Raw genomic sequence first — 57115 nt, 5'->3', positions numbered from 1 at the left:
AAGCCAAGAGGCCGCGTCCAGAAGTTGGAGCGGCCTCTTGGCTTTTTCTTTGCTTTTGATTTTCGCTGCTAACTATTCACTGTTCACTATTAACTAGAAAAACAGTTTTTTCAGCGCCGCGCCGGGGTCTTCCTCGCGCACGAAGGCCTCGCCGACCAGGAAGCCGTGGATGCCGTTGTCGCGCATCAGGCGCACGTCGGCGCGGGTGTGGATACCGCTCTCGGTGACCACCAGGTGATCGGCGGGTACTTGCGGAGCCAGTTCCAGAGTGGTGTCCAGGCGGGTTTCGAAGGTGCGCAGGTCACGGTTGTTGATGCCCACCACTTCCACGTTCAGCTTCATCGCCCGCTCCAGTTCCTCACCGGAGTGCACTTCCACCAGCACGTCACAGCCGGCCTGCTGGGCAGCGTGGTAGAGCTCATCCATCTGGGCATCGGACAGCGCCGCCACGATCAGCAGAATGGCGTCCGCTCCCATGGCCCGGGTTTCGAACACTTGCCAGGGGTCAACGATGAAATCCTTGCGCAATACCGGCAACGACACCGCGTTACGGGCGGCGCGCAGATAGTCCTCATGCCCCTGGAAGAACTCCTGATCGGTGAGCACGGACAGGCAGGCGGCGCCGTTTTCCTCATAGCGCCGGGCGATATCCACCGGATCGAAGTCCTCACGAATGACCCCTTTGCTGGGGGAGGCTTTCTTGATTTCCGCGATCACCGCCGGTTTGCCCTCGGCCACGCGATCATACAGCTTTCGATGGAATCCTCTCGCCCGCCGCTGATTCTCCGCCAGCGCCCGCAGATCCCCCATGCTGTAACGGCGCTTGCCGTCGGCGATCTCCTGCTCTTTACGTTCGATGATACGATCAAGAATGGTGCCGTTGCTCATGGGCGCTCCTGGCTGTCTGGGTGGGCCATCCGCCGGCCCGTTTTCTTTATCGAGGGTACTGAATCCACTCTCATTAGAACGCTCCCGGCGGGGGGTGTTCAAAGAGCCTGTTCAATCCGCCGCTTTCAAGGCGCGGCAAAACTGGGCCAATTCCCGCATGCGCTCGGCGGCTTCACCGTTATGAATCAAATCATCCGCCATCCGCACGCCTTCCGCCAGTGTGCGGGTTACCCCGGATACATAGATCGCCGCGCCGGCGTTCAGCGCCACCATGTCAGCGGCCTTGGCCGCCACCGGCCCGGTGCGTTTGCCGAATGCATCGCGGATCAGCGCCAGTGACGCCTTGGGATCCGTCACGTCCAAACCCACCAGGGAATCGGACTCGATGCCCACGTCTTCCGGCGTGATCTGGAACTCCCGTACCTCACCGTCACGAAACTCCGCCACATGCGTGCGCCCCGCCAGGGTGATCTCGTCCAGGCCGTCATGGCCATGCACCACCATGACGTGCTCCGCGCCCAGGCGCCCCATGACTTCGGCCATGGGCCGGCAAAGCCGGTCGGAGAAGACGCCAACCACCAGCCGCTGGACGGCGGCGGGGTTGGTCATCGGGCCGAGAATATTGAACAGCGTGCGCATGCCCAGTTCCTTGCGCGGGCCGATGGCGTATTTCATGGCGCTGTGATGGCCGGGCGCGAACATGAACCCCACCCCCACCGTGTCCACACACTGGGCCACCTGCTCCGGGGTCAGGTCCAGATCCACACCGGCGGCCTCCAGCAGGTCCGCGGAGCCGCTTTTGGAACTGACCGAACGGCCGCCATGCTTGGCCACCCGGCAGCCGGCGGCGGCGGCAACGAAGGCACTGGCGGAGGAAACGTTGAACAGATTGGCGCCGTCACCGCCGGTACCGACGATATCCACCAGATGGCGGCGGTTCTCGATGGTCACCGGTTTCACCAGCTCGCGCATCACCATGGCGGCGCCGGTGATCTCGTCCAGGGATTCGCTCTTCATCCGCAGCCCCACCAGGAAGCCGCCGATCTGAGCGTCGGTGGCGCCACCGGTCATGATTTCGCGCATCACATCCCGCATTTCCTCGGTGGACAGATCGATGTGGTCCACCACCCGCGCCAGCGCGTCCTGAATATTCATGCTCATTGCCCCCCGTGCTCGAGAAAGTTCTTCAACATGGCGTGGCCATGCTCGGTCAGAATCGACTCTGGATGGAACTGCACGCCTTCCAGAGGCAGCTCCTTATGCCGCATGCCCATGATCTCTTCCTTTTCGCCCTGCTCATTCTCGGTCCAGGCGGTGATCTCAAAACACTCGGGCAGCGTCTCCCGGGCCACCACCAGGGAATGATAGCGGGTGGCGGTGAACGGACTGGGCAGGCCGGCGAACACCCCCTGGCCGGTATGGTGCACTGGCGAGGTCTTGCCATGCATCACTTGCGCGGCGCGAATCACTTCACCACCAAACGCCTGCCCCAGGGACTGGTGCCCCAGACAAACCCCGAGAATCGGCAGCTTGCCGGCGAAATGGCGAATCGCCTCCACGGAAATACCAGCCTCGTTGGGCGAGCAGGGCCCCGGCGAGATCATCAGCCGATCCGCCGCCAGCGCTTCCATGCCGGCCAGATCGATCTGGTCGTTACGGTGCACCAGCACCTCCGCCCCCAGTTCCTGCAGGTACTGGACCAGGTTATAGGTGAAGCTGTCGTAGTTATCGATCATCAAGACCCGCATCAGCGTTCCCCCTCGTCCAGATTAAGCCCGCCCAGGGCCATGTTCACCGCACGGAATACGGCACGGGCCTTGTTCATGGTCTCTTTCCATTCCAGATCGGGCTGGGAATCCGCCACCACACCGCCACCGGCCTGCACGTAAAGCCGGCCATCCTTGACCACCGCGGTGCGAATGGCGATGGCCATGTCCATGTCGCCGTCGAAGCCGATATAACCCACCGCGCCGCCGTAGACTCCGCGCTTGGTGGGTTCCAGTTCGTCGATGATTTCCATGGCGCGGATCTTCGGCGCGCCGCTCAGGGTGCCGGCGGGGAAAGTGGCCCGCAGCACGTCCAGCGGCCCCAGTTCCGGCCGCAGTTTGCCTTCCACGTTGGAGACGATATGCATCACGTGGGAATAGCGCTCCACCGCCATTTTCTCGGTCAGCTTCACTTCCCCCGGCCTGGCCACCCGGCCGACATCGTTGCGGCCCAGATCGATCAGCATCAGGTGTTCGGCCAACTCCTTCGGATCCGCCAGCAGTTCCTCTTCCAGTTCCCGGTCCCGCTCCGGCGTTTCACCACGTTTGCGGGTACCCGCTATGGGGCGCACGGTGACGGTGTCGCCCTCGACCCGGGTGAGAATTTCCGGCGAGGAGCCGGCGATGTGGAAGTCTTCCAGGTCCAGATAAAACATGTACGGGGAAGGATTGAGGTAACGCAAGGCGCGGTAGAGATCCATGGCCGGCGCCGGGAATTCACAGCTCATGCGCTGCGCCGGCACCACCTGCATCACATCCCCCGCCAGGATGTACTCACGGATCGTATCCACCGCCTGGCCATGCCGGTCGCGGGGAAACTCAGAGACGAAATTCTCTTCTCCCACCGGTTCGCCATAGCGATGGTGGCCGGGCTCGGGCAACGGTGCCCGCAGCTTCGCCTCCAGCTCGTCCAGACGGCGCAACGCCCTGCCCTCGGCATGGCTGTCCGCCGGATCCACCTGCACGATCAGGAACAGGCTGCCGCGCAGGTTATCGAACACCACCACTTCCTCGGAGCGCATCAGCAGGATATCCGGTACGCCGAGCACATCCTCCCCCGGCGCCGGCCCCAGGCGGGGCTCGAAGTAGCGCACGCTGTCGTAGCCGAAGTAGCCCACCAGACCACCGTTGAAACGGGGCAGACCGGGGATCTCCGGGGTGTTGTATTCCTGCCGGTAGGCCTCGATCCAGGCGATCGGATCCGGCACGTCCAACTGGCGCTCGCCGTCGGCATCGGTAATCAGAATGCGCCGACCGTGGATGCGGATCACCTCCGCCGCCGGCAGGCCGATCATGGAGTAGCGCCCCCAGCGCTCCCCGCCCTGTACGGATTCGAACAGGTAGCTGTAGGGCCCGGCGGCCAGTTTGCGATAGGCGGACAGCGGCGTGTCCAGATCCGCCAGCACTTCACGTACCACCGGTACGCGGGTGTAACCCTGGCGGGCATACTCATCCAGATTTCGTGGTGACATGGTGGTCCCCGATCTTGATACAGACGACAGATTGTAGACGGAAATAAAACGCGAGGGGTGCCGCTATCGGCAGTAGAAGCGGCAAGCGAAGAGCGTCACCATCGCCAGGCGGCGACGGAGCGGGGCAGGAACTTGATTTGGAGGTCGGTGCGGCTCACCGGCTTTCCTTTGGCTTTTTCGTTGAGTCTGGATTCTAGGGCGTGACGGGCCGGGGCGCAACACGCAGCCCGCTTACACGCAACACGCCGGCACGTTAACACGCTATTCGCGGCTAAAGCCGCTTCCCACGGGGGACTATGAAGCCGCTGTGGGAGCTTGCCTGCAAGCGAATTGTGGGACACCAATCGTCCACGGACCGCGATTCTTCCCGCGCCCGCCCTTCACTTCACCTGCTGTTTACCCAGCTTGCGGGCCAGGGTGCGGCGATGCATGCCGAGCCGGCGCGCGGTTTCGGAAATGTTGAACCCGGTTTCCGCCAGGGTTTCGTGGATGCGCTCCCACTCGAGGGTCTTGATCGAGGTCGGGCGCCCCACCACTTCCACCTCGGTGCTGCCATCGGCACGATGAAACGCGGCTTCGATGTCATCGGTATTGGAAGGCTTGGCGAGATAATGGCAAGCGCCGAGCTTCACCGCCTCCACCGCGGTGGCGATACTGGCGTAACCGGTCAGCACCACGATCAGCATGTCCTCATCGTGGGCGTGCAAGGCTTGGACGCAGGAGAGCCCGGTGGCCTCCCCTTTCAGTTTGAGGTCCACTACCGCGTACTGGGGTGAGTGGCTCTCCAGCAACGTCATCATCGATTCCATGCCATCGGCACTGATCACCGCGTACCCGCGGCGCTCGAAAGAGCGGGCCAGGGTGCGGGCGAACGGGGCATCGTCCTCGACAATCAACAAGGTGTCCGCACTGCCTTCATGCTGGTTATGCTCGTTCACCATGCTCTTCCTCCAGGGCAATCGCCGATAGCGGCAACGTCAGCGTCACTTCGGCACCTTTGTGCGGCCGGTTGCGGGCGCTGAGATTACCTCCCAGCGTACGCGCCACATTGACCACCAGGAACAGCCCCAGCCCGCTGCCAGGGCGCCCTTTGGTGGAGTGGTAGGGGCGGCCGATACGACCAAGCATCTCCTCGCTGAAGCCCGGCCCCCGGTCCAGAACGGTCAGTATCAGGGATTCGCCATCACGGCTCACCTGCAGGCCCACCCAGTCGCGGGAGGCTTCCAGGGCATTATCCAATACATTGCACAAACTTTGTTTGAGCGCCGAATCGGAAACGATATCCATATCCACGCCAAAGGCGTTGTGGTAATCGAATCCGGTCACCGGACGGGTGGCACGCCACTCTTCCACCAGCTCGTCCAGGAAAGCGTGCACGGTGGTTTCTTCCGAGGACTCACCCCGGGCTTCACCGGCGGAAAGCAGAATGCCGCTGACGATGGACTTGCAGCGCAGCACCTGGGTCTGCATTTCGGTGATCTCATCGAGCAGATCCGGGTCGGATTTGAACACCGGCATATGCCGCCAGTCCCCCAGAATCACCGACAGTGTCGCCAGTGGCGTACCCAGTTCGTGGGCGGCGCCGGACGCCAACAACCCCATGCGAACGATGTGTTCGCCCTCGGCGGCGCGCTGACGCAAATCGGCCAGCCGCGCGTCCCGCTCGCGCCGGTTGCGGGTGATCCGGCTGATGAAAATCACCAGCAGCACGGCGTTCAGGACAAAGCAGATCAACATCCCCTGGATATACAGGCTCAGCGGGCCCCGCTCGTAATCCGGCGGCATCACCAGGGGAAGTCCGGCGAACTCCAGCCAGACGAAACAGCCCGCGGTCACCAGCAGGATGGTCCAGGTGGACCACGCCTCCAGCAGCACCGCGGCCAGCACCACTTGCAGCAGATAAAGGAAAATAAAGGGGTTGGTGGCGCCACCACTGGCGTAAAGCTGCATCGTCAGCGTCGCCACATCCACCAGCAGCGCCAGGAACAGTTCGCCGTTGCTGACATCCCGGCGCAACCACCGCAGCCGCAACATGCTGAGCAGGTTGAAACCAATCAACCCCGCCAGTACCGCCAGCATGAACACCATCGGCAACGAAATGCCGAAACCGTAGCGCACCAGCAGTATGGTGCCAATCTGACCCAGCACGGCAATCCAGCGCAGTTGGATCAACTGCTGCATGTTCTTGCGCCCGGTGGCGTCACCGTCGTCGGTCTCGCGTTGCGCCGGAATCGGCTGGGGGCTTTGCACCGCCGCCGCGGCCCCCTTCGTGGCTGTCATCGTCACCTTCTCCTGAGAGGTTGGCCCCTGAACAGGCTCCTAGCGCCGTGACCGCAGTTCCTCACGAAGCACGAACACAGCGCCCGCGGCCACCATCAAGGCAAGGGTATACCAGGTGATCGCATAGACCAGGTGATTGTTGTGAAAAGAGACCACGGTCAGCCCGCCCACCGGTCCCTCCGCCGGCGCCGGCCCGGCGTCCGCATCGACGAAGTACGGTGCCACCCGGGTCAGGTCATGGGTCCGGGCAATGGCGGCCACATCCCGGGAGTACCAACGGCTCTCCGCGGGGACATTGTCCCGCAAAAAACCGCCGCCGGGCTCGCTCAAGCGCAGCAGGCCGCTGACCCGCACCTTGCCTTCGGGGGTCCAGGCGCCGGCGGCGGCCCGGTCGCGCTGTTGCTGGGGAACATAGCCGCGGTTGATCAGCACCACAGTGCCGTCGTCCCGTTTCAGCGGGGTCATCACCCAGTAGCCACTGCCCAGCTCGGTGCTGGCCTGAACCAGGGAGACGCGATCGGCAAGGAAGGTGCCGCTGAGTTGAACATGCCGGTATTCGTGCTGTTCACGGCTGATTCGCGGCCATTCGGCGGGGCCCGGAGCGGGCTCCGCCGGAGCGTCCACGCGGTGGGAGACGCGTTCGATCAGATCCAGTTTCCAGGCCCGGCGCTCCACCTGCCAGTTGCCCAGGGACACCAGCCCGATGAACGCGGCCACCGCCACCAGCACCCACGCCAACCGGGCCGCCCGGCGCAGGCGGCTCACGTTGGAACCTGGGCGCGGCGGTCGGTTCATGGCCCGTGAATCGCCTCCATCATGCCCGGCATCATGTTGACGTTAAGGTGATACATCACCCACAACGACCCCGCCAGCGTGATGAACACCATCACCGCGGTGAAGATCAGCGCCAACATGTTCCAACCGCCTTCGGATTGGAAGTTCATGTGCAGGAAGTAAATCATGTGCACCACGATCTGTACCGCGGCGAACCCCAGAATCACCAGGGCGGTGGTGCTGGAGGTCTCGAACACGCCCCCCATCACGATCCAGAACGGGATCGCGGTGAGGATCACCGACAGGATGAAGCCAACCATGTAGCTCTTGAAGTCGGCGTGCGGCAGCTCGTCGCCATGATGTTCGTGGGCATGGTTCTCGTGAACACTGTCGTGATGCTCGCTCATACCAGCACTCCCATCAGATAAACGAAGGTGAACACGCCGATCCAGACCACGTCCAGGAAGTGCCAGAACATGGACAGGCACGCCACGCGGCGCTTGTTCTCCGGAATCAGACCGTGCTTGCGCAATTGGAAGCACAGCGTAACCAGCCAGACGATACCGAAGAACACGTGCAGACCGTGGGTGCCCACCAGAGCAAAGAATGAGGTCAGGAAGGCGCTGGTTTGCGGGCCCGCCCCTTCATGGATCAAATGCGCGAACTCATACAGTTCCAGGCTCAGGAAGCCGATACCGAACAAGCCGGTGATCAGCAGCCAGCCGATGGTGCCGCGCACCCGGTTCTTCTGCATCTCCAGCATGGCGAAGCCATAGGTGATGGAGGACAGCAGCAGCAGCGCGGTATTCATCGCCACCAGCGGCAGATCGAACAGCTCGGCGCCGGTGGGGCCGCCGGCGTAGCTGCGGCCCAGAACCCCATAAGTGGCGAACAGAGAAGCGAAGATCAGACAGTCGCTCATCAGATACAGCCAGAAACCCAGCATCGTGCCCGTCTGCGGGTGATGCTCCTCGGTCTCGTAAAACTGCAGCGGCTGCCCTTGCGCTTGTTGAGTGTGAGTCGTATCAACCATGGTTCGCGAGTACCCGTGTCCGTTCCGCTTCCACACGCACTACCTCTTCCACCGGAATATGGTAGTCGCGGTTGTAGTTGAAGGTGTGACCGATGGCCACCACCAGCAGCCCCAGGAAGGACACGCCGGCCAGCAGCCACATATGCCAGATCAGCGCGAAGCCCAGCACCGTGCTGATGCCCGCCAGAATGATCCCGGCCCCGGTATTCTTGGGCATGTGGATCGGCAGGAAACCGCTCTCCGGACGCTTGTAGCCGTGCTGCTTCATCTGCCACCAGGCATCCAGATCGTGCACACGCGGGGTGAACGCAAAGTTGTATGCCGGCGGCGGAGAGGACGTGGACCACTCAAGGGTACGGCCATCCCAGGGATCCCCCGTCTCATCACGCAGGGATTCCCGGCGCATGAAGCTCACCACCAACTGAATCAGGAAAGCGGCGATACCGATAGCGATCAGCACGGCGCCGAACGCGGCCACCTGGAACCAGATCTGCAGGGATGGATCATCGAATTGGCTCATACGGCGGGTCACGCCCATCAGGCCCAATACATACAGCGGCATGAAGGCGAAGTAGAAGCCGGTCAGCCAGAACCAGAACGAGACCTTGCCCCAGAACGGGTCCAGCTTGAACCCGAAGGCTTTCGGGAACCAATAGGTGATCGCCGCCAGCATGCCGAACAGCACACCGCCGATGATCACATTATGGAAGTGGGCAATCAGGAACAGGCTGTTATGCAGCACGAAATCCGCCGGCGGTACCGCCAGCAGCACCCCGGTCATGCCACCGATGACGAAGGTCACCATGAAGCCCACGGTCCACAGCATCGGCACGTCGAAACGGATACGGCCGCGATACATGGTGAACAGCCAGTTGAACACCTTGGCCCCGGTGGGAATCGAGATGATCATCGTGGTGATGCCGAAGAACGAGTTCACACTGGCCCCCGACCCCATGGTGAAGAAGTGGTGCAGCCATACCAGGTAGGACAGCACGGTGATCACCACGGTGGCGTAGACCATGGAAGCGTAGCCGAACAAACGCTTGCCGGAGTAGGTGGAAACGATCTCGGAGAACACACCAAACGCCGGCAGGATCAGGATGTACACCTCGGGGTGACCCCAAATCCAGATAAGGTTGATGTACATCATGGCGTTGCCACCCAGATCTTCGGTAAAAAAGTTGGTACCGAGATAGCGGTCCAGGGTCAGCATCGCCAGCACGGCGGTCAGTACCGGGAAAGCGGCCACGATGAGCACGTTGGTGCAAAGAGCAGTCCAGGTGAACACCGGCATCTTCATCATGGTCATACCCGGCGCCCGCATCTTGACGATGGTCACCAACAGGTTCACGCCCGATAGGAGGGTACCGACACCAGCGATCTGCAAGGCCCATATATAGTAGTCCACCCCGACTCCGGGACTCTTGTCTATGCCCGCAAGGGGTGGGTAGGCCAACCAGCCGGTCTTGGCGAATTCACCAATGAACAGGGACACCATGACCAGTACGGCGCCGGAGGTGGTCATCCAGAAGGAGAAATTGTTCAGGAACGGGAAGGCCACGTCGCGGGCCCCGATCTGCAGCGGCACCACGTAGTTCATGATGCCGGTGACCAGAGGCATGGCGACGAAGAAGATCATGATCACACCGTGGGCGGTGAAGATCTGATCGTAGTGGTCCGGCGGCAGATAGCCGGCGGAGTCGCCGAAGGCCCAGGCCTGCTGGATACGCATCATGATGGCATCGGCGAAACCACGCAGCAGCATCACCAGTGCCAGAATGATGTACATGATGCCAATCTTCTTGTGATCGATGCTGGTGAACCATTCCCGCCACAGGTAACCCCACAGGCGGAAGTAGGTCAGCGCAGCCAGCATTGCGATACCGCCGAGGACCACCGCGGCGAACGTGGCGATCAGGATCGGCTCATGATAGGGAATCGCCTCCCAGGTGAGGCGACCGAAAATGAGCTTGGTCAGGTCGATTTGATCAAACATTTTGCATACCGACGCCCAAGGCGCTTCATGAAAGGTGTATCGGAACGATGGAAGACCGCGTCATTCCATCACTGATGCTGTTCGTGCCCGTGGCCGGTGGCAGGGTCACCATGATCATCATGGCCTTCTTCCTTGCCGGCCTTGTCACCGTCATGACCACCGTGGTGGCCACTGTGCCCGAACATCATCATGTCTTTCATACACATCGTGCCGGGCTCCACGCATAGATTCAGAATCGCGTCGTAGAGAGTGGGATCCACCTCGGCATAATAGTGTACGGGCTCGCGCTCGCTCGGCTGTTCCAGCTCCCGATAAACGTCGCGATCCAGGGTGTCGCCCTCGGCGGCCACTTTGGTCACCCACTGCTCGAAGTCGGCTTCGCTCATGCCGTGGAACTTGAAGCGCATATGCGAGAAGCCGGCACCGCTGTAGTTGGCGGAGAAACCGTCGTAGACGCCTTCTTCGTTGATCACCCCATGCAACTTGGTTTCCATCCCCGCCATGGCGTAGATCTGGCCAGCCAGCGCCGGAATGAAGAACGAGTTCATGGTGGACGAGGAGGTGATCTTGAAGCGGATCGGACGATCCACCGGCGCCGCCAGTTCATTAACCGTGGCGATGCCCTGTTCCGGGTAGAAGAACAGCCATTTCCAGTCCAGGGAGACCACTTCCACCACCAGCGGCTCCATGTCCGCCGGTACCGGTTGACCCGGCGCGATACGATCCAGCGGGCGATAGGGATCCAGTTTGTGGGTGCTGACGTAGGTCATCGCCCCCAGGGCGATAATAATCAACAGCGGCACGCCCCAGATCACCAGTTCCAACACCGTGGAATGGTCCCAATCCGGCTTGTAGGTGGCGTTCTTGTTGGAAGAACGATAGCGCCAGGCGAATAACAGAGTAAGGATGATGACGGGTACGATCACCAGAAGCATCAACACCGTGGCCCAGATGATCAGGTCACGTTGTTGGGCGGCCACGTCACCGGATGGCGACATCACCACTGCATCACACCCCGCCAGCAAAGCGACGGCGGCGGTCAGTGACAACCCGCGTACTAGCTTGAGAATTGGCATTGCCGAGTATTGTAAGTAGTCCAGGGTGCCGCGCACTGTACGCCTCCGGCCCGGAATGTTGAATTGGACATTTTGTCCAATGGTGTCACGATATCGAGAAAGTGATTATGATCGGTCGGACTTGATTTCGTGAGGTACAGCAATGATAACAACGAACGACCCCGCCTCCGTGCCCTCCTACTCTTCCGCTCCGGAGGCCCATCAGGCCGTGGCGCCGAACGAGATCGCCGTGGGCGTGGTGATCGGACGCACCTCAGAGTACTTCGACTTCTTCGTTTATGGAATAGCCTCGGTTCTGGTGTTTCCGTCGGTGTTTTTTCCGTTCGCCGGCCGCCTGGAGGGGTTGCTGTACGCCTTCACCATCTTTTCCTTCGCCTTTATCGCCCGCCCCTTCGGTACCGCGCTGTTCATGACCATCCAGCGCCACTGGGGCCGCAGCGTTAAACTGACCGCCGCCTTGTTCCTGCTCGGCACCGCCACCGCGGGTATCGCCTTCCTGCCCGGCCACGCGGTATTGGGCGGCTACGCCATCCTGGTGTTGTCGCTGCTGCGTATTCTGCAGGGGCTCGCCCTGGGCGGCTCCTGGGACGGCCTGCCCTCCTTGTTGGCGCTGAACACGCCGAAAAACCGCCGCTCCCGGTTCGCCATGATCGGCCAACTGGGCGCCCCTATCGGTTTCCTGGTGGCCAGCGTCCTGTTCCTGTTTCTGTATATGAGCCTGTCCACCGAGGACTTCCTCGGCTGGGGCTGGCGCTATCCGTTCTTCGTGGCGTTCGCCATCAACGTGGTGGCCCTGTTCGCCCGCCTGCGGCTGGTGTTGACCCATGAGTACACCGCGGCACTGGAAGAGAGTGACCTGGAACCGCTGAGCACACGCAAAATGTTGCAAGAGCAGGGCTACAACATCTTCATTGGCGCCTTCGCTGCCCTGGCCAGCTATGCCCTGTTCCATCTGGTGACCATCTTCCCGCTGTCCTGGATCGTACTGAACGGCTCCCAGAACGTGCCGGATGTGCTGATCGTGCAGGCCATCGGGGCGATCCTGGCGATTTTCGGCACCATTGCCTCCGGCTGGATCGCGGAACGGATCGGCAAACGCAACACCGTCGGCTCGCTGGCGGTGCTGATCGGGATCTTCAGTCTGTTCACACCGCTGCTGATGGACGGTAACGCGGTACAGCAGGATATCTTCATTCTGGTCGGCTTCGTTTTGCTGGGTCTGTCCTACGGCCAGGCTTCCGGCACCGTCACCGCCAACTTCCAGCGCCGCTTCCGCTATACCGGAGCGGCCTTGACCTCCGACTTCGCCTGGCTGTTCGGCGCCGCCTTCGCGCCGCTGGTGGCACTGGGGCTGTCAGCTAAGTTCGGCCTGGCTTACGTCAGCGTTTATCTGCTGTCCGGGGTGGTTTGCACGCTGCTGGCGCTGCGCATTAACAAGTCCCTGGAAGCAAGTTAAAGGCGAAACAGGGGGATCTCCAGCGGGGCTCGGCTCCCGGTTTGGCGCCGCTGTCAAACCGGGCTCCGGAAGGCCTCCCTACAGCCCCACTGTGGGAGCTTGCCTGCAAGCGAAGACTCTCGAGGCCCAAGAAGATTCGCTTGCAAGCAAGCTCCCACAGCGGCTTTGTAGCAACCTCCGCATTTATATCTCCAAGGCGAGAAGAACACCCGCGCTTGCCGGTTACCTCGAAGCGGAGCCGCGTTACGCCTTTGCGGGACCCGGTCGAACAGGGATGTTCGACCGGGAGCCTACAGGAATGTATTCACGACGTTCCCGTAAAGGCGTAACGCGGCTCTGCGTCCCTGATGGAAGGCTCAGCTGAGCGAACCCAGGGCTTTCTTGGTGAAGATCTCGATCTCCTCCTCACGACCTTCCCGCATCTTGATCAGCCAGTTCGGGTCCTGCAACAAAGCCCGTCCGACCGCGATCAGGTCGAATTCGTCGTTGGCCATACGCCGTTCCAGTTCGTCGATACTCACCGGATTGGCGGTGCCGCCCATACCCTGATTGTTATGGCCGATGAAATCGTCATCCAGGCCCACACTGCCCACGGAAAGGGTCGGCTTGCCGGTCAGCTTACGGGTCCAGCCGGCCAGATTGAGGTCGGAACCTTCGAATTCCGGCACCCAGAAGCGGCGGGTGGAGGCGTGGAACAGATCGACGCCGGCGTCCACCAGCGGGGTCAGGAAGCGCTCCAGTTCCTGCGGGGTGGTGGCCAGCCGGGCCTCATAATCCTGCTGTTTCCACTGGGAATACCGCAGCACGATGGCGAAGTCCTCACCCACCGCCTCACGCACCGCGCGCACGATGTCCGCCACGAAACGCCCGCGGTTATCCATGTTGCCGCCGTATTGGTCATCACGCTGGTTGGTGCCTTCCCAGAAGAACTGATCAAGCAGGTAGCCGTGAGCACCGTGGATTTCCACACCATCGAACCCCAGATCACGGGCGTTACGGGCGGATTCGGCGAAAGCCCGGATGACGTCGTCGATATCTTCCAGGGTCATGGCATGGCCGCTCTCCTTGCCCGGCTTGAACAGGCCGGAAGGAGAATAACCGGGCACATCCTTGTCCGGGCCGATACCGGGCCGGCGCACCGCCCCGACGTGCCAAAGCTGGGGAATAATGGCGCCACCGGCCTGGTGGACCTGGTCCACCACCCGCTTCCAGCCAGCCAATGCCAGCTCACCATGAAAAGCCGGCACCCGTTCGTAACCGTTGGCCGCCACATGGCCCACGGTGGTGCCCTCGGTAATGATCAGCCCCACCTCGCCTTCGGCGCGGCGACGGTAGTAAGCGGCCACATCCTCATTGGGAATGTAGTCCGGGGAAAAATTACGCGTCATCGGCGCCATGGCCACGCGGTTACGCAGTTTCAGGGACTTGTGTTCAAACGGACGCAGCAACGCATCCAGCGAGGTACTCATAGCCTGTTCTCCCGAGTCGTGGCGGCCCCGGCCGCCGTCCAATTTGGTTGCAGATCGCAACCGTAAACCAGGACGGTTTCATCATGCAACCGTTTTGGATAGACTGAAGAAGCTCTTACATATGCCGAATCCCCTGGAGGGCTCTCCCCGTGACCCGAAAACGCTTTGACGACCTGGACTGCTCCGTGGCCTGCGCCCTGGATCAAGTGGGCGACTGGTGGTCACTGCTGGTGGTCAAGGAGGCCATGCTCGGTACCCGCCGTTTCGTCGACTTTCAGCAGCGGCTGGGGATTGCCAAGAACATCCTCTGCAACCGCCTTAACCGGCTGGTGGACAGCGGCGTGATGAGCAAGGTGGATGCCGGCGAGCACGGTACTCGCTACGAATATCGGCTCACCGACAAGGGCCGCGACCTGTTCACGGTAATCACCGCGCTGCGACAATGGAGCGAACGCTGGAACGGCAACCGCGACGATCTGCGGCTGGTGGACCGGATCAGCGGACACCCGATCCGCCAGCTCCATGTGGAAGGCGATGACGGCCAGCCCCTGACCGTCCGCGATGTGCGTTTCGAAAACACCGGGGTCGAACGTCTGGCGACGGACGCCTGATCAGAAGCGCGTTTCGATACGACGGGCGGTCCAGTAATGGGAACGCCAGTAGACATTGTCCAGCGACGAGACCATCACCCCGCGGCTGGTGGAGGCGTGCATGAATCGGCCGTGGTTCATGTAAATACCCACATGACGAACTCCCCGGCCGGTGCGGAAGAACACCAGGTCGCCGGTCTGCAACTGATCCTTGGCCACTTTCTCCCCCACTCTCGCCTGCTGATCCGTGGTACGCGGCAGGCGCACCCCCAAGCGATCATGAAAGGTGAGAAACACAAAACCGGAGCAATCGATGCCCTTGCGGGTCATCCCGCCCAGCCGGTAAGGCGTGCCTTCCCATTCCTGCAGTTGCGCGCTGAGCAAAGCGTGCACCATCCCCGGATTGGCCATATCCACGGAGTAATCCTCCATCGATACGGTCTGTTCCGGGTCGGCATGGCTGCCCGCTTCCGGCTCGCTCCGATCCTCCACCACCACCGGCCGGCTGGCACAGCCCGCCAGCAACACACACAACAGTATCACTCCGCTTACCAGGCGCATTCGATAGTCCGTTTCTTCCTCGTCAAAAGGGTAGCAGTGCCACCCATAACGGCACCACCGCGCCGTAGGCAACGACGATGGCCGGGTGCAGCTTCTGCAACGCCCGCTGCATCAACCAATAGGAAAGGATGCTGGTAAATACCGCCAGGTAAACCAGCCGCCACCAATGATCCCAATGCCACTGCGCCACTTCCGGTAACCGCGTGACGCCCACCAGGCAGAGCAACACGCCGGCGAACAACAGACTCCAGAAAGTGGTGGTGGCCGCCGCGGCGGGCAGCCAGTTCCGCAAAATAGCCCCACGGGATAACACCGCGTAGCCGATCACCGCCGCACAACCGAGCAAATAGACCTGGCTTCCCGGCCGCGCCAGCAACGCCACCAGGTCGGTGGGCGCCGGCAGGATCAAATACTGGATCACCAGATACAACACCAAGGCGAACGCCGCCAGCGGCACCGGGTGCAGATACTCCCGGTTCGCGTACCAGGCCAGAATCGCGGTACCCGGCGGCGACAGCAGGTACAACAGAGACAACTCGATGCTGCCAACAGTTCGCAAAGCATGGAATTGTGCCCAGAAAAACACCGCCAGCAGCGCGCCAAGAATCGCCCAGATGATTAAACGGCGCGGATTGATCGCCACCCGGGTGGCTACCGGAACCAATAACAGCGCGGCGATCAGAAACCGTACGCCGGTCAGCGGCAACGGGTGCGCATCCCGAACCAGATATTCCGCGATGGGAAAGGAAGTCCCGATCAGCAACGACCACACCAGCATTTCACCATGCCCGGCGGCACGGGTGCTGATGCCGCTCATTCAGGCCAGGGCCAGTTCGGCACGCATCTGTTCGATCACCGCGCCATAGTCGCTCTTGCCGAAGATGGCGGACCCGGCGACAAAGGTATCGGCGCCGGCGGCGGCCACCTCCCGGATGTTTTGCTCCGACACGCCACCATCGACTTCCAGACGGATCGGCCGCTCTTGCCGATCGATCAGGGCACGCACCTGCTCGATCTTCTTCAGGGTGCCGGGAATGAACTTCTGCCCGCCGAAGCCCGGATTCACGCTCATCAGCAGAATCATATCGAGCTTGTCCATAACGTATTCCAGGCACTCCGGCGTGGTCGCCGGATTCAACACCAGCCCGGCCTGGCAGCCGGCATCCCGGATCAGTTGCAAGGAGCGGTCCACATGGCGGGAGGCTTCCGGGTGAAAGGTGATCATGGAGGCGCCGGCGTCGGCGAACATACCGATCAGGTCGTCCACCGGCGACACCATCAGGTGCACGTCGATGGGCGCTTCGATGCCATGTTTGCGCAGCGCCTGGCACACCATCGGACCGATGGTCAGGTTCGGCACATAGTGGTTGTCCATGACGTCGAAATGAATCACGTCGGCGCCGGCGGCCAGTACCGCCTCGCATTCCTCTCCCAGTCGGGCGAAATCCGCCGCCAGGATGGAAGGCGCGATCCAAGGGATTTGCTTACCCATCAAGTTCTCCAGCACCGCCCGGGCCCGCGGGCTCAGGCGCGTAAAAAGTGATCCAGTTGTTCCAGCCGTCGCGGGGTTCCGATGTCCCACCACTGCCCCCGGTGATGCTCGCCGCTGACCCGCTCCGCCGCCATGGCCGAGCGCAGCAGCGGCGCCAGCTTCTGCTCGCCGGATGCCAGACCATGAAACAACGCCGGGTGCAGACAAGCGATGCCCGCGTAGGTCAGCCGCGAGGCGCCATTATCCCGTACCCGGCCCTGCTCTGTTAAATGGAAATCCCCGTCCGCGTGGTGCGGCGGGTTATCCACCAGCACCAAATGCGCGCGGTCGACCGCCAGATCCAGGTTCAGACGGCTGAAATCGTAATCGGTCCAGATGTCACCGTTGACCAGGGCGAACGGCTCGTCACCGAGCATCGGCAAGGCGCGCAAAATACCGCCGGCGGTTTCCAGCGGCTTGCCTTCATGGGACCAGCGGATATGCACACCGAGACGTTCGCCGTCCCCCAGCCGTGCCGGCAATTGCTCGCCCAGCCAGCCGGTATTGATCACCAGTTCGCGGAACCCGGCACGGGCCAGCCCTTCGATCAGATATTCGATCAACGGCGTGCCGCCCACCTCCAACAACGGCTTGGGGGTATGGTCGGTGAGCGGCCGCATGCGATTGCCATAGCCCGCCGCCAGGATCATCGCCCGCATCAGGGACACTCCCACTCGTCCAGCAGCCGTCCCAGGTCCGCCAATTCAGGGCGGCGGCCGATCACGGTACGCAAGTAGGTGAAGAAACGAGGCACGTCCTTCACATAACCCGGCTTGCCGTCCCGGTGCCGGATCCGGGAAAAGATACCGATCACCTTCAAATGACGCTGGACCCCCATCAGGTCACACCAGCGCAGAAAGGTATCGAACTCCGGCAGAGGCAAACCCGCGTCCAGACCGCGCTGATGGTATAGCCGCAGCCAGTCCAACACCCGCGGCTCGGGCCAGCTGATGAAAGCATCCTTGAACAGACAAATCGGATCGTAGCTGATCGGGCCGAGCACCGCGTCCTGGAAGTCGATGACCCCTGGATTGGGCTCGGTCACCATCAGGTTGCGTGGCATATAGTCCCGATGCACGAACACCCGGGGCTGCTCCAGAGCCGACGCCACCAGCAGGTCAAACACCCGGTTCAGACGCTCCTGCTGTTCTCCAGTGGGCGTCAAGGACCGTTCATGCCGCAGATACCATTCCGGGAACAGCGTCAGCTCCCGGCGCAACAGCGCCTCGTCATAGACCGGCAAACCGTCGGCATCGGCATGGACCTGCATCCGCACCACGACATCGAGGGCCTGACCGAACCAGGCATCGGCGTTGCCGTCATTCAGGGTCCGCAACCAGGTATCCGTGCCGAGGTCATCCAACAACAGATAGCCACGTGACAGATCACTGGCGCGGACCCGGGGCACGTTGACGCCGGCGTCGACCAGTCGCCGGGCCACATCGACAAAGGGCCGGCAGTCTTCCCGTGGCGGCGGAGCGTCCATTGCCACCCGCGAGCCCTGCTCCAGCGAGTAACGAAAATAGCGGCGAAAACTGGCGTCCACGGACGCCGGCACACCTATCGCCGTCTCGCCGGTCTGTTCACCGACCCATTGATCCAACGCGGACTTGCGCGGATCCCGATCATCCTTCTCTGGCTGCATTGCCCATCCCATTCGTTTACACTGCGGCGATTGACGAAGACTACCGTGTCGCCCTGTTTCCTGCCCCAAGGTGCCCCGACCCGAGCGCCGGCATCGGGAAACACCGGGACAAATCCCGGCCATGGGGGCGTCCAGCGGTTTAAAACGGCCTTTTTACCTGTTCTGAGCAGCCGATGCCACTGCACTCACGACTGATGTTTTCCTGCCTGGTACTGGGTTTCGCCAGCACCGCGGCAGCCAAGGACGATCTGAACTGGGTTGACCGTGAGGCAATGAACGAGCTTCCCGAGGTGCTGCAACGCCCCATTCCGGTGTGGTGCGGCGGCATCTATTACAACCCCCGGGTTGGCCCGCGGGCGGAAACCAGCGACACCATCATTACCGCCGATCAGACCAGCGCGTCCGAGGACGGCCTGATCGAAATGAGCGGCGACGTCCTGATTGAGCAACCCGGTTCCCGGGTGGTCACCAATTCCGCCCTGTTTGACCGCAGCAGCGGCAAGTTTGAAGTGGACACCCCGCTGCGCCTGGAGTCCAATCAATTCACCTTTCTTGCCGACTCCATGAGCGGCCAGACCAGCAGCCGCCAGGTCAGCCTGGGCAATGCCCGCTATTCGCTGTTCGGCCCCGGCGCCCATGGCTCCGCCGAGTATATCGATCAGGTCAGCAATCTGACCTCGGTGTTCAATGGCACCTACACCACCTGCCCACCCGGCTCCAACGGTTGGCGCCTCTCCGGCGAGCAGATTCTGCTGGACCGCGACAAGGGCTGGGGTGAGGCGCGCAACGTGGTGTTGCGGGTCAGGGACGTGCCACTGTTCTATTTGCCCTGGATCACCTTCCCCATTGATGACCGGCGCAAATCCGGGTTGCTGTTTCCGACCATCAGCACCAGCGACAGCGGCGGCCTGGATTTCTCCCAGCCGATCTACCTGAACCTGCACCCACAGATGGACGCCACCATCGCCCCGCGCTATGTGGACGGCCGCGGCGCCGGTCTGGAAACCGAGTTCCGCTATCTGACCCCCTATGGCCAGGGCCAGGTCAGCTACGGCGTGCTGTTCCAGGATCGTGAGTTCGACGATCAGGACCGCGAGCTGGCGGCCTGGCGCCACGATGGCTCCATCGGCCGCTGGGGCCTGCACGTGGACATGAATTACGTGTCCGACGACTTTTACTTCAAGGATCTGGATACCGGTCTGCAGGTGAGCTCGCAGACCCACCTGCCACGGGTCGGGGAGTTGCGCTATTACGGCCAGACCTGGCAGGCGCTGGGCCGGCTGCAAGCCTGGCAGACCATCGATCCCACCTTGTCGGATGACCAGCATCCCTATCGCCGGCTGCCTCAGTTGCAACTGACCGGCCGTCCGCACCTGCTCGGCCCACTGCGGCTGTTATGGCTCAGCGACGTCACTGCCTTCGACCGCAGCGACAAGGACACCAGCAACAATCCCACCGGTGTGCGCATGCACGCGCAGCCGGCGCTGTCGGCGCGGCTGGAAAACAACTGGGGTTATGTGGAGCCCAGGGCACGCCTGTACCATACCCGTTATCAACTGGATGACGGCGGCCCCAGCGGCAGCGAGCCCTCCCTCAACACCTGGGGCGCCAGCCTCGACGCCGGCATGTTCTTCGAGCGTTCCACCAACCTGTTCGGCCGCGGCTACACCCAGACCCTGGAACCGCGGGTGTTCGTCAACAAGGTGGCTTACGAGTACCAGGATGACCTGCCGGATTTCGATGCCGGTGAGCTGACCTTCTCCTATAACACCCTGTTCCGGGAAAACCGCTACATCGGCTACGACCGCATCGGCGATGAAGAGAAGATCGCGGTGGGCTTGACCAGCCGTTTCCTGCGCGACGACGATGGCCGCGAACAACTGCGCCTGCGCGTTGGCCAGGGCTACTACCTGGACGACCGCAAGGTGCAACTGGACGGCACCGGGGAAGACACCGCCGACCAGACACCGGCGGTGGCCGACATGCGATGGAACTTTGGACGCGATTGGTACCTCTATTCGGAAGGCCAATGGGATACCTCCGGCGGCCAGCGCCAGCGTTCCACCCTGCGGCTCGGCTATAACGACCGCGAGCGACGGATTTTCAACCTGGGCTTCCACGACCGTCCGGAGGATAATCTGCGGCAATCGGAAGTCGCGGCGATCTGGCCGATCCATCGTAACTGGCGGCTGATCGGCCGCTGGATGTACGACGTGGAAAACCACCGCACCCAGGAAACCCTGGCGGGCGCGGAATACCGAAACTGCTGCTGGCGGGTACGACTGGTGAGCCAGCGGGAACTCTACGACGATGATGGGGACGGCACCCTTGAGCCGGACTCCACCGTGATGTTGCAGATCGAAATGACCGGACTGGGCGGCTTCGGCGGGCGAGTGGACTCACTGCTGGAGCGCAGCATTTCCGGATACAGGAGAGAATATGAATAGGGCTTTGTCGACGTTACTGACCGTCTGTCTGTGTCTGGGCCTGGCAGTCAATGCCCAGGCACAGGTGCGGATCCTTGACCGCATCGTCGCGGTGGTCAACGACGGCGCCATCATGGAAAGTGAGCTGCAGTCCCGGGTTGCCGGCATCGTTGGTCAGTTCGAGGCGGACAACCGCCCTCTGCCTCCGGCCCAGGTGCTGCGCGAGCAAGTACTCGATCGCATGATCATCGAGCGCATTCAACTGCAACTGGCGGAGCGCGGTGGCATCCGCGTGGATGACGGCAGCCTCAATCAGGCGCTGACCGGCATCGCCCAGCAGAACAACATGGATCTGGAGCAGTTCGCCAACGCGGTCCGCACCGACGGCTACTCCTGGGCCGAGTTCCGCGAGCAGGTGCGTAACGACATGGTGATTTCCCGCCTGCAGCAGCGCTCCGTTTCCTCCCGGGTACGCATCACCGACCGGGAAGTGGAGCGCTTCCTCAGCTCCGACCTGGGCCGGCGCATGTTCGCCGCCGACTTCCATCTTGGCCATATTCTGGTGCAAGTCCCCAGCGGCGCCTCTCCGGAGCAGCTTGAACAGGCCCGGAACAAAGCCAACGGCATCGTTCAGCGCCTGCGCGGCGGCGCCGACTTCGCCGAAACCGCGGTGGAACAATCCGACGGCCCGCAAGCACTGGAAGGCGGCGATCTCGGCTGGCGTCCGGCGGCCCAATGGCCAACCCTGTTCGCCGAAACCGCCATCGACATGCAGGCCGGCGAAATCTCCGAGCCGCTGCGCTCCGGCGCCGGTTATCACATTCTGAAAATGATTGACCGTCGCGGTGGTGGCGGCGAGCACGTGGTCACTCAGTATCGGGTACGGCACGTGCTGATCCAGTCGGATGCGCTGACTACCCAGGAGCAGGCCCAGACCGAAGCCCAGCGCCTGCATCAGCAAGTGGTCACCGGCAGCGTCAGCCTGGCCGATGTGGCCCGCGAGCATTCCGATGATCCCGGCAGCCGCAATCAGGGTGGCGAGTTGGGCTGGGTCACCCCCGGCCAGATGGTGCCGGAGTTCGAGCAAATGATGGAATCCACCCCGGTGGGGCAGGTGTCTCCGGTGTTCCAGACCCAGTTCGGTTACCATTTCCTGCTGGTGGAAGAACAACGTGAAGCGGACATGAGCGACGAATTCCGCCAGATGCGCGCCCGTCAGGCCCTGCAAAAGCAGCGATTCGACGAAGAACTGCAAACCTGGCTGCAGGAAAAGCGGGCGGAAGCCTACGTCGATATCCGTCTGGATCAATGACCGCGCCGATTGTCATCACCAGCGGCGACCCGGCGGGCATCGGCCCGGATCTGATGCTGGATCTGCCCGGCCGCTATCCCGACACCGCCCTTGTCGTGCTGGCGGATCGGCAAGTGTTGCATGATCGCGCCCGGCAGTTGGGCGTCCGGGCGACCTGGCCGCAATGGCAGCCTGGCGACGCTCCACCCACCGGCCCGGCCCTTTGGCACTGCCCCGCTGGCGCCCCGGTCACCGCCGGGCAGCCGGACCCGGCCACCGCCAAAGGCACCCTGACGATGCTCGGCCGGGCTGCCCGGGGTTGTCTGGACGGCCATTTCGCCGCCCTGGTTACGGCACCGGTGGCCAAGAATATCATCCGTGAAGGCGCGGATCCGGCGTTTACCGGGCACACCGAATTCTTCGCCGAGCAGGCCGGCGTGGATCAGGTGGTGATGATGCTGGCCGCCAAGACCCTGCGCGTGGCCCTCGCCACCACTCATTTGCCTCTGTCCCGGGTGGCGGCGGCGATCACCGGGCCCGGCCTGGAAACCACCTTGCAGATCCTGTGCCAGGATTTGCGCGACAAGTTCGCCATCGACTCTCCTCGTATTCTGGTGCTGGGGCTGAACCCCCACGCCGGCGAAGGCGGCCATCTGGGGCGGGAAGAGCTTGAGATCATCGAGCCGGCGCTGGAGAAGCTGCGAGGGCAAGGGTTGCGGCTCACCGGGCCGGTGCCCGCCGACACCGCCTTCCAGCCGGCGCTGCTGGCGCAACACGACGCGGTGCTGGCCATGTACCATGATCAAGGTCTGCCGGTGCTCAAGTACGCCGGCTTCGGCGAAGCCGTGAATATCACCCTGGGGCTGCCGTTCATCCGCACTTCAGTGGACCACGGCACCGCCTTCGATCTGGCCGGCAGCGGACATATCCGGGCCGGCAGCTTGCACGCCGCCATCGACCTGGCTCTGGAACTGGTGGAGAAACGTTCCTCATGACCGAACACCGCGCCCGCAAACGCTTCGGGCAGCACTTTCTGCATGACCCGGGCATCATCGATCGTCTGGTCCGCACGGTGGCCCCCATGGCCGGCCAGAAGCTGGTGGAAATCGGCCCCGGACGCGGCGCGCTCACCTATCCACTACTGGAGCAGGTGGCTCATCTGGACGTGGTGGAACTGGACCGAGACCTGATCCATTTACTGCGCGAGGCGGTACCTGAAGAACGTCTGACCGTCCATCAGGCGGACGCCCTGCGTTTCGACTTTCGCCCCCTGGCCGGCGACCTCAAGCTGCGGGTGGTGGGCAATTTGCCGTACAATATTTCAACTCCCTTGATCTTCCACCTGCTGGAGCAGGCGGAAGTGATCAGCGACATGACATTCATGTTGCAAAAGGAGGTGGTGGACCGGCTCACCGCGGCACCGGGCACGAGCGATTACGGTCGGCTGTCGGTGATGGTGCAATACCACTGTCAGGCGGATTATCTGTTCTTCGTGCCCCCGGGCGCGTTCCAGCCGCCACCCAAGGTGGACTCCGCCGTAGTCAGACTGACCCCGCACGCCACCGCGCCCTGGCCGGCCCGGGATCCGGTCTATCTTGGCAAGCTGGTCAACCAGGCCTTCACCCAACGCCGCAAGGCGGTGCGCAATGCGCTGAAGACGCTGGTGGAACCGGATATTTTCGATGCCCTGGGCATCGACCCCGGCCTGCGTCCCGATCATCTTTCGGTGGCGGATTACGTCGCGCTGGCCAACGCCACCGGCTAACGGCGGGGGACGCCGCCCACCGGGTTTCCGACCCCGCAAGAGGGAATCATGAGCAACAGTGACAACGATGCCTACCGCATCGAGGTGTTCGCGGAAAGCGAGTACCTGCCGGAGCAAAGCGACGCCGACCAGAAGCGCTGGGCGTTCGCCTACCACATCCGCATCATCAACCGCGGCAGCCAGGGCGCGCGCCTGCTGACCCGGCACTGGATCATCACCGACGGCGACCAGCGCGTACAGGAAGTCCACGGCGAAGGCGTTCTCGGCCAGCAGCCGGAGCTGGCGCCAGGCCAGGAGTTCCAGTATTCCAGTGGCGCCATCCTGGAAACCGCCGTCGGCAGCATGCGCGGCAACTATCAGATGCTGTCCGAGGACGGCACCTGCTTCAATGCTCCGATCCCGGCTTTCACCCTGGCCGCCGATCGAGCCTTGCATTGAACCCTCGCGGCGGAAGCGGCACCCTGACCGACTCCGAATAACCACCCATAGCGAGCCTGACGGAATTTTCCCATGAGCACCTACGCCATCGGCGACATCCAGGGCTGTCTGGGCCCCTTCGAGGCCCTGCTGGAGCGGATTCGCTTCAAGGCGGACCGCGATCAACTGGTCCTGGCCGGGGACCTGGTCAATCGCGGCCCGGACTCGCTCGGCACCCTGCGCCGAATCCATGACTTGCGGGACAATGTCCTCACCGTACTGGGCAATCATGATCTGCACCTGCTGGCGGTGGCCCACGGCCAGACGCACGCCAGAAGCAAGGATACCCTGGCGGCGATCCTCGAAGCGGAAGACCGGGACACCCTGCTGGGCTGGCTGCAGCGCCAACCGCTGCTGATCGACCTGCCCGAATTCAACGCGGTGATGGCCCACGCCGGCATGCCCCCGCTGTGGAGTCTGGAACAAGCCCGTGAACGGGCCGGAGAAATCACCGCCGTGCTCGCCGATGGCGACCGGGCGAGCACCTTTTTCGCGCACATGTACGGCAACGAGCCGGCGGGATGGCATGATGACCTGCAAGGTCCGGAGCGGTGGCGAGTGATCACCAACCATTTCACCCGCATGCGCTTCGTCAACGATGCCGGTGAACTGGATCTGGGCAGTAAAGGTGAGGCGGATCAGCCCCCCGAGGGCTATATGCCCTGGTTTGAACATCCTCGCCGGCGCGACCTGGGCCGTCGCATCCTGTTCGGCCACTGGGCGGCCCTGGAAGGCCGTGCCAGCGCCAGTGACGTGGAACCCCTGGACACCGGCTGCGTATGGGGTGGCCAGCTCACCGCACTGCGCCTGGACGACGGCCAGCGCATCGCCTGCCAGTGCCGTTGATCCTCCCTCCTCCCCTCTTTTCATGACGTTCCGGCGGTGACCGAATTCGGCTCCGCCGGTTCATTCCATCGCTGCAAAAAAAACAATATTTTTTTTCGGCTTGGCTTTGACTCAGACTTTGTTTTGGCGCCATGCTAAAGACAAGGCCGGTCACCGACATCCCGTGACGGGATTTCCTGATCTTTGCGCCTCATCCATTTCGTTAAGGGTTTATTTTCATGTAGAAAGTGACGGCTTGACATTCAAGCGCCGCCAGGAGGGAGTGAGGAATGAGCATTATCAGCCATTATCAGGCCCGGTTTGACGCCACTCAGCAGGAGGAGTTGTCCCTGGAGGAGTATCTGGCGCTCTGCAAGAGCGACCCCAGCGCCTACGCCAGCGCTCCCGAGCGCATGCTCATGGCGATCGGTGAGCCTGAACTGGTGGACACCTCCAAGGATCCACGGCTTTCCCGGATCTTTTCCAACAAAATCATCCGTCGCTATCCCGCCTTCGACGAATTCTACGGCCTCGAAGAGGTCATCGAGAATATCGTCAGCTACTTCCGCCACGCGGCCCAGGGGCTGGAAGAAAAGAAACAGATTCTCTACCTGCTCGGCCCGGTTGGCGGCGGTAAATCCTCTCTGGCGGAGAAACTCAAGGCCTTGATGCAAAAGGTGCCGTTCTACGCCATCAAGGGGTCGCCGGTGAATGAGTCCCCTCTGTCCGTCTTCGACGCCGACGAGGACGGCCCCATTCTGGAAGAGGAATACGGCATTCCGCGCCGTTACGTGCGCACCATCATGTCGCCCTGGGCGGTCAAGCGTTTGCACGAATACGGCGGCGATATCAGCCAGTTCCGGGTGGTGAAATGCTACCCCTCCATACTGGATCAGATCGCCATATCGAAAACCGAACCCGGCGACGAAAACAATCAGGACATCTCCGCTCTGGTGGGCAAGGTGGACATCCGCAAACTGGAGGATTTCTCCCAGGACGACCCGGACTCCTACGCCTTCTCCGGCGGCCTGTGCCGGGCCAATCAGGGCCTGATGGAATTCGTCGAGATGTTCAAGGCGCCGATCAAGGTGCTGCACCCGCTACTCACCGCCACCCAGGAAGGCAACTACAACGGCACCGAGCACATGGGCGCGATTCCCTTCGACGGCATCGTGCTGGCCCACTCCAACGAAGCCGAGTGGCACACCTTCAAGAACAACAAGAACAACGAGGCGTTCATCGACCGCGTCTACATCGTCAAGGTGCCTTACTGCCTGCGCGTCACCGAAGAACAGATGATTTACGAGAAGCTGCTGCGCAACTCCAGTCTGCGTGACGCTCAGTGCGCCCCGGACACGCTGCACATGCTGGCTCAATTCTCGGTGTTAACTCGGATCAGCGAACCGGAAAATTCCAGCATTTACTCCAAAGTGCGCGTTTACGACGGCGAGAACCTGAAGGACGTGGACCCGAGAGCCAAGTCGATTCAGGAATACCGGGATATGGCCGGCGTCGACGAAGGCATGGACGGCCTGTCCACCCGTTTCGCCTTCAAGATCCTCTCCAAGGTGTTCAACTTCGATCATTCCGAGATAGCGGCCAACCCGGTGCACCTGATCCACGTTCTCGAACAGCGCATCGAGCAGGAGCAGTTCCCTCAGGAACGCCAGGAGCAATTCCACCGCTTCATCAAGGAGTACCTGGTTCCGCGTTACGTGGAATTCATCGGCAAGGAAATCCAGACCGCGTACCTGGAATCCTACTCCGAGTACGGGCAAAACATTTTCGACCGCTATGTCACTTACGCCGACTTCTGGATTCAGGATCAGGAATTCCGTGATCCGGATACCGGCGAAATATTCGATCGCCAGTCGCTCAATGAGGAACTGGAAAAAATCGAGAAGCCGGCGGGCATTTCCAACCCGAAGGACTTCCGCAACGAAGTGGTCAACTTCGTGCTGCGGGCGCGGGCCAACAACAGCGGCCGCAATCCGAGCTGGCTCAGCTATCAGAAGCTCCGTGATGTCATCGAGAAGAAAATGTTCTCCAACACCGAGGAGCTGTTGCCGGTCATTTCCTTCAACCCGAAAGGCAGCGAAGAGGATCGCCGCAAACACAACAACTTCGTCAAGCGCATGATGGATCGCGGCTACACCGAGAAACAGGTTCGGCTGCTGTCCGAATGGTACCTGCGGGTCCGCAAGGCGCAATGAAAGGCAGTGGACAGTTGATAGTGGACAGTTGACAGCGCGCGGCACGACGCCAAGTCAGTTCAGAAGCCGTGCCCGCGCATAAACGCCATTGCAAAACCATTGCCACAGTGGCCGAGTGTGGAGAGCCTAATGAGCTATATCATCGACCGGCGTCTTAACGGCAAGCATAAGAGCGCAGTCAATCGGCAACGGTTCCTGCAGCGCTACCGGCGACATATTCGTGAAGCGGTCAATGATGCGGTAGGGAAGCGCTCGATCAAGGAGATGGAGCAAGGGGAACGCATCATCATCCCTCGCAAGGACATTTCCGAGCCCAACTTTCATCATGGCCCTGGCGGGCAGCGCAATATCGTGCACCCGGGCAACAAGGAATTCCACCAAGGGGATCGAATCAAGCGTCCCAGCGGCGGTGGCGGCCAGGGGGGCGGCTCGGGACAGGCCAGCGACAGCGGCGAGGGCGAGGATGATTTCGCCTTTGAAATCGATCCACAGGAGTTCCTGAACTTCCTGTTCGAGGACCTGGCGTTACCCAATCTGGTCAAGCGCCACCTGGAAGGAACCCGCACCTTCCAGATCCGCCACGGTGGTATCGTCAGTCACGGCATACCCGCCAAAATCAACATCGTCCGTTCCATGCGCCAGGCGTCCATGCGCCGCCGCGCACTGACCGCGGCCAGCCGACGTAAACTGCGCGAATTGGAGGAGGAACGGGACGCCTTACTGCAACAGGACCAATCCCCTCAGCGCCAGGCCCGTCTGGCGGAACTGGACGAGCACATCGAGCGCCTGCGCCGTCGTATCGACCGAATTCCTTTCATCGATACCGTGGATTTGCGCTACAACCACCATATCAAGGTCCCCGTGCCAGTGAGCCGGGCGGTGATGTTCTGCATCATGGATGTTTCCGGTTCCATGAATCAGGACATGAAGGACCTGGCAAAACGTTTCTTCCTGCTGCTGTACCTGTTTTTGCAAAGGAACTACCAGCATACGGAGGTGGTATTCATACGCCACCACACCAGCGCCAAGGAGGTGGATGAAGAGGAATTCTTCTACTCCCGGGAAACCGGCGGCACCATCGTCTCCAGCGCCTTGAAACTGACCCGGGATATCATCAAGGAACGTTACCCGGTGGAGGAATGGAACATCTACGGGGCCCAGGCCTCGGACGGCGATAACTGGAACGACGACTCCCCCGGCTGCGCCGAATTGCTGGAGAAGGAATTACTGCCACGCATGCAGCACTTTTCCTACGTGGAAGTCATGCCCCGTGCTCACCAGGCACTCTGGGACCAGTACGAGGGCATCATGGACCGACATCCGGATGTCTTCTCCATGGCGCAGATCGACGACCCGGCGGATATTTACCCGGTTTTCCGCCAGCTTTTCCATAAACGCATGGAGGCCGCCTGATGCTGTTGTCCACCGGCTCCGACTGGGATTTCAATCTGCTTGCCCGCTATGACGAGGCGATCTCCGAGCTGGCGCACGGCAAGTATGCTCTGGACACCTACCCCAACCAGATCGAGGTCATTTCCTCGGAACAAATGATGGACGCCTATTCTTCCGTGGGCATGCCGGTGGGCTACCATCACTGGTCCTTCGGCAAACAATTCGTGGAGGTGGAAAACCGCTATCGTCGCGGGCAAATGGGGCTCGCTTACGAGATCGTGATCAACTCCAACCCCTGTATCGCTTACTTGATGGAGGAGAACACCATCACCATGCAGGCACTGGTGATCGCTCATGCCTGTTATGGTCACAACTCCTTTTTCAAGGGCAACTACCTGTTCAAGTCCTGGACCGACGCTTCGGCGATCATCGACTATCTGGTGTTCGCCCGTAAATACATCGCCGAATGCGAGCAGCGCCATGGCGTCAATGCGGTGGAGGATATCCTGGATTCCTGCCATGCCTTGATGAACTACGGCGTGGATCGTTATAAACGCCCGACGCCGATTTCCGCCCAGGAGGAGCGGCGGCGACTGCGCGAACGGGAAGCCGCTTTGCAGCAGCAGGTCTCCGAGCTGTGGCGGACTTTTCCTGATCTGCAGCCCGCGGCTCAAAGGCGCGAAAGGAACGAGCGCTTCCCCCCGGAGCCCCAGGAAAACATTCTCTACTTCATTGAAAAGAACGCACCGCTGCTGGAACCCTGGCAGCGGGAGGTCATCCGCATCGTGCGCAAGATGGCCCAGTACTTTTATCCGCAGCGTCAAACCAAGGTCATGAATGAGGGTTGGGCCACTTTCTGGCACTACACCCTGCTCAATGATCTCTATGATCAGAAACAGGTCACCGACGGCTTCATGCTGGAATTTCTGCACAACCACAGCCAGGTGGTCTATCAACCGCCTTTCGACTCCCAGTACTACTCCGGCATCAATCCCTACGCGCTGGGCTTCGCCATGTTCCGAGACTTGCGGCGCATCTGTGAGAATCCGGAGGAAGAGGACCGTTACTGGTTCCCCGACATCGCCGGCAGCGACTGGCTGGCCACACTCAAGTTCGCCATGGAGAGCTTCAAGGACGAGAGCTTTATCCAGCAGTTCCTGTCCCCTCGTCTGATCCGGGAATTCAAACTGTTCAGCCTGTTGGATGATACCGAGAAGGAATACATCGAGATCAACGCGATCCACGATGAGCGCGGCTATCAAAAAGTGCGTAACAAACTGGCCGAGCAATACAACCTGAGCATCCAGGAACCGAATATCCAGGTTTACGAGGCCAATGTGCGCGGAGACCGGTCGCTGGTGTTACAGCACGTCCGCCAGCATCACCGCCCCCTGGACGAAAACAGCAGTCGCGAAGTGCTCAAGCACCTGCATCGATTGTGGGGATTCGACGTGCACCTGGACAGCGTGGACAACGGCACGGTCGTTGAGCGTCAGTCAATTCAGGGTGGGCAATAAATATCGGTTCGTCGCGGAATAACGAAAACAGTCTCTCCATCGAAGCGCGGGTCTGTACGAAGGCCTTCCGGGAACGCCGTAAATACATCCCTGTAGGCTCCCGGGTTGACGTCCCTGTCAAACAGGGTCCCGGATGACCTCCATACAGACCCGCTTCGAGTGAATCTCCGCGTTCCGGGTTCCAACAACGACGAACCTTTCCGGAGACGGGATCAATCAGCCTGCCAGCAGATTGTTCAGGCGATTGCGAATGGTCTCGGTGCATTCGCTCATGATCTCCTGCACCAGTTCATCGCAGGAGGGGATGCTGTGGATCAACCCCTGCACAATGCCGCTGGTCCAGATACCGTAATCCACGTCACCTTCGGTCAGCGACACTTTGCCGCGGGTACCGGCGACCATGTCGCGGATCAGCTCGAACTTCATGTCCTTGCCGGCTTCACGCTCGATCTCGTTGACCTTCTCCGCCACCTTGTTCTTGTAAACCCGGGCGGTGTTGCGCAGCGGACGGTACACCAGCGCGGTATCCAGCTCACTGGCTTCGACGATGGCTTTCTTGATGTTCTCGTGGATCGGCGCTTCCTTGGTGGCCATGAAGCGGGTGCCCATGTTGATGCCTTCCGCGCCCAGCGCCAGGCAAGCCGCCATCTGCGTGCCGGTACCGATACCACCGGAGGCGATCATCGGGATATCCAGCACCTTGGCGGCCGCCGGCAACAGCACCAGGTTGGGCACATCGTCCTCACCGGGGTGGCCGGCGCACTCGAAACCGTCCACGGATACCGCGGAGCAACCGAGTTTCTGCGCTTTCAGGGCATGCCGCACGGAAGTGCACTTGTGGATCACGCTGACGCCATTCTCATTGAACTGAGCCATGAAGGGCTCCGGGCTGCGGCCCGCGGTTTCCACCACTTTGATGCCGGCCTCAATGATCACCCGCACGTACTCCTCATAGGGAACCGGCTTGATGGTCGGCAGCAGGGTCAGGTTGACGCCGAACGGCTTGTCGGTCATCTCCTTGCAACGGCGGATTTCCTTGTCCAGATCTTCCGGGGTCGGCTGAGTCAGGCCAGTGATAATCCCCAGAGCACCCGCGTTGGAAACAGCGGAAGCCAGCTCCGCATAGCCAACGTTCTGCATACCCCCTTGAACGATGGGGTACTCGATGCCCAGCATCTCGGTAATACGTGTTTTCATGAAACTATCTCTCCCGTTGAGCCAGGGGCGGTCGGACAAAGCATCGGCCGGTGACGCCGCGATGACGGATGGCGCGCTGGTGTCCACATGCCCAAATCAGGCAATGATCCGAATCAAATAATGACGAAGCACTAAACCATGGCCCCAAGCCCGGTTCAATGGTGATAAACGCCATGTGGATTGTCATTTCCCGTCATCGCCTGTCAGATTCGCTGCCCAGGCAGCTTCCCACAGGGAGATCGGAGCAAGCGGACGCCCGCAGACCAGAAAATAACCGTTCGCGTCGAATTCGAGCGCATTCCTGGCCCCGGCGGTTTTCCGGCCAGACCAGACATGACATTCTAATGTTTACCTGGAAGCGATAGCGAACATGATGGATATCTATCTTGTCGGCGGTGCGGTCCGCGACGAATTGCTCGGACTGCCGGTCAAGGAGAAAGATTGGGTGGTGGTGGGTGGCACCCCCGATACTCTTTTGGCACAAGGCTACAAACCCGTGGGTAATGACTTCCCGGTGTTCCTGCATCCGCGGACCGGCGAGGAGTACGCTCTCGCCCGTACCGAACGCAAGCACGGCCACGGCCACGGTGGTTTTCTCTTCCACACCGCCGAGGACGTGACGCTGGAAGACGACCTGAAACGCCGGGATCTGACCATCAACGCCATGGCCAGAGCCGGTGATGGCCGCTTGATCGACCCCTATAACGGTCAAAACGATCTCAAGGAGCGGCTGCTGCGCCATGTGTCCCCGGCCTTCGCCGAGGATCCGCTGCGGGTTCTGCGGGTGGCCCGTTTCGCCGCCCGCTATCACTGGCTCGGCTTTCGCGTGGCCCGCGAAACCATGGACCTGATGACCGACATCGTGCTGGCGGGCGAGCTGCAACATCTCAGTCCGGAACGGGTCTGGAAGGAAACCAGCCGGGCACTGATGGAACGCTCACCGCAAACGTTCTTCCGCATCCTGCATGAATGCGGCGCACTGGCGGAGTTGTTTCCGGAACTGGCCAACCTGGACGGCATCCCTCAGTCTCCGGACCATCACCCCACCGTCGATGTGCTTACCCACCAATGGCGCTGTCTGGCCCAGGCGGCCCGGCAGAACCTGTCCCTGACCGGCCGCTACGCCCTGCTCTGCCATGACCTCGGCAAGGCCAGTACACCGCCGGACCGCTGGCCGCGTCATCAAAATTACGAAAGGCAGAGCGAAACGCTGGCACTGGAGATGTCCAAGCGGTTGCGGGTTCCCAGGGAAATGGCGGACGCCGCCGCCGTCATGGCGCGCTGGCAGAACCGCGGACGTCGCGTCCTCAAGTTGCGCCCGCCAAGAGTATGGGAAGTTCTGCACGCCCTGGATGTGATCCGCCGCCCCCGCCGATTGCGCTTCTTCGTCGACGCCTGCGAGGCGGATTACCGCACCTGCCAGGCCGACCCCAAAGCGCCCTTTCCACAAGGCGAATTCCTGCTCGGCGTCGCCGAGGTGGTACGCACCGTGGATGTGGCGGGGCTGCGTCAGGCCGGCCTGTCCGGCCCCGCGCTCGGCCGCGCTCTGGAAAGCAAACGCATTCGCGCCATCCGCCTTTACCGACAGGAGTTCGTGGAAAAATGGCCACTCCCGTAGCCCTGGTCACCGGCGCCGCGCGCCGCATTGGCGCCCGTATTGCCCGTCGCCTGCACCAATTGGGCTACGATGTGATCGTTCACTACCACCACAGCGAAGAACAAGCCCAGGCCTTGGTGGAGGACCTCAACCGGCAGCGCAACGACAGCGCAGCCTGCCTGTACGCGGACCTGGTGGTGCCCGACCAGGTACGGCAACTGGCCGCCGAGGCCCTGGCTCTGAAGCCCAACCTGCGACTGCTGGTGAACAACGCCTCCCGGTTCTATCGCACGCCTCTGCATCAGGCCAGCGATGAGGACTGGGATCAACTGATGCACAGCAACCTGCGGGCGCCGTTTCTGCTCAGCCAGGCACTGGCCGCGACCTTGAAACAGCATCACGGCGCCATCGTTAATCTGGTGGACGTTTATGCTGAAAAGCCGCTGCGTGAGCATCCGCTGTACTGCATGGCCAAGGCCGGGCTGGCGATGATGACCCGCAGCCTGGCCCGGGAACTGGGCCCTGAAGTGCGCGTCAACGGCGTGGCTCCAGGGCCAATCCTATGGCCGGAACAGGGGCAGCAATCCCAGCAGACGATTCTTGACGCCCTGCCGCTGGGCCGTGCCGGCGACCCGGACGATATCGCCAACACGGTGGCCTGGCTCGCCGATCAGGCCCCCTACATCACCGGACAGATCATCGCCGTGGATGGCGGCCGCTCCCTGTCCTTCCCCGGCACCTGAGAAGCGGCGCCACGGGGATTGGCGCGACCGTCCTTTGCCGCTATGGTTGATAACCAAGACCGCATCGACGAAGGCCGTGGGAGGCTGCTCGTCACAACATCAACAACGATGACGGTCGATCCTGTCGACTCAGGGATGGAGTCTAGCGTGAGCCAACCGGCTTAACTTTCCCGTCCCGAACGGAGCCGACTGACGCTTCTTTTTTCGGTTTAGGGATATTGTCATGTCACTTTTCAATACCGGTTTCTCCCGTGCGCGGGGACTCACTCCTGTCTTGCTCGCCACGGCTCTTGCCGCCTGTGGTGGCGGTGGTGGTTCCTCCGGCTCCGGAGGAAATCAAGAGCCCTTTGTCAGCCTGAATAACGACAACGCCGGCCCTCTTTTTTATCTTGCTTTGGAAGGCAGTCTGGGAATGGCGCCGGTGCAGATGCACGCTATTATGCTCCCCGATCTGGAAGGGGAATGTGCTCCAGGCTCTATCGACGTCGTTCACGGCGCCAACGATATTCCCACCAGCGCCACCGCCAAAAACTGCGTCCTTAATGGTGAAAGTGGCGCCCCTGTAACCTTGGCTGGCACCGTCCGCTACGACTTTGATGGTGACTCCACTCTGGAAGTCGAAACCACCGGTTTCAACCTGGTGGCGGGAAATCCCGTAGAGGCGAACATCTTGATCAGCGGAGAATTTGACTACGTTAGGGACACTGTCGACCATTTCGTCGATGTGGACGTTCAGGTCGATGCACAGGGCCCCAGCCAGAACGGCGAAGGCGAATACAAGGCCAACTGGGTGGTGGAGGATTTGGAAACCACCTGGGACTATCTGTCTGAAAGTGTTGTCTACACAGTAGAAGGAAAGCTCCTGGTAAACGGCAGAAGCGAGCAAGTCAGCATCACCACCGCGCAACCATTAACGCGGAATTTGAGCCAGGAATTCTGCCCTGAATCCGGCGAGATCCGACTGCGCGGTGCCAGCAATACGCACGCCGAGGTTCTGGTGGAACACCGGGACAGCATCATCGTGACCATCAACGGCGTCGCCACCAACTACACCTGCGAGCAGTTCGAAGCTTATATGATTGAAGCGGAGAACTCGTTCATTCAGTGATACCGCCATCCGGCCAGCGAAACGGCACTTGCCAGAGCCGCTGGCCCTTGAAGTCGGTTTCCACCAGCAACTCCCGGTAGCGGCGCCCGTTCCCCGGGTGCCGCGTCTCCGGCGCCAGATCCGCCAGCGGACGCAGCACGAAAGCGTGCTTTAGAATTTCCCCGCGCGGCAGCTCGATGCCATCCACCTTGCCAACCGCATCGTCGTAAGTGAGGATGTCGATATCCAGGGTGCGGCTGGCGAACTTCTTCTCGCCGCGAACCCGGCCGTGACCGCGTTCGATATCATGCAGCGCCCCGGCCAGTTCCCCCACCGGCAGCTCCGTATGCAGAGCCACCACCAAATTAAAGAACGGGCTGCCCTTGAAGCCCACCGCCTCGCTTTCATACACCGGGCTCAGCCTCAGCTCACCGAACCGCTCCGCCAGCGCATCGAGACCGGAATGGATATTGTGTTGCCGGTCGATGTTGGAGCCGAGACTGAGAAACACCTCCGCCATCAGGAACGCTCCCCGCGCTCGATGATCACGCCAACGTCGCGGGCACCGCGCAGGGCACCGGGTTTGCTCAGCCGCAATCGCAGCCAGGGCACATTGAATTCCTCCAGCACCAGCGCCGCCACCCGTTCCGCCAGGGTTTCCACCAGTTGGAATTCACTCTCCTCGATAAAGGCGATCAGGCGCTTGCTGATGCTTTTGTAGTCCAGAGCGTCATCAATATGATCGGTGGCGGCGCCCTTGCTGATATCCGCGGCCATCTCCAGATCCAGGCTGACGGTCTGACGGATACGCCGCTCCCAGTCGAAAATGCCGATCACCGTATCGACTTTCAAATCATTGATATAAACGATGTCCATGCTGTTCCTCGGTCCGGCCGCGCGCGGGCCTGATACGCGGTTAGGTTTGGCGGCGCCGCTCCCGGGAGCCTGAAGCCGGGGTGACGCGCGACAAGCGGCTTGTGTGTACAATGTCCAGCCTGTTGATTCGGGGATTATAGCCGGTGGTTGCCATGGCATTACAGGAAAGCTGGGGTTGGTTGCTGTCTTTATGCGCGATGGCGTATCTGCTGGGTTCGATTTCCAGCGCCATCCTGGTCTGTCGTTTGTTCGGCCATCCGGACCCGCGTACCCAGGGTTCCAGCAACCCCGGCGCCACCAACGTGCTGCGCATCGCCGGCAAACCAGCGGCGGCACTGACCCTGCTCGGCGATGTACTGAAAGGGGTGATCCCGGTGCTGGTGGCGCGGGCCCTGGACCTGTCGGCGTTCGCCGTGGCGCTGGTCGGCTTCTGCGCCTTCCTCGGCCATCTGTTCCCGCTGTTTTTCCAGTTCCGCGGCGGCAAGGGCGTGGCCACCGCCTTTGGCGTGCTGTTCCCGCTGCACTGGCCCAGTGGCCTGGTGGCCGGTGCGGTATGGCTGGCGGTGTTCGGGGGGGTGCGAATTTCCTCGGTGGCGTCGCTGAGCGCCTTCATCGCGGCGCCCATCTGCTTGTGGTTCTGGCTAACCGGCGCCGCGCTGCCGATGGCCGCCCTGACCGTGATCATGATCGTGCGTCACCGCGCCAACCTGGCCAAACTGCTGCGCGGTGAGGAACTGGGGTTCAGGAAGAAAGGTTAGGGGCGCCGGTTACAGGCCAATCTGCCGATCTTGGAAGCATGCGCTCCCAAACAGCCACGAAGCCGCTGTAGGAGCTTGCCTGCAAGCGATTTTTTGGGTAGCGGGCTCAATTCGCTTGCAGGGCAAGCTCCTACAGCGGCTCCGTAGTCCGGGACCGGGATGTAGCTATCGGGCTCAGCGGACAGGCACCCGCGCCAGTTCCGCCAGCGGCCAACGCGCCCGCACGCTCACGCCCAGCCCCTCCTGACGCTCGCCGGCGGCCAGCCTGAGTGCTCCGGCATAGGCGATCATGGCGCCATTGTCGGTGCAATACGCCAGCCCGGGGTAATACACCTTCACCCCCAGCTTGCCCATGGCCTGAGCCAGTCGCTCGCGCAACATGCCATTGGCACTGACGCCACCGGCCACCACCAGGCGCTTGGCGCCCGTGGCCTGCATGGCCCGGCGGCACTTGATCACCAGGGTGTCCACCACCGCTTCCTGGAACGCCAGGGCCACATCGGCGCGATCCTGGTCATCCAGCGCGGCGGCGCCGCCCAGATCGTGAATGGTGTTGAGTGTGAAGGTCTTGAGGCCCGAAAAGCTCATATCCAGGCCGGGCCGGTCGGTCATCGGCCGGGGAAAACGAAAGCGCCCGGCCCTCCCCTGCTCCGCCAGACGGCTGATCGCCGGGCCGCCGGGGTAGCCCAGCCCCATCATCTTCGCCGCCTTGTCGAAGGCTTCACCGGCGGCGTCGTCCACCGACTCGCCCAGAGGGACGTATTCGCCCAGGGCGCGGGCTTCCAGCAGCAGTGAGTGCCCACCACTGACCAGCAGCGCGACAAAAGGAAAGTCCGGGGCGTCGTCTTCCAGCAGCGGCGCCAGCAGGTGCCCTTCCATATGGTGTACCGGTAACGCCGGCACGCCCCAGCCGTAGGCCAGAGCGCGAGCCACGCCGGCGCCCACCAGCAGGGCCCCGGCCAGCCCCGGCCCGGCGGTGTAGGCGACACCGTCCAGCTCCCGGGCGCCAATGCCGGCGTCGGACAGGACCTGGCGCAGCAGCGGCAACAAGCGCCGTACATGGTCGCGGCTGGCCAACTCCGGCACCACACCGCCATAGACCGCGTGCATGTCGATCTGACTGAACAGGGCCTGGCTCAACAGGCCCCGTTCGGTGTCGTACACGGCCACGCCGGTCTCGTCGCAACTGGTTTCGATGCCCAAAACGCGCATTTAGCCACCTCAAAAAGCGGAATCCGGCCAGCGGCGCACCCGCTGGCGAGGGCCGGCATAATAGCCCGGCGCGCCGCCATTTGCATTTACCTGCCGGTCGCGGGTAGAATTCGCGCCCTGCCGCCTGGGTGGCCGTCCCCATGACGTTTGCCCCCGAGGGACCACCTGAGCCCGTGGCGGAACCCACACAACTCAACACTTTTTAGGTAGGTGATACTTCATGCCTCAGGTGAAAGTAAAAGAAGGCGAACCCTTCGACGTGGCCCTGCGCCGCTTTAAGCGCTCCTGTGAAAAAGCCGGTGTTCTGTCCGAAGTCCGCCGTCGCGAGAACTACGAGAAGCCGACTCAGGAACGCAAGCGTAAGCGCGCTGCCGCGGTCAAGCGTCACCTGAAGAAGCTGCAACGCGAACAGCTCGCCCGTAAGCGTCTGTACTAAGACCGTTTCCGGTCTTTGACCATGAGCGCGATCAAAGCACAGCTCGCCGACGCTACCAAAGACGCCATGCGCGCCAAAGACAAGGTGCGCCTGGGTGTCCTGCGTATGACGATGGCGGCGCTGAAGCAAATCGAGGTGGACGAGCGCATCGAAGTGGATGACGCCCGCGCCCTCGCCGTGCTCGATAAACTGGTCAAGCAGCGCAAGGATTCCGCCGGTCAGTACCGTGACGCCAACCGTCCGGAACTGGCCGAGGTGGAAGAAGCGGAAATTCTGATCCTCCAGGAATTCCTGCCCCAGCCCCTGAGCGATGCCGAAATCGAGGCATTGATCGACGAGGCCATCACCAGTACCGGCGCCGCCGGCATGGGTGACATGGGCAAAGTCATGGGCTTGCTCAAGCCCAAACTGCAGGGCCGGGCCGACATAGGCGCGGTTAGCGGCAAGGTCAAAGCCAGGCTCACTGGCTGATTCCGGACCCGGCACGCGGTTCCCGTCCATCCCCGACGGCGCCCTCATCAGCTGCTGTGTGCCGGCCTCCACCACCACTCTCTCATTAGCCGGACTTGCCATCAGCCCGGGTGAGTCGGAATATTCTTCCCATGGCCGGTCTGATTCCCGAACATTTTATTCAGGATCTTCTCGCGCGAATCGACATCGTGCCGCTGATCGACGCCCGCGTGCCGCTGAAGAAGACCGGACGCAACTATTCCGCGTGCTGCCCATTCCACCAGGAGAAGACGCCGTCGTTCACGGTGTCCCCGGACAAGCAATTCTACTACTGCTTCGGCTGTGGCGCCTCCGGCGATGCCCTGCGCTTCGTCATGGAGTACGACCACCTCTCCTTCCCCGAGGCGGTGGAACAGTTGGCCGGCCGCGCCGGTGTGGACATCCCGCGAGAAGAGCATCACGACAGCCGTGAGGAAAAAGCGCGCCGAAGCCGGCTGCAAACCCTGTACGATTTGCTCGGACGGGCGGAGCGATACTATCGCCAGCAATTAAAAAGCGCCCCGGACCGGCAAAAAGCGGTGGCCTACCTGAAAGGCCGGGGACTGAGCGGCGAAATTGCCGCCCAATACGGTCTCGGCTTCGCCCCGCCCGGCTTTGACAATCTGATGACCGGGCTGTCACTGGACCAGGCCGGGCTGGAGCAAGCCCTCGCCGCCGGCCTGCTGGTGCGGCGCGAGGACACCGGCCGGGTTTACGACAAGTTCCGCGACCGGATCCAGTTCCCGATCCGGGATGCCCGCGGCCGTACCATCGGCTTCGGTGGCCGGGTGCTCGGCGACGGCAAACCCAAATACCTGAATAGCCCGGAAACCCCGGTGTTCCACAAAGGCCGGGAACTGTACGGGCTGTGGGAATGGCGTCGCAGCCGCGACCGCAGTGATCGTCTTTACGTGGTGGAGGGTTACATGGATGTGATCGCCCTGGCTCAGCATGGTGTGCCCAACGTGGTGGCGACCCTCGGCACCGCCACCAGCCCGGAGCACTGCCAGACCCTGTTCCGGCAAGTGAACGAAGTGGTGTTCTGTTTCGACGGCGACAATGCCGGAAGACGCGCCGCCTGGCGGGCCCTGGAATCCACCCTGCCGGCCCTGGACGATGGCAAGCAGGCGCGTTTCCTGTTCCTGCCCGACGGCGAGGACCCGGACACCCTGGTACGTGCTCAGGGCCCGGAGACCCTGCTGGCACTCACCGAGAAAGCGGACACGCTGTCCAGCTATCTGTTCCGGCACCTGTCCGAGGGGCTGGACCTGGACACCGTGGACGGCCGGGCACGCCTGGCGCGGCTGGCGCTCCCCTACCTGAGCAAGCCCTCGGGGCCGTTCTACCGGGTGCTGCTGGAGGAGGAACTGGCGCGGCTGACACGGCTGGAGCGCTCCTCTCTGGAGCGACTGCGCCAGGAATCACCAGCGGAACCCGCACCCCGGCCGGCCCCGGCACCCAGGCCGGCGGCACAGCCCCCGCCATACAGACCATGCGGACCAGCCGGATTGGGACGACGCACCGCCGCCGGACTTCGCGCCGGCCATGGCGGACGAACCGGTCCCTGCCCCGGACCGTCCGCATCTGGGATCGCGCGCCCGCCGGCCCGGCCTGGGCCTGGTGGAACGGCTGGTCCTGCTGCTGCTCTCCCACCCCCAGGTGGTGCGCGACCGCCCTCTTCCCGAAGGGGTCGAGGAATTGGATCTGGCGCGGGTCGATCTGCTGCTGCAGGTGGCCGGCGCGGTGCGCGAGCATGCCACCCCGGCGGCGGCGCTGGGCGCCATCATGGCACTGGAACAAGGCGAGTCCCTGTCCCGCCTGCTGCGTGAGGCGCTGAAGCCAACCATGGACGACGATACCGCGCGGCGGTACTGGGACGACGCCCTGCATCGCCTGCATACTCTTGCATTGGAACAGACTTTGAAAACCGAGGAAGCCCGCCCCAATCCGGACCTGGCGCGGCTTTCAGAGCTTCACCGGGCACTCGCCAGAGCGCGAGCCGGACACCAGGCGGAACCATAGCGGGGGTCTTGTGATCACTGGCTCAACCCCCCATATCAGCGTATAATACGCCGTTTTCCCAGGACCACGGCTCTTCCAACTACGGGCATTTCGCATGACGACTCAAAAGCAGCAACAGCAGTCACAGCTGAAGCAGTTGATCGCGCTGGGCAAGGAACAGGGCTACCTGACCTACGCCGAAGTGAACGACCACCTGCCCGAGTCCATCACCGACACGGACCAGGTGGAAGACATCATCCAGATGATCAACGACATGGGCATCACCGTGGTGGAAAAAGCCACTGATGCCGATGAGATCATGATGGGTGAAGGCGCCGACAGCACCGACGAGGTTGCTGCCGAAGAAGCCGCCGCCGTACTCGCCTCCGTCGAGAGCGAGCCGGGCCGCACCACTGATCCCGTGCGGATGTACATGCGCGAAATGGGCACCGTGGAGCTGCTCACCCGGGAAGGCGAGATCGAGATCGCCAAGCGCATCGAGGAAGGCACCCGTGAAGTCATGCACGCCCTGGCTTTCTGGCCCGGCGCGGTGGAGATGGTGCTGGATGAATATGACCGTATCCTGTCCGAGGAACGCAAGCTGACCGACGTGATCGCCGGTTACCTGGATCCGGACGACGACGGCGCCGCCGCCACCAACGCCAACAAAGAGCCACGCTTCAATCAGAAGAAGCAGGCCGAGGCCGCGGAAAAGGATAAGGATAAGGACGACGACGAAGACGATGACAAAAGCGATAGCGACGACGACAGTGAAGAAGATGAGGGTGGTCTGGACCCGGTACTGGCCGCGGAACGCTTCGGTGAGCTGAAGAAGCTCCACGAAAAAGCCGAACGGGCGCTCAAGCGCAACGGCCGTGACCATGCCAGCAGCGCCAAGGCGCTGGAAGCGCTGGCCGGGCACTTCACCCTGTTCAAGCTGGTGCCCCGCATCTATGACCAGCTGCTGCAAGGTGCCCGTACTCACCTGGATATCGTGCGCAAGTTCGAGCGCCAGATCATGGCGCTGGCGATCCGCCGTGCCGGCGTACCGCGCAAGGACTTCGTACAGCAGTTCCCGGGTAACGAGACCAACCTGGAGTGGGTCGCCGCCCACGCCAAGACCAAAAAGGCCAAGGACTACTCCGAGCGCCTGATGACGGTGGCGGAAGACATTCAGCGCAACCAGCGCAAGATCATCACCGTGGAAGAAGTCATCGGCCTGCCGGTGGCGGACATCAAGGAAATCAACCGTCGCATTTCCATCGGCGAAGCCAAAGCCCGCCGCGCCAAGAAGGAAATGGTCGAAGCCAACCTGCGGCTGGTGATCTCCATCGCCAAGAAGTACACCAACCGCGGCCTGCAGTTCCTGGATCTGATCCAGGAAGGCAACATCGGCCTGATGAAGGCCGTGGACAAGTTCGAATACCGCCGCGGTTACAAGTTCTCCACCTACGCCACCTGGTGGATCCGGCAGGCCATCACCCGCTCCATCGCGGACCAGGCGCGCACCATCCGTATCCCGGTGCACATGATAGAGACGATCAACAAGATCAACCGGGTACAGCGCCAGATGCTGCAGGAAATGGGCCGCGAGCCGACTCCGGAAGAACTGGGCCAGCGCCTGGAAATGCCGGAAGACAAAGTCCGCAAGGTGCTGAAAATCGCCAAGGAACCGATCTCCATGGAAACTCCGATCGGCGACGACGAGGATTCCAGCCTGGGCGATTTCATCGAGGACGGCAACGTGGACTCCCCGGTGGATTCCGCCACCTCCCTGGGTCTGGAGGAAGCCACCCGGGAAGTGCTGGCCAACCTCACCGCCCGGGAAGCGAAAGTGCTGCGCATGCGCTTCGGCATCGACATGAACACCGACCACACCCTGGAAGAAGTCGGCAAGCAGTTCGACGTCACTCGGGAGCGGATCCGGCAGATCGAAGCCAAGGCTCTGCGCAAGCTGCGCCACCCCTCTCGCAGCGAGCACCTGCGCAGTTTCCTGGACGCGGATATGTAAGTCGTTATATAACTACCGGCCCGGACGGCAACCGCCATCCGGGCCTTGTTTTTTCGGGGATAAACCAAGACACAAAGGACACCGGCACCTCGCTACAGAGACCGCCGGCCGGGGCAGGACACCACCTCCCGCTGTTGCACATCCTCCGAGTTCCAAGGGCCTATAGCTCAATTGGTTAGAGCAGCGGACTCATAATCCGTTGGTTCCAGGTTCAAGTCCTGGTGGGCCCACCATTTCCCTTTTAAAATCATATAGTTACAGATTAAACCCTCTTTAGTTTGGGGTTCAAAAGTACGAAACCCCAAACAACCCCCATCAATCAACCCCCTTCAACCTGCAAATACCTATTTTTATGGGGTTACACTGAGTTACATTGAACGCGGCGTGACAATAAATAGCGTAAAGAAAACCTCCGTTTTTCTTACTTGCTGAATAAACGTGGTAGCTTGCTGAATTGAAAGTTAGAATGTAGAGATTGATAGAGTTTGAAAGCTGGGTGGCTGAGCAATCTCCCTGCCTCCCAAATATTGGAGTTAGGCCCGTGGCCACAGCAGATCAATTAAAAGCACTCTTGAAAAGTCATGCTGATCGTGACGATGAGCGCTTTTATTCTATCGCTCTGCAAGTTGCAGCCAAAGAAGCGCGACAGGGTCACAACAAGCTTGCAAGTGACATAAAGACCCTTGTTGAAAAGTCTCAAAAGAATTCAAAGTTAGGCGTCGCATCTTCGAAACCTCTCCCATTCGCTCACCAACCGAAAAGTGAGCTAAAAGGGCTTCTAGAGCTTACCCCGGCAAACGTCAGAATTAGCGAGCTCGTCTACTCAGTAGACATTAAGGAGCGCCTAGAACAAGTCTTAGTTGAACAGCGACAAAAAGATAAACTCAACCGCTTTGGGCTACACCCTAGGAGAAAACTGCTTTTTACTGGATCTCCAGGGACAGGGAAAACCATGTCAGCCGCGATGTTGGCTACAGAGCTAAAATTGCCACTATACACCATCGTATTAGACAACCTCATTACCAGGTACATGGGAGAAACTGCAGCCAAGCTTCGACTGATTTTTGATCACATCAAACAGACTCGTGCGGTTTATCTCTTTGACGAGTTTGATGCGATTGGGACCCAGCGAGGCGCACCTAATGACGTAGGAGAAATCAGGCGCGTTCTGAACTCCTTCCTATTGTTTGTCGAGCAGGATTACTCAGAAAGTATTATTGTTGCAGCAACAAACCATCCTGAACTTCTAGACCAAGCTCTTTACAGACGCTTTGACGATATTATCCCATTCGAAAAACCTCAGCTGGAACAAATTTCCCTTCTCATCAAGAACCGATTATCAATTTTTGATGCCTCCAGGCTTGACTGGGAGGAAATTTCAAAATCTGCCTTGGGGCTGAGTTCGGCAGAAATCACTAGATCATGTGAAGATGCGGCCAAAGAAGCTGTTCTAAACTTCAAGGAAAAAATATCCACTAAGATTTTATTAAAGGCCCTTAATAGACGCCGTTCAGGAAGCTCCTCTTCAAGTAAAGAAAAATAAGGACAAATATGGCTAGCAACAGGAAGCATGTAAATGTTGGCCGGTTTTTTCAGGAAGAACCATTTAAATCCAAACGAACAGGCCGCGGCTCTAGTGTTCCAGTACACAATAGAAACTCTCACGGGACAGGCCTTCAAGGGCAGTATCAAGCTGTTTTAAATCAATATAAACATATTGAAACAAACAGGCCCGCTCCTATCACAGAAGACATTGGTATTTACGTCGAGATTCTGAGCGAAGCGGGGTGTAAGCTCCCGCTCGATAGTTTAGACAATAGAGACTTCAAGTTACGAGCTCATAAATTGCAAGGAGACAGAGAGGTTGCGACTGTCTTTATTCCTGAATCACGAAGGGCAGCTTTCCTTAAAAAAACTCGCCAGTACTTAGACCCAAGCAAAGATGGCAAGCCAACCAAAGATGGTGAGGTTTTTCCTAAAAACCATACCCTACTTGACAGTATTTCAGAGATAAAGCTCGCCAATTTAAAGTCGTTTTGGACAGATCCTGATGAATTCTATCCTGAAGATCTCGACACGAATTTTTGGTGGGAGATCTGGTTGAAAGAAACCAGTAACCGAAATGCTAATGAAATCGCAGTTCAGCTTTCAGAACGCTTAAACGCCACTCTAAGCAATTCCTCACTTACTTTCTTTAATACTGTAGTTTTTCTAATCCACTGCTCTGCTAATGACTTAAAGAAAGCCCCTGAGTTGATTGGTAACTTAGAAGAACTACGCAAGGCTAAAGAAACCCCAAACCCAATTGTGGAATCATCCCCAGTTGAACAAGCCCAATGGGTAGAAAACATCGCTCAGAGAATTCAAATTTCTGAAGAGGCGACAAGTGCTGTATCTATTTTAGATACAGGTGTGAATTACAACCATGCACTTTTACAACACGTATGTAGCGAGGAATACTCGGTTTCCTGGCAGCCTGACTGGCCAAATTACGATAATTACAGCCACTTTGCTCCCTACAATGATCACGGTTCCTTACAGGCGGGCTTGGCTGCATTTGGTAATTTGATGGACATAGCGTTACATGAAGAACCAATTCATATTTCCCACATTCTAGAATCTGCGAGAATTTTGCCCCCTGTAGGAGAAAACGAGCCTCGACTCTATGGGGCTATCACCGTGGGCGCAGCATATAAGCTTGAAACTGACAGACCAAATCTCAATCGAGTTTATAGTTTGGCTGTGACATCAGATCATGAAAGGGAAAGCGGCCAACCATCATCTTGGTCTGCCGAAATCGATAAATTTTGCTCAGGCATGGAGGATGGACACCGCCGCTTATTTGTAGTTTCGTCAGGTAATAACCGAAACGTCCAACCATCACCAGATTATTGGGATCAAGTTTGTCTCGCCGAGATCGAAGACCCAGCTCAAGCCTGGAATGCACTAACAGTTGGTGCTTACACAGAAATGACGACCAATGACGACCCTCGTCTTGTTGGCTGGTCCCCTTTCGCAAGCCCAGGGGATGTTGCTCCATCCAGCCGCTCTTCCGTTAATTGGCGCTGGAAAAAGCATGCCCCACTTAAACCAGAGGTGGTTGCCGAAGGGGGAAATAAGTTACTGTCCCCGGACAAAACAGAAGTAAGTACTGAAGACGTGGTCTCATTACTTACAACATCAGGAAGAACCGAAGGACAGCTTTTTGAGCGCAATGGAGATACGAGTGCCGCATGCGCGTTGATTTCTCGGCAGGCAGCTATACTTCGGTCTGAGTATCCGAGCCTATGGCCTGAGACCATTCGAGGACTCATTGTTCACTCTTCAGAATGGACTCCGAGGATGATGGAACGATTTGGACTTCTTAGTGGGATGCATAGCCCAAAGATTGCAAAAGAAAACCTTCTACGTACTGTTGGATATGGGGTTCCCTCTCTCCAGAAGGCCCAGTATAGCACAGACAATGCTCTTACTTTGGTAGCTGAGGGAGAGCTACAGCCCTTTACCATGAAAGATGGGGCCACAGCTTCTACTGACCCTAAACTAAATCAGATGAAGCTCTACCAGTTACCCTGGCCTAAAGAATCACTTCGCCAATTGCCACTGGAAACAGAGGTAAAGCTCAAAGTCACATTATCCTACTTCATTGAACCAAACCCGGGAAGACGAGGTTATCGATCTCGATATAGCTACCAATCTCATGGTTTAAGATTTGAGACAATTCGGCCTGGACAAGAATTAGATAACTTTCGGGCATACATTAACGGATTGGTAGAACTGGAGGAATATGATGGCCCTGAGGGAGATAATGATGGCTGGTTCTTAGGAAGCCAGTTGCGTACTCGAGGTTCTATCCATTCGGATACTTGGATAGGTACGGTGAGAGACCTGCTCGATATGCATACGATAGCCATCTTCCCAGTAGGGGGATGGTGGAAATATAGAACAGCGGAAGATCGATGGAAAAATGAGGTTAAGTTCAGCCTGCTTGTGAGCATCGAAACGCCAGACCAAGAAATTGATATCTATTCAGAAGTAGAGAATTTGGTAAACATTTCCATTGAAACTTAATATTACCGAAGACATTAGATGAGCTTTCCCCTAAGGTTCTTGGTTACGCAAGTCGAATTTGATGCAACACTTGAAGAAGGGCAGACAAGAAACCTCTCAAAAAGCTGCAATCATAAGATTGAAATTGATGAAAGGCTCTGGCACTAAAGATACCGAGTCAGTAACAAGTAAAACTTCATGACGGCTCGATAAGATAAGAACGCTGAGGCCTGGCCCATCCAGCCTCATATCCACAGCTGTCAATGAAGAGTTTGCTCCCAGGCTTTTGAAAACACCGAAGGTTCTTTGGCCATCCGAATCCGGGAGCAAAGTTGCAGTATTTCTAACTTGGGTCCCGCCCTGCGTATCAGGCATTACCACCAGGAAAAACTACATTGTCGTTTTCATCCAGACCGGGGCTGGTGAGCTTTGTAGTGGTTCAATGATTCCGGACACCGATGTAGGTGGTAAGATCGCCACCATAAACGAGGTGTCAGATGACCAGAAAACGACGTTCCTTTACTGCTGAGTTCAAACAAGAAGCTGCCGGTTTGGTGCTGGATCAAGGCTACACGGTTCCCCAGGCCAGTGCCTCACTTGGCGTGGTCAAGAGCGTACTTCGGCGTTGGGTCAAACAGCTTGAAGCGGAACGCCAGGGAGTGACACCCAAAAGTGAGGCTCTGCCCCCCCCCGAGCAACGGCGCATACAAGAGCTGGAGGCGCGCTGCGAACGCCTGAAGCGAGAAAAGAACATTTTAAAAAAGGCTACCGCTCTCTTGATGTCGGACGACTGGAATGGTACGCGCTGATCGACCAGTTAAGTGAGCGAGAACCTGTCGAATTGGTCTGTTCAGCGTTTAATGTGCATCGCTCCGGTTACTACGAGCACCGTAAGCGGCGTCATCATATTGATGCGCATCGTGTGGCCCTGAAAGCCAAGGTGAGTCGCGTGTTCAATCAGAGCCGCAGCTCGGCGGGAAGCCGCATGATACAAGGGGTGTTCAATGAACAGGACGTGGAAATTGGCCGTTTCAAGGTGCGTAGTCTAATGCGGGAACTGGGGCTGATCTGGTGGTGAAGGCTCTGGATCATGCCTGGGAACAGCGTGGTGAGCCCGAAAAGGTCATGTTCCACTCGGATCAGGGGAGACAATACGCCAGCCGAACGTTCCGACAGCGGTTATGGCGCTACCGGATGCAGCAAAGCATGAGCCGATGGGGCAACTGTTGGGACAATGCGCCCATGGAAAGGTTGTTCCGGAGCCTCAAGTCAGAGTGGGTGCCCGCGATGGGCTATCACAGCTTGCCTGAGGCAAAGAAAGATATCGGTGATTACCTGATAGGGTACTACAATCATCACAGGCCCCACAGCTACAACAGCGGGGTCTCTCCGGTGGTGGCCGAGGAAAAACCTAAAGCACTGTCCGGAATTAATTGACCACTACAATCCGTAACTGAGATCGCTCAACAACTCAGTGTCAGTGAACGCACCCTGCACCGGGAGCTGAGCCATGAAGGCACCCGCTTCCGTGATGTGCTTGATGGGGTCCGCTTCGAGCGGGCTCGGACTCTGCTCCGCGAAAGCAATGCGCCCCTCGATACTCTGGCCGCCAGAATTGGCCTGCAATCACGCCAATCATTTATTCGCTGGTTCCGACAACACACCGGCACCACGCCGGACCGGTACCGTAAGGGACTCCACAATGATTGATCGCGATCTCCTTGAGCCGGAACAGGGCTGGGCCACCCCTTCACGCGTACGGCTTCCACCTCCTCCTTCCGCCGAGCAGGGCATCTTTTTTCGCTTGATGTCCTTATCGTCCCGAGCTTTCGGGCGAGCGGAATTGCCCCATGTCTTTCCGTTGATACACCGCAATCCCCGCCTGTTCTGGGGCTGGTTATGCTTCGCTTCCCGTTTCATGCCATGGGGGCGATTGCCGGCCCCGGTTCGTGAAAAAATCATCCTTCGGGTGGCTTGGAATTGCCGCAGCCGTTATGAATGGGCGCAACACCTGGAAATCGCCCTGCGTATCGGCGTACGGGACGACGAGATTGTCGCGACAACCCTTTTCGAGGACAGCATTGGGGTCGAACATGACCGGCTGCTGATGCGCGCCTGCGATCAGCTCCGCCAGTGCAAATTGATTGATGAGACCACCTGGGAGGCGCTATCGCGGTCCTATAGCGACAAGGAAATGGTCGAACTGGTCATGCTGACCGGCCATTATGAGATGATCGCCGGCGTCCTGATCAACAGTGGCATCGAGGTGGAACCCGCCATCGAAGACGTTATCCAGGCGTTCTTCAGGCGCCTGAGCTAGGGCCTGGCGCTTGGAAGCCCCGAGTGGATGCGTTGCAGCGGCGCTGGACGTTCCCAACAGGGGCCCCATAGCCATTTAACACAAGAAGCCAGTCTCAACCGCTGCCTACACTGATCGGCACCTTCCACCGATCAGGAATCCCCATGTCCCCTCCGATCCTGCTGGAGATCCGCGACGCCGTCGCCTACGTCACCTTGAACCGGCCGGAGCAGGCCAATGTGCTCAATGACGAAATGTCGGCGGCGTTCATCGAAACGGTGGAAACCCTGGCGCGGGCTTGTGGCCAGGGCCAGGTGTCCGCGGTGTTGCTGTCCGCCAAGGGGCCGCATTTTTGCGCCGGTGGCGACATCAGCGGCTTTGTCGCCAGCGACGATCTGGCCGGGCTGATGGACCGGGGTATTCCGCCACTGCACCGGGCCATTCATACCCTGAGCACCTTGCCGGTGCCGGTGGTCAGCGCGGTGAACGGCTCCCTTGGTGGTGGCGGTATCGGCGTAGCGTTATGCGCCGATCTGGTGCTGGCGTCGTCATCGATGAAACTGCGCGGCGGTTACTCCGCCATCGGCCTGAGCCCGGACGTGGGTGTGTCTTGGGCACTAACGAGGCTGGCGGGGCCGATGCGCGCCAAACACATCCTGTTCACCAATGAGCCCCTCACCGCGCGGCAGTGCCTCTCCGCCGGGCTGGTGCTGGACGTGTACGACGACGACCAGTTGATGCCGGCGGCGGCGAAGCTGGTGCGTTCTCTGGCGGCGGGCGCCACCGGTGCCCTGGGCCGGATCAAGACGCTGGTGGACCAGGCCGCCCGCCACTCACTGCGAGACCAACTGGAGCGGGAACATTACGCCATGGTGGTCAGCGGCGCGGGCCGCGAAGCCGGCGAAGGTGTCCGTGCCTTCATGGAAAAACGGCCACCCCGATTCAAACAGGCCCGCTAATATCCGGCCCCGAGGAGCCCATCATGCTGCTGCCGCACCGTTTGCATAGTCATCAGTGGTATCACCGCACCGTTTCCCAATTGTTCGCCGAAACCTGCAGCGCTCACGCGGACAAGCCCGCGATTCTGTTCGAGGGGCAGCCCCTTCGCTTTGGCGAGCTGTTCGATCAGGTTCAGGACATGGCCCAGGGTCTTCTGGAATTGGGCATCGACAAGGGCGACGTGGTCTCCACCCTGCCCAGCGCCACACCTGAATTCGCGGTGCTGTACTTCGCTACCCTGCAAGTCGGAGCGGTCGTCAATCCGCTCAATCTGCTCTGGGGCACAATGGAATTGCAGGGCGTGTTGCAGCGTAATCAGCCCAAGTTAATCGTCGCCGTGGATCGCCAGGGGCCACGGGACATCCTCGCGCTGCTGGAGGGTGCCTTGCCGGATCTGACATTCGAGCCGGAGATGAGCTACCCTTCCCTGCCTTCTCTAAAGCAGGTTGTTTGCGTGGGCCGGCACGGCCCCGTGCCACCCGGTTATCTCGACGTCAAAGATCTGCCCCGGCCGGCCAATCGCACCACGCTACAACAACGTCAGGACCAGTGCCGGGCCACCGACGTTCAGTTCATGTGCCAGACTTCCGGCACCACCTCTTTATCCAAGAGCGCGTTGTGGGATCATCGCCCGCCCCTGGCCACCGCCCACTTCGGCGCGCGCAATTTGCGCATCACCGGACAGGACCGCTTCATCTGTCTGGCGCCGTTCTATCACAACAGCGGTCTGTTCGCGCTCAACATGAACCTGGCCTATGCCGGCACCACTTTGGTCTTGATGGATGGTTTCGATCCGGCCAAAGCGCTGGACCTGATTGAGCAGCACCAATGCACCTGCACTTTTGGCTTCGACGCCCATTGGCAAGGGCTGCGCCGGCAACCGGATTTCGAAAAACGACAGTTCACTATCAGTAAGGCGATCCTGGCGGGCGAGCCACGTACTTACGATCTGGTGCGCGATATGTGCCCGGCCGGCGCCACTATCAACAATCTGTATGCACAAACGGAGAACGGCCCGCTGGTGTCTCTGGCGGACCATGAGTGCGTGGACGAAGCGGTGAACAAATACACCCACGGGCGTCCGCTGCCAGGCGTGCAGGTGGTGATCAAACACATCGACAGCGGTGCCCGCGTGGCCCAGGGCGAGGCCGGTGAGATCTGCTATAAAAGCCCCTATCTGTTCCAGGGCTACCACCGGCAACCCGAGGAAGTGGACAAAGCCTTTGACCAGGAAGGGTATTTCCACAGCGGTGACTACGGGCATCTGGACAACGGCTATCTGACCTATCTGGGCCGTCTTGGCGGCGTGGTCAAGTCCGGTGGCGAAAACGTCTCCACCACACGGGTAACCACGGATCTGCTGGAGCTTTTCGAGGATCTGTTCGACGACGTCAAAACCGTGGGTATCAACGACGCTTATTGGGGCACCCGGGTGGTCAGCTTCGTGCGCACCCGCGATGAGCAACCGCTGCCGCCCTCACCGGAACTTCGCGAGGCCTGCAAAGGGCGCATGGCCGCCTACGAAATCCCCAAGGATTTTCTGCCCTGGAGTGGAGAGTGGCCGGTGACGGCGGAAGGGAAAATCGACTTCAAACAGCTTCAGCAACGCGCCCGGGAGGCTCTCGGCGATAGCCATGGCAAACGCTAAGAGCGGCCCCCTTGGGTGCTCGGCCATTCACTAAACAGAGTCCCGGGCCGCTCGTTTTTTCGATAAGCGGCTAGTGGGCCTGTGCCTCATTTTTGCCCCGCAAGCGCCCCACCAGATTCACCACCGCCAACACGATGAGGCCGGCGATCAATCCACCAATCAGATTCACCAGCACCGGTATCGCCCAGGATACCGCCCCAGCCAGTTCGCCGAGGTGATGCACCCAGTCGTGGGAACCGGGAATACCGTGAACCAGAATGCCGCCACCGACCAGGAACATGGCGATGGTGCCCAGCACCGACAGGGTTTTCATCAGCCACGGGGCCATCGTCAGCAGCCCTCGGCCGAGGGCAATGCGGGCCGAAGCGGCGAAACGATCCGTGGGGGTTTTCATCAGCAACAGGCCGGCATCGTCCAACTTGACGATGCCTGCCACCAACGCGTACACGCCGATGGTCAGCAGCAAGGCGAGGGTACTGAGAGAGATCACCTGCACTCCGAAACTGGCGCTTTGCATGGCGCCGAGGGAGATCACGATGATTTCGGCGGAGAGGATGAAGTCGGTACGAATGGCCCCTTTGATTTTCTTTTTCTCGAAGGCCACCAGATCCACCTTGGCGTCCTGCAACGCCTGGAGCCGCTCCTCCCGACTGTGTTCGTCCTTGCTGTGCAGGAACTTATGCAGGACCTTCTCGGCACCCTCATAGCACAGATAAGCCCCGCCGATCATCAACAACACCGTGATCGCCCACGGCGCGAAGGCGCTGATCAGCAACGCCGCCGGCACCAGAATCACCTTATTCAGCAGAGAGCCTTTGGCCACCGCCCAGACCACCGGCAACTCCCGATTGGCGCGCACGCCGGATACCTGCTCGGCGTTCAAGGCCAGGTCATCCCCCAGCACGCCGGCGGTCTTCTTCGCCGCCACCTTGGTCATCAGAGATACATCGTCGAGCAACGTGGCGATGTCATCGATCAACGCCAGCAAGCTGGTTCCTGCCATACTTCTCTCCTTGGGGACGGGCCAACGCAAGAAAATACACGGGACGACCCTTATACCGCAAACCCGCGGGTCTCCAATTCGTCGTGTTTTGCACTTGGCCGGACCGACTGTCCATGCCAGATTCGCCAGGTTCCGTTTCCCTATAAGGAGAACAACCATGGCCTTTTTCCCTGTTCGCCGTCACCGGCTGGCTATGCTTGGCGCCGTCGCCATGCTGACCGGTTGCGCCCATTTATCCGACAGCGACGCGCCACCGGCATCCATGGAAATCGCCCAGGGCCCGGCCGGACTGGATTTCTACACACCGCCCTCCCCCCTGCCCGAAGGTCATCACGGCGATCTGATCCGGGCCCGGGCACTGGATAACAACGCGGCCCTGCCCAGCGCGGCGCAAAACTGGTTGACGCTATACCGCTCCACCGATCTGGACGGCAACGCCATCGCCGTAAGCGGCACTATCGCCATTCCCAAAGGCGCGCCTCCGGAGGGCGGTTGGCCAGTGATCAGTTGGACCCACGGCACCACCGGCATCGCCGACCGTTGCGCCCCTTCGCGCAATGACGACGACTATCCTGCACGGGGTTATGTGGATTTGATGAACGAGACCTTGGATCAATGGGTCCAGCGAGGCTACGCGGTGGTAAAAACCGACTACCAGGGACTGGGCACACCGGGCGTCCATCCCTACTTGGTGGGCGAAGCGGAAGCCCGGGGCGCCATCGACATGGTCCGCGCCGCCCGCCAACTGACGCCGGATCTGAGCCGGGATTGGCTGGTCATGGGGCACTCTCAGGGCGGCCAGGCGGCGCTCTACACCGCTTATCTGGGTCCGATATACGCCCCGGAGCTCAACCTCACCGGCGCCATTGCTATTTCTCCGGCCTCTCACCTGAGCGCTCAGATCAAGTATGCCCTGGCGCATCCGGAGATAAAGTCGAACCCTTACGGCGCCTTGATGCTGGTCGGCATCACCGCCGCCACCCCCAAGGCGGATCTGTCCACCCTGCTCACCGAAGAGGGTCGCAAAAGAATCAAACAGGTGGATGAGCGATGCGTCGGCGAGATGCGCGGCGAGGATGGCTGGACCCTGACGGTGAGAGAGTTGAGCAATCTGGAAGCGAGCTGGCAACCGCTGGTCGAGGCCGTGGCCAGCCTGGAGGACACCGAGAATCTGCGCCCGTCAGTGCCGCTGTTGATTCTGCAATCCGATGACGACAAGGCCGTACTGAAACCCCTCACGGACAAAATGGTGGCCCGCTACCAGTCCCTGGGTCTGGATGTGGAATACCGCACCTACCACATCGAGAACCAGGACCCGGCCTACACCAGCCACCAGATCACCGTGCCGGTGTCACGTCCGGCCGCCATGGTCTGGGCACAGCGGCATTTGCCAGCGGGACGCTGAGCCAGACGGCCGCCCTCAGGGCGGCCGCTTCACGGGACGGCGCCCCTTCGTCTGCATGCCGCCAGGAGAGCCAGCAACGCCAGAGCGGCCCCACCGATGCCGCCACCATTGCCCGAGCTCTCTTGGTGACCTCCCAGGGTGTTTTCCACCGGCGCCACGCCGAAGGTCAGAACACCGGCCACCGGGTTCAGATCCCAGGGGCCATTGTCATACAAGCGGATCTCCAACGTATGATCGTCGAGTCTTTGATACGCATCGGACGCCATTAATTGATAGCGTTCATTGCCATCGATGGCTTGGGCGGCGTACAGCAGAAGACGCGAAGACTCCGGTAGCGGTGCCTGGAAGGTGAGGCGCACTGTCAGCGGATCGCTTGTCACGGCGCTTACCTGCAAGTCAAACCGTATGAATCCGTATTGGTATTCCAGCCCGGCATCGCCGCGCGTGGTATCAGGAATCGCGGAGTCTCCGTCCGGGTCCGTGGCCAGGGACATATAGCCGGTGGCGACGCTGGTAAAGCGCCAGGGCTCGCCCACGGAAGCCTCGGCGGTGGTGCCCGACAAGGCGTCCCCGGTCACCTGCCGTCCCGGTATACCGTCGAGCAGTGCCACGCCGGCTACCAACTGGGGATCCTGAGCCGCCGCGCCAGGCTCCAGGGCATCGATGACACCATCCGCATCCGCGTCCACCGGATTCTCCGGATCCGCCCCCAGTTCATCCACATCGGGCAGGCCATCACCGTCGGTATCCGCGTTATCGGCATCCGGATTAAGTCCCAACTGTTCCTTCAATTGGTCGCTGATGCCATCACCGCCACTGCTACTACCCTCCAGGCGGGCACTGCCCTCGAAATCCGGTTGCACGGTCATCGGGAAAACCCCCACGATCTGCGTGCCGGGAATCCCATCGGGCACGCCACCCGGCTCGTTATCCACGGTAGTAATCACGATAAGATTCGGATTGTCCGGATCCTCGGTGATCTCGAAAGTGGTGCTGGTATCGGTGCGAGGATTGCCCACATTCGGGTTATAGATCTGAAAACCGTGGTAGGTGGTGTAGGTACCATCCTGGTTATCGATAAGATCGGCAGTTATACGATTATCACCCTCCCCCTGATTACCGATGGACTGAAACTCATAATCAAATCCCACGGTCAGGGTGGTACCGCGAATCAGCACCCAACCTTCATCGAAATTCCAGCTCCAGTCAGCATTTTGAATGCCTTTGCCCAGCACCAGCTCACTGCCGGCCAGGCAAGCGCTGGGACAGCCACGCATTGTGAGCAGATGCTGGCCATGGTAGACGCCGGTCAAACCGGGAGTCCCGGCCATCACCGCGCTGCCAGACATCAAAAGTGCCGTGACCACCAAAGCGGCCTTCAACTTCATACTACCCCCTTCCTCGTTCCGTATCGGGGACCCGCCACACCGGCCCTTTACCATCGGTAGGTCACTCCGGCGTAGCCGTGAAATTTCGCGCCAGGCACGAAGGTCGGAGCGGTCAGGCTGGACTCGGGATCTTCCGCCGACAGCCCACGCACCACATAGGCCGTCTGCCAGATCTCGTTGGTGAGATTGCGCAGATCCAGGAACCACTCCCAGGACGGCGTCGGGCGATATGACAAAGCGGCACCGAGAAGCAGATAGCGGTCCTGCTTCAGTCCCGCGTTGTAGTGATCGACGTGGGTGTCTTGCGGCTGCCAACGGGCGGACAGTGTCAAGCCGAGCCGCGGTGACCAGTGATAACCCAGCTCGGCGGTCACCAGATGGACTGGAATCCCAGCGATCCGCTTACCGTCATACCGCCCACCATGGAAACGGAAATCGCTGTAGTTGTAGACCCCTCGCACGGAGAGCCAGTCTCCGGAGCGGAGCAGCCCGCGCTCGCTCCGGGCGCTCACCGCCAGTTCAACACCCTGATGCACCGTATCGTGATCGTAGTTCACCGTGGTGCCGTCAATGGCGAAGTTCTGCACCTCCGCGATCAGCTCATCCTTGACCCGCGAATAAAAGTACGCCCCTTCCCAGGCGAAGGAGCCGGCAATCCGCCGGGTACCCACTTCAAAGGTGTTCGCCATTTGCATTTCGAGGGGCTTGGTCATCAGATACAGGCTCGCCGGCGACGCCGGCACCGACCCCGGCCCCAGATCCACCAATTGCCAGAAGGTGGGCGCTTCCGAACTCCGGCTCACATTGGCGTAGTAATGCGTACCGGCGGAGGGCGAATAAATCAGTCCAAGCTTTGGATTGAGAGCGCGATAGGTCAGCTCGCTGTCGAGCAGGCCAGGGGCTCTCTCATCATCGACGTTCCGTTGGTGCCACGCATACTGAAACGCGGCCACCGCCTGCCACCGTCGGGACAGGGGATAATTGACCTGCGCTCCTCCGACCACGTTGCTGGCCTGCAAATCGAGATCGGCGAAGCGCCTCTCCAGACTGCCGTCGTCGGGATGCACCAGATAGTATTCCCTGGGCATGGCGCCAGAGTTGGCGGACAGGAACACCTGATAGCGAGTCTCGGTTCCGTCCGTATTGGGAACAAACATCTCCGTCCCGTAATCCAGACCGAAATTGCTCGCCTCGGTATTGGCTTGCCAGGCCGGATTCTTGAACCGGTCCCGTATCGATTCGCCGTACACCCCCAGGCTGTGGGAAGCCCGTTCCGTGTACCAGGTGGTTTTGTTGGCCAGTCTGGTCTGCCGGGTGTCCCGTTCCGGCTGGCGCACCCGGACGTTGAGAAAATCCTCTGTGCTTTTATTGTCCGGATCGGCGTAGTCCCCCATCACCGAATCCGGATCGGACAAGGCTCTTTCCTTGGTCAGAAGAAAGGGAATATCGAAACGGTTGTCCGCCAGATTGAGA

The 57115-nt window shown here is 60.4% G+C and carries 51 protein-coding genes, 1 tRNA gene and 1 pseudogene (1 of these 53 running past the window's edge); 29 read left to right on the top strand and 24 right to left on the bottom strand.

Features of this window, described 5'->3' with window-relative positions:
- Positions 1–93: 93 nt before the first annotated feature.
- The 11 genes from trpC to cyoA form a co-directional block, all read right to left on the bottom strand.
- On the bottom strand, positions 94–888 hold the full coding sequence (trpC, locus tag MA04_RS02400) for an indole-3-glycerol phosphate synthase TrpC (RefSeq protein WP_262459336.1): 795 nt from the start codon (positions 886–888) through the stop codon (positions 94–96).
- A 111-nt stretch (positions 889–999) separates the two neighbouring features.
- Complete coding sequence (trpD, locus tag MA04_RS02395; RefSeq protein WP_262459335.1) at positions 1000–2043, bottom strand: anthranilate phosphoribosyltransferase; 1044 nt, start codon at positions 2041–2043, stop codon at positions 1000–1002.
- A gap of 2 nt (positions 2044–2045) precedes the next feature.
- The gene (locus MA04_RS02390; RefSeq protein ID WP_163125218.1) at positions 2046–2636 is read right to left on the bottom strand and encodes an anthranilate synthase component II; all 591 of its coding nucleotides are present in this window, start codon (positions 2634–2636) and stop codon (positions 2046–2048) included.
- The gene (gene trpE, locus MA04_RS02385; RefSeq protein WP_262459334.1) at positions 2636–4126 is read right to left on the bottom strand and encodes an anthranilate synthase component I; all 1491 of its coding nucleotides are present in this window, start codon (positions 4124–4126) and stop codon (positions 2636–2638) included. The genes MA04_RS02390 and trpE overlap by 1 nt, the downstream gene beginning before the upstream one ends.
- Before the next feature lie 380 nt (positions 4127–4506).
- Complete coding sequence (locus tag MA04_RS02380; protein ID WP_163125222.1) at positions 4507–5067, bottom strand: response regulator transcription factor; 561 nt, start codon at positions 5065–5067, stop codon at positions 4507–4509.
- Positions 5051–6406, bottom strand: a complete 1356-nt coding sequence (locus MA04_RS02375) for an ATP-binding protein (protein WP_262459333.1) — start codon at positions 6404–6406, stop codon at positions 5051–5053. The genes MA04_RS02380 and MA04_RS02375 overlap by 17 nt, the downstream gene beginning before the upstream one ends.
- 39 nt (positions 6407–6445) lie before the next feature.
- Positions 6446–7201 (bottom strand): SURF1 family protein, encoded by a 756-nt coding sequence (locus MA04_RS02370; protein ID WP_262459332.1) that lies wholly within the window; start codon positions 7199–7201, stop codon positions 6446–6448.
- Positions 7198–7587, bottom strand: a complete 390-nt coding sequence (gene cyoD, locus MA04_RS02365; RefSeq protein ID WP_262459331.1) for a cytochrome o ubiquinol oxidase subunit IV — start codon at positions 7585–7587, stop codon at positions 7198–7200. Before cyoD ends, MA04_RS02370 begins: the two co-directional genes overlap by 4 nt.
- A complete protein-coding gene (gene cyoC, locus MA04_RS02360; protein WP_262459330.1) occupies positions 7584–8213 on the bottom strand; it encodes a cytochrome o ubiquinol oxidase subunit III in 630 nt (209 codons plus the stop codon). The genes cyoD and cyoC overlap by 4 nt, the downstream gene beginning before the upstream one ends.
- On the bottom strand, positions 8206–10209 hold the full coding sequence (cyoB, locus tag MA04_RS02355; protein ID WP_262459329.1) for a cytochrome o ubiquinol oxidase subunit I: 2004 nt from the start codon (positions 10207–10209) through the stop codon (positions 8206–8208). Before cyoB ends, cyoC begins: the two co-directional genes overlap by 8 nt.
- 68 nt (positions 10210–10277) lie before the next feature.
- A complete protein-coding gene (cyoA, locus tag MA04_RS02350) occupies positions 10278–11321 on the bottom strand; it encodes a ubiquinol oxidase subunit II (RefSeq protein WP_262459328.1) in 1044 nt (347 codons plus the stop codon).
- Between the two features lie 106 nt (positions 11322–11427).
- Here cyoA and MA04_RS02345 point away from each other — a divergent pair, with 106 nt between their 5' ends.
- Complete coding sequence (locus MA04_RS02345) at positions 11428–12741, top strand: MFS transporter (RefSeq protein WP_262459327.1); 1314 nt, start codon at positions 11428–11430, stop codon at positions 12739–12741.
- 356 nt (positions 12742–13097) lie between these two features.
- Here the strand turns inward: MA04_RS02345 and MA04_RS02340 are convergent, their stop codons facing one another.
- Positions 13098–14210, bottom strand: coding sequence for an NADH:flavin oxidoreductase (locus MA04_RS02340; protein ID WP_163125232.1), 1113 nt, complete (start codon positions 14208–14210; stop codon positions 13098–13100).
- A gap of 149 nt (positions 14211–14359) precedes the next feature.
- On the opposite strand from MA04_RS02340, the gene MA04_RS02335 reads away from it, so the two are divergent.
- On the top strand, positions 14360–14821 hold the full coding sequence (locus tag MA04_RS02335) for a winged helix-turn-helix transcriptional regulator (RefSeq protein WP_262459326.1): 462 nt from the start codon (positions 14360–14362) through the stop codon (positions 14819–14821).
- Here the strand turns inward: MA04_RS02335 and MA04_RS02330 are convergent, their stop codons facing one another.
- The 5 genes from MA04_RS02330 to MA04_RS02310 are packed head-to-tail and all read right to left on the bottom strand — an operon-like array spanning position 14822 to position 18537.
- Positions 14822–15361: an NlpC/P60 family protein gene (locus MA04_RS02330; RefSeq protein ID WP_163125236.1), complete on the bottom strand. Its 540-nt coding sequence runs from the start codon at positions 15359–15361 to the stop codon at positions 14822–14824.
- Between the two features lie 22 nt (positions 15362–15383).
- Positions 15384–16178 (bottom strand): DMT family transporter, encoded by a 795-nt coding sequence (locus MA04_RS02325; protein WP_262459325.1) that lies wholly within the window; start codon positions 16176–16178, stop codon positions 15384–15386.
- A complete protein-coding gene (rpe, locus tag MA04_RS02320) occupies positions 16179–16853 on the bottom strand; it encodes a ribulose-phosphate 3-epimerase (RefSeq protein WP_163125240.1) in 675 nt (224 codons plus the stop codon). It abuts the gene before it with no gap.
- A gap of 32 nt (positions 16854–16885) precedes the next feature.
- On the bottom strand, positions 16886–17551 hold the full coding sequence (gene murU, locus MA04_RS02315) for an N-acetylmuramate alpha-1-phosphate uridylyltransferase MurU (RefSeq protein WP_163125242.1): 666 nt from the start codon (positions 17549–17551) through the stop codon (positions 16886–16888).
- Positions 17551–18537 (bottom strand): aminoglycoside phosphotransferase family protein, encoded by a 987-nt coding sequence (locus tag MA04_RS02310; RefSeq protein ID WP_262459324.1) that lies wholly within the window; start codon positions 18535–18537, stop codon positions 17551–17553. Before MA04_RS02310 ends, murU begins: the two co-directional genes overlap by 1 nt.
- 173 nt (positions 18538–18710) lie before the next feature.
- Between MA04_RS02310 and MA04_RS02305 the strand changes: the two genes are divergently transcribed.
- The 9 genes from MA04_RS02305 to MA04_RS02265 all read left to right on the top strand — a co-directional run bounded on the left by MA04_RS02305 (position 18711) and on the right by MA04_RS02265 (position 30443).
- Complete coding sequence (locus MA04_RS02305; RefSeq protein WP_262459323.1) at positions 18711–20984, top strand: LPS-assembly protein LptD; 2274 nt, start codon at positions 18711–18713, stop codon at positions 20982–20984.
- On the top strand, positions 20977–22275 hold the full coding sequence (locus MA04_RS02300) for a peptidylprolyl isomerase (RefSeq protein ID WP_262459322.1): 1299 nt from the start codon (positions 20977–20979) through the stop codon (positions 22273–22275). Before MA04_RS02305 ends, MA04_RS02300 begins: the two co-directional genes overlap by 8 nt.
- Positions 22272–23249: a 4-hydroxythreonine-4-phosphate dehydrogenase PdxA gene (gene pdxA, locus MA04_RS02295; RefSeq protein ID WP_233918399.1), complete on the top strand. Its 978-nt coding sequence runs from the start codon at positions 22272–22274 to the stop codon at positions 23247–23249. The genes MA04_RS02300 and pdxA overlap by 4 nt, the downstream gene beginning before the upstream one ends.
- Positions 23246–24019, top strand: a complete 774-nt coding sequence (gene rsmA, locus MA04_RS02290) for a 16S rRNA (adenine(1518)-N(6)/adenine(1519)-N(6))-dimethyltransferase RsmA (protein ID WP_233918400.1) — start codon at positions 23246–23248, stop codon at positions 24017–24019. The genes pdxA and rsmA overlap by 4 nt, the downstream gene beginning before the upstream one ends.
- 48 nt (positions 24020–24067) lie before the next feature.
- The gene (gene apaG, locus MA04_RS02285; RefSeq protein WP_163125253.1) at positions 24068–24457 is read left to right on the top strand and encodes a Co2+/Mg2+ efflux protein ApaG; all 390 of its coding nucleotides are present in this window, start codon (positions 24068–24070) and stop codon (positions 24455–24457) included.
- A gap of 72 nt (positions 24458–24529) precedes the next feature.
- Positions 24530–25342, top strand: a complete 813-nt coding sequence (locus MA04_RS02280; protein ID WP_262459321.1) for a symmetrical bis(5'-nucleosyl)-tetraphosphatase — start codon at positions 24530–24532, stop codon at positions 25340–25342.
- 269 nt (positions 25343–25611) lie between these two features.
- A complete protein-coding gene (locus tag MA04_RS02275; RefSeq protein ID WP_163125257.1) occupies positions 25612–27534 on the top strand; it encodes a PrkA family serine protein kinase in 1923 nt (640 codons plus the stop codon).
- Between the two features lie 129 nt (positions 27535–27663).
- Positions 27664–28947 (top strand): YeaH/YhbH family protein, encoded by a 1284-nt coding sequence (locus MA04_RS02270; RefSeq protein WP_163125259.1) that lies wholly within the window; start codon positions 27664–27666, stop codon positions 28945–28947.
- On the top strand, positions 28947–30443 hold the full coding sequence (locus MA04_RS02265; RefSeq protein ID WP_262459320.1) for a SpoVR family protein: 1497 nt from the start codon (positions 28947–28949) through the stop codon (positions 30441–30443). The genes MA04_RS02270 and MA04_RS02265 overlap by 1 nt, the downstream gene beginning before the upstream one ends.
- Before the next feature lie 216 nt (positions 30444–30659).
- On the opposite strand, the gene MA04_RS02260 is transcribed toward MA04_RS02265, so the two are convergent.
- The gene (locus MA04_RS02260) at positions 30660–31640 is read right to left on the bottom strand and encodes an NAD(P)H-dependent flavin oxidoreductase (RefSeq protein ID WP_014993337.1); all 981 of its coding nucleotides are present in this window, start codon (positions 31638–31640) and stop codon (positions 30660–30662) included.
- Between the two features lie 373 nt (positions 31641–32013).
- On the opposite strand from MA04_RS02260, the gene MA04_RS02255 reads away from it, so the two are divergent.
- From MA04_RS02255 to MA04_RS02245, 3 genes are all read left to right on the top strand, one after another.
- On the top strand, positions 32014–33258 hold the full coding sequence (locus MA04_RS02255) for a multifunctional CCA addition/repair protein (protein ID WP_262459459.1): 1245 nt from the start codon (positions 32014–32016) through the stop codon (positions 33256–33258).
- Entirely contained in the window at positions 33243–33980 is a 738-nt protein-coding gene (locus MA04_RS02250) for a pteridine reductase (protein WP_262459319.1), read from the top strand. Before MA04_RS02255 ends, MA04_RS02250 begins: the two co-directional genes overlap by 16 nt.
- A gap of 223 nt (positions 33981–34203) precedes the next feature.
- On the top strand, positions 34204–35088 hold the full coding sequence (locus MA04_RS02245; protein ID WP_163125265.1) for a hypothetical protein: 885 nt from the start codon (positions 34204–34206) through the stop codon (positions 35086–35088).
- Here the strand turns inward: MA04_RS02245 and folK are convergent.
- A complete protein-coding gene (folK, locus tag MA04_RS02240; protein ID WP_262459318.1) occupies positions 35078–35587 on the bottom strand; it encodes a 2-amino-4-hydroxy-6-hydroxymethyldihydropteridine diphosphokinase in 510 nt (169 codons plus the stop codon). The two genes, MA04_RS02245 and folK, sit on opposite strands and share 11 nt — an antisense overlap.
- Positions 35587–35943: a dihydroneopterin aldolase gene (gene folB, locus MA04_RS02235; protein WP_022994150.1), complete on the bottom strand. Its 357-nt coding sequence runs from the start codon at positions 35941–35943 to the stop codon at positions 35587–35589. Before folB ends, folK begins: the two co-directional genes overlap by 1 nt.
- Positions 35944–36095: 152 nt before the next feature.
- On the opposite strand from folB, the gene plsY reads away from it, so the two are divergent.
- Positions 36096–36701 carry a glycerol-3-phosphate 1-O-acyltransferase PlsY gene (gene plsY / locus MA04_RS02230; protein ID WP_262459317.1) on the top strand — a complete coding sequence of 202 codons (606 nt, stop codon included), beginning with the start codon at positions 36096–36098 and terminating at the stop codon, positions 36699–36701.
- Between the two features lie 174 nt (positions 36702–36875).
- Here plsY and tsaD read toward each other — a convergent pair whose 3' ends face one another.
- Positions 36876–37913 carry a tRNA (adenosine(37)-N6)-threonylcarbamoyltransferase complex transferase subunit TsaD gene (gene tsaD / locus MA04_RS02225; protein WP_262459316.1) on the bottom strand — a complete coding sequence of 346 codons (1038 nt, stop codon included), beginning with the start codon at positions 37911–37913 and terminating at the stop codon, positions 36876–36878.
- 220 nt (positions 37914–38133) lie between these two features.
- Here tsaD and rpsU point away from each other — a divergent pair, with 220 nt between their 5' ends.
- The 13 genes and pseudogenes from rpsU (at position 38134) to MA04_RS02165 (ending at position 51846) form a co-directional block, all read left to right on the top strand.
- A complete protein-coding gene (gene rpsU / locus MA04_RS02220; RefSeq protein ID WP_014993329.1) occupies positions 38134–38349 on the top strand; it encodes a 30S ribosomal protein S21 in 216 nt (71 codons plus the stop codon).
- A gap of 21 nt (positions 38350–38370) precedes the next feature.
- Positions 38371–38820, top strand: a complete 450-nt coding sequence (locus tag MA04_RS02215) for a GatB/YqeY domain-containing protein (RefSeq protein WP_163125273.1) — start codon at positions 38371–38373, stop codon at positions 38818–38820.
- Positions 38821–38951: 131 nt separating this feature from the next.
- Positions 38952–40667 carry a DNA primase gene (gene dnaG / locus MA04_RS02210; protein WP_262459315.1) on the top strand — a complete coding sequence of 572 codons (1716 nt, stop codon included), beginning with the start codon at positions 38952–38954 and terminating at the stop codon, positions 40665–40667.
- Positions 40624–40860 (top strand): hypothetical protein, encoded by a 237-nt coding sequence (locus MA04_RS02205; RefSeq protein ID WP_262459314.1) that lies wholly within the window; start codon positions 40624–40626, stop codon positions 40858–40860. Before dnaG ends, MA04_RS02205 begins: the two co-directional genes overlap by 44 nt.
- 94 nt (positions 40861–40954) lie before the next feature.
- Complete coding sequence (rpoD, locus tag MA04_RS02200) at positions 40955–42850, top strand: RNA polymerase sigma factor RpoD (RefSeq protein WP_262459313.1); 1896 nt, start codon at positions 40955–40957, stop codon at positions 42848–42850.
- Between the two features lie 156 nt (positions 42851–43006).
- Positions 43007–43083 (top strand) — tRNA-Ile (locus MA04_RS02195).
- Between the two features lie 308 nt (positions 43084–43391).
- Positions 43392–44393 (top strand): AAA family ATPase, encoded by a 1002-nt coding sequence (locus tag MA04_RS02190; RefSeq protein WP_262459312.1) that lies wholly within the window; start codon positions 43392–43394, stop codon positions 44391–44393.
- Positions 44394–44401: 8 nt separating this feature from the next.
- Entirely contained in the window at positions 44402–46921 is a 2520-nt protein-coding gene (locus tag MA04_RS02185) for a S8 family peptidase (protein ID WP_262459311.1), read from the top strand.
- Between the two features lie 476 nt (positions 46922–47397).
- Positions 47398–48337, top strand: a pseudogene (locus tag MA04_RS02180) (transposase).
- A 21-nt stretch (positions 48338–48358) separates the two neighbouring features.
- Positions 48359–48610, top strand: a complete 252-nt coding sequence (locus MA04_RS21785) for a helix-turn-helix transcriptional regulator (RefSeq protein WP_394356140.1) — start codon at positions 48359–48361, stop codon at positions 48608–48610.
- The gene (locus MA04_RS02175) at positions 48603–49220 is read left to right on the top strand and encodes a carboxymuconolactone decarboxylase family protein (protein ID WP_394356139.1); all 618 of its coding nucleotides are present in this window, start codon (positions 48603–48605) and stop codon (positions 49218–49220) included. Before MA04_RS21785 ends, MA04_RS02175 begins: the two co-directional genes overlap by 8 nt.
- 143 nt (positions 49221–49363) lie before the next feature.
- Entirely contained in the window at positions 49364–50158 is a 795-nt protein-coding gene (locus tag MA04_RS02170; RefSeq protein ID WP_262459309.1) for an enoyl-CoA hydratase/isomerase family protein, read from the top strand.
- A gap of 23 nt (positions 50159–50181) precedes the next feature.
- Positions 50182–51846, top strand: a complete 1665-nt coding sequence (locus MA04_RS02165; protein WP_262459308.1) for a class I adenylate-forming enzyme family protein — start codon at positions 50182–50184, stop codon at positions 51844–51846.
- Between the two features lie 70 nt (positions 51847–51916).
- On the opposite strand, the gene MA04_RS02160 is transcribed toward MA04_RS02165, so the two are convergent.
- The gene (locus MA04_RS02160; RefSeq protein ID WP_262459307.1) at positions 51917–52849 is read right to left on the bottom strand and encodes a DUF808 domain-containing protein; all 933 of its coding nucleotides are present in this window, start codon (positions 52847–52849) and stop codon (positions 51917–51919) included.
- 157 nt (positions 52850–53006) lie between these two features.
- Between MA04_RS02160 and MA04_RS02155 the strand changes: the two genes are divergently transcribed.
- Complete coding sequence (locus MA04_RS02155) at positions 53007–54254, top strand: lipase family protein (protein ID WP_262459306.1); 1248 nt, start codon at positions 53007–53009, stop codon at positions 54252–54254.
- A gap of 29 nt (positions 54255–54283) precedes the next feature.
- Here the strand turns inward: MA04_RS02155 and MA04_RS02150 are convergent, their stop codons facing one another.
- Both MA04_RS02150 and MA04_RS02145 read right to left on the bottom strand, forming a co-directional pair.
- Complete coding sequence (locus MA04_RS02150; RefSeq protein WP_262459305.1) at positions 54284–55642, bottom strand: hypothetical protein; 1359 nt, start codon at positions 55640–55642, stop codon at positions 54284–54286.
- Positions 55643–55689: 47 nt separating this feature from the next.
- Positions 55690–57115, bottom strand: partial view of a TonB-dependent receptor family protein gene (locus tag MA04_RS02145; RefSeq protein ID WP_262459304.1) — the 3' portion only. It continues 704 nt past the right edge of the window; the window shows 1426 of its 2130 coding nt (coding positions 705–2130); its start codon lies off the right edge, out of view; its stop codon occupies positions 55690–55692.

It is taken from the genome of Alloalcanivorax balearicus MACL04, assembly GCF_025532145.1.
Taxonomy (GTDB): domain Bacteria; phylum Pseudomonadota; class Gammaproteobacteria; order Pseudomonadales; family Alcanivoracaceae; genus Alloalcanivorax; species Alloalcanivorax balearicus.
Note: the sequence above shows the minus strand (reverse complement) of the source record. Positions and strands in the feature narration are given on the sequence as shown.

What these genes read in the sequence shown, in the direction of transcription:
- MA04_RS02340 (WP_163125232.1), bottom strand. Translation starts at nt 14,210, where the DNA reads ATGAGTACCTCGCTGGATGCGTTGCTGCGTCCGTTTGAACACAAGTCC.
- MA04_RS02160 (WP_262459307.1), bottom strand. Translation starts at nt 52,849, where the DNA reads ATGGCAGGAACCAGCTTGCTGGCGTTGATCGATGACATCGCCACGTTG.
- folB (WP_022994150.1), bottom strand. Translation starts at nt 35,943, where the DNA reads ATGGACATCGTTTATATCAATGATTTGAAAGTCGATACGGTGATCGGC.
- cyoC (WP_262459330.1), bottom strand. Translation starts at nt 8,213, where the DNA reads ATGGTTGATACGACTCACACTCAACAAGCGCAAGGGCAGCCGCTGCAG.
- tsaD (WP_262459316.1), bottom strand. Translation starts at nt 37,913, where the DNA reads ATGCGCGTTTTGGGCATCGAAACCAGTTGCGACGAGACCGGCGTGGCC.
- MA04_RS02300 (WP_262459322.1), top strand. Translation starts at nt 20,977, where the DNA reads ATGAATAGGGCTTTGTCGACGTTACTGACCGTCTGTCTGTGTCTGGGC.
- murU (WP_163125242.1), bottom strand. Translation starts at nt 17,551, where the DNA reads ATGCGGGCGATGATCCTGGCGGCGGGCTATGGCAATCGCATGCGGCCG.
- MA04_RS02260 (WP_014993337.1), bottom strand. Translation starts at nt 31,640, where the DNA reads ATGAAAACACGTATTACCGAGATGCTGGGCATCGAGTACCCCATCGTT.
- MA04_RS02310 (WP_262459324.1), bottom strand. Translation starts at nt 18,537, where the DNA reads ATGCAGCCAGAGAAGGATGATCGGGATCCGCGCAAGTCCGCGTTGGAT.
- MA04_RS02245 (WP_163125265.1), top strand. Translation starts at nt 34,204, where the DNA reads ATGTCACTTTTCAATACCGGTTTCTCCCGTGCGCGGGGACTCACTCCT.
- rpoD (WP_262459313.1), top strand. Translation starts at nt 40,955, where the DNA reads ATGACGACTCAAAAGCAGCAACAGCAGTCACAGCTGAAGCAGTTGATC.
- MA04_RS02215 (WP_163125273.1), top strand. Translation starts at nt 38,371, where the DNA reads ATGAGCGCGATCAAAGCACAGCTCGCCGACGCTACCAAAGACGCCATG.
- trpD (WP_262459335.1), bottom strand. Translation starts at nt 2,043, where the DNA reads ATGAATATTCAGGACGCGCTGGCGCGGGTGGTGGACCACATCGATCTG.
- MA04_RS02155 (WP_262459306.1), top strand. Translation starts at nt 53,007, where the DNA reads ATGGCCTTTTTCCCTGTTCGCCGTCACCGGCTGGCTATGCTTGGCGCC.
- MA04_RS02265 (WP_262459320.1), top strand. Translation starts at nt 28,947, where the DNA reads ATGCTGTTGTCCACCGGCTCCGACTGGGATTTCAATCTGCTTGCCCGC.
- MA04_RS02375 (WP_262459333.1), bottom strand. Translation starts at nt 6,406, where the DNA reads ATGACAGCCACGAAGGGGGCCGCGGCGGCGGTGCAAAGCCCCCAGCCG.
- MA04_RS02345 (WP_262459327.1), top strand. Translation starts at nt 11,428, where the DNA reads ATGATAACAACGAACGACCCCGCCTCCGTGCCCTCCTACTCTTCCGCT.
- MA04_RS02270 (WP_163125259.1), top strand. Translation starts at nt 27,664, where the DNA reads ATGAGCTATATCATCGACCGGCGTCTTAACGGCAAGCATAAGAGCGCA.
- pdxA (WP_233918399.1), top strand. Translation starts at nt 22,272, where the DNA reads ATGACCGCGCCGATTGTCATCACCAGCGGCGACCCGGCGGGCATCGGC.
- trpC (WP_262459336.1), bottom strand. Translation starts at nt 888, where the DNA reads ATGAGCAACGGCACCATTCTTGATCGTATCATCGAACGTAAAGAGCAG.
- rpe (WP_163125240.1), bottom strand. Translation starts at nt 16,853, where the DNA reads ATGGGTAAGCAAATCCCTTGGATCGCGCCTTCCATCCTGGCGGCGGAT.
- MA04_RS02175 (WP_394356139.1), top strand. Translation starts at nt 48,603, where the DNA reads ATGATTGATCGCGATCTCCTTGAGCCGGAACAGGGCTGGGCCACCCCT.
- MA04_RS02325 (WP_262459325.1), bottom strand. Translation starts at nt 16,178, where the DNA reads ATGAGCGGCATCAGCACCCGTGCCGCCGGGCATGGTGAAATGCTGGTG.
- MA04_RS02205 (WP_262459314.1), top strand. Translation starts at nt 40,624, where the DNA reads ATGGCACTGGAACAAGGCGAGTCCCTGTCCCGCCTGCTGCGTGAGGCG.
- dnaG (WP_262459315.1), top strand. Translation starts at nt 38,952, where the DNA reads ATGGCCGGTCTGATTCCCGAACATTTTATTCAGGATCTTCTCGCGCGA.
- MA04_RS02280 (WP_262459321.1), top strand. Translation starts at nt 24,530, where the DNA reads ATGAGCACCTACGCCATCGGCGACATCCAGGGCTGTCTGGGCCCCTTC.
- cyoB (WP_262459329.1), bottom strand. Translation starts at nt 10,209, where the DNA reads ATGTTTGATCAAATCGACCTGACCAAGCTCATTTTCGGTCGCCTCACC.
- MA04_RS02150 (WP_262459305.1), bottom strand. Translation starts at nt 55,642, where the DNA reads ATGAAGTTGAAGGCCGCTTTGGTGGTCACGGCACTTTTGATGTCTGGC.
- MA04_RS02380 (WP_163125222.1), bottom strand. Translation starts at nt 5,067, where the DNA reads ATGGTGAACGAGCATAACCAGCATGAAGGCAGTGCGGACACCTTGTTG.
- rsmA (WP_233918400.1), top strand. Translation starts at nt 23,246, where the DNA reads ATGACCGAACACCGCGCCCGCAAACGCTTCGGGCAGCACTTTCTGCAT.
- plsY (WP_262459317.1), top strand. Translation starts at nt 36,096, where the DNA reads ATGGCATTACAGGAAAGCTGGGGTTGGTTGCTGTCTTTATGCGCGATG.
- cyoD (WP_262459331.1), bottom strand. Translation starts at nt 7,587, where the DNA reads ATGAGCGAGCATCACGACAGTGTTCACGAGAACCATGCCCACGAACAT.
- MA04_RS02255 (WP_262459459.1), top strand. Translation starts at nt 32,014, where the DNA reads ATGGATATCTATCTTGTCGGCGGTGCGGTCCGCGACGAATTGCTCGGA.
- MA04_RS02250 (WP_262459319.1), top strand. Translation starts at nt 33,243, where the DNA reads ATGGCCACTCCCGTAGCCCTGGTCACCGGCGCCGCGCGCCGCATTGGC.
- MA04_RS02185 (WP_262459311.1), top strand. Translation starts at nt 44,402, where the DNA reads ATGGCTAGCAACAGGAAGCATGTAAATGTTGGCCGGTTTTTTCAGGAA.
- trpE (WP_262459334.1), bottom strand. Translation starts at nt 4,126, where the DNA reads ATGTCACCACGAAATCTGGATGAGTATGCCCGCCAGGGTTACACCCGC.
- MA04_RS02165 (WP_262459308.1), top strand. Translation starts at nt 50,182, where the DNA reads ATGCTGCTGCCGCACCGTTTGCATAGTCATCAGTGGTATCACCGCACC.
- MA04_RS02370 (WP_262459332.1), bottom strand. Translation starts at nt 7,201, where the DNA reads ATGAACCGACCGCCGCGCCCAGGTTCCAACGTGAGCCGCCTGCGCCGG.
- MA04_RS02305 (WP_262459323.1), top strand. Translation starts at nt 18,711, where the DNA reads ATGCCACTGCACTCACGACTGATGTTTTCCTGCCTGGTACTGGGTTTC.
- MA04_RS02170 (WP_262459309.1), top strand. Translation starts at nt 49,364, where the DNA reads ATGTCCCCTCCGATCCTGCTGGAGATCCGCGACGCCGTCGCCTACGTC.
- MA04_RS02390 (WP_163125218.1), bottom strand. Translation starts at nt 2,636, where the DNA reads ATGCGGGTCTTGATGATCGATAACTACGACAGCTTCACCTATAACCTG.
- folK (WP_262459318.1), bottom strand. Translation starts at nt 35,587, where the DNA reads ATGGCGGAGGTGTTTCTCAGTCTCGGCTCCAACATCGACCGGCAACAC.
- MA04_RS02330 (WP_163125236.1), bottom strand. Translation starts at nt 15,361, where the DNA reads ATGCGCCTGGTAAGCGGAGTGATACTGTTGTGTGTGTTGCTGGCGGGC.
- apaG (WP_163125253.1), top strand. Translation starts at nt 24,068, where the DNA reads ATGAGCAACAGTGACAACGATGCCTACCGCATCGAGGTGTTCGCGGAA.
- rpsU (WP_014993329.1), top strand. Translation starts at nt 38,134, where the DNA reads ATGCCTCAGGTGAAAGTAAAAGAAGGCGAACCCTTCGACGTGGCCCTG.
- MA04_RS02275 (WP_163125257.1), top strand. Translation starts at nt 25,612, where the DNA reads ATGAGCATTATCAGCCATTATCAGGCCCGGTTTGACGCCACTCAGCAG.